The sequence below is a fragment of the Amnibacterium sp. genome, from assembly GCF_036559085.1.
Lineage (GTDB): Bacteria > Actinomycetota > Actinomycetes > Actinomycetales > Microbacteriaceae > Amnibacterium.
In genome coordinates this window covers 54,689-97,230 of the sequence record NZ_DATBTU010000019.1, presented here as the reverse complement: position 1 = coordinate 97,230, position 42,542 = coordinate 54,689, and the positions used below count along the sequence as shown (strand labels likewise).

Annotated in this window: 47 protein-coding genes and 1 tRNA gene (1 of these 48 cut by a window edge); 25 read left to right on the top strand and 23 right to left on the bottom strand. The window is 73.3% G+C overall.

Annotated features, from left to right (window positions below):
* The 6 genes from VIG76_RS03525 to VIG76_RS03500 form a co-directional block, all read right to left on the bottom strand.
* The coding region (locus VIG76_RS03525) for a response regulator transcription factor (RefSeq protein WP_331951101.1) at positions 1 to 591 on the bottom strand (591 nt) is incomplete at its 3' end.
* Positions 588 to 1,730: a sensor histidine kinase gene (locus VIG76_RS03520; protein ID WP_331951099.1), complete on the bottom strand. Its 1,143-nt coding sequence runs from the start codon at positions 1,728 to 1,730 to the stop codon at positions 588 to 590. The genes VIG76_RS03525 and VIG76_RS03520, both read right to left, overlap by 4 nt.
* 1 nt (position 1,731) lies before the next feature.
* Positions 1,732 to 2,595, bottom strand: coding sequence for an ABC transporter permease (locus VIG76_RS03515; protein WP_331951097.1), 864 nt, complete (start codon positions 2,593 to 2,595; stop codon positions 1,732 to 1,734).
* Positions 2,592 to 3,470: an ABC transporter ATP-binding protein gene (locus VIG76_RS03510; protein WP_331951095.1), complete on the bottom strand. Its 879-nt coding sequence runs from the start codon at positions 3,468 to 3,470 to the stop codon at positions 2,592 to 2,594. The genes VIG76_RS03515 and VIG76_RS03510 overlap by 4 nt, the downstream gene beginning before the upstream one ends.
* Before the next feature lie 84 nt (positions 3,471 to 3,554).
* Positions 3,555 to 4,187 (bottom strand): Pr6Pr family membrane protein, encoded by a 633-nt coding sequence (locus tag VIG76_RS03505; protein ID WP_331951093.1) that lies wholly within the window; start codon positions 4,185 to 4,187, stop codon positions 3,555 to 3,557.
* 12 nt (positions 4,188 to 4,199) lie between these two features.
* Entirely contained in the window at positions 4,200 to 5,405 is a 1,206-nt protein-coding gene (locus tag VIG76_RS03500) for a pyridoxal phosphate-dependent aminotransferase (protein ID WP_331951091.1), read from the bottom strand.
* 109 nt (positions 5,406 to 5,514) lie between these two features.
* On the opposite strand from VIG76_RS03500, the gene VIG76_RS03495 reads away from it, so the two are divergent.
* The 6 genes from VIG76_RS03495 to rplA all read left to right on the top strand — a co-directional run bounded on the left by VIG76_RS03495 (position 5,515) and on the right by rplA (position 9,335).
* Entirely contained in the window at positions 5,515 to 6,282 is a 768-nt protein-coding gene (locus tag VIG76_RS03495) for a glucose 1-dehydrogenase (protein ID WP_331951089.1), read from the top strand.
* 207 nt (positions 6,283 to 6,489) lie between these two features.
* Positions 6,490 to 6,562 (top strand) — tRNA-Trp (locus tag VIG76_RS03490).
* A gap of 33 nt (positions 6,563 to 6,595) precedes the next feature.
* Positions 6,596 to 6,868 (top strand): preprotein translocase subunit SecE, encoded by a 273-nt coding sequence (secE, locus tag VIG76_RS03485; protein WP_331951087.1) that lies wholly within the window; start codon positions 6,596 to 6,598, stop codon positions 6,866 to 6,868.
* Between the two features lie 89 nt (positions 6,869 to 6,957).
* On the top strand, positions 6,958 to 8,013 hold the full coding sequence (gene nusG, locus VIG76_RS03480) for a transcription termination/antitermination protein NusG (protein WP_331951085.1): 1,056 nt from the start codon (positions 6,958 to 6,960) through the stop codon (positions 8,011 to 8,013).
* Positions 8,014 to 8,199: 186 nt separating this feature from the next.
* On the top strand, positions 8,200 to 8,631 hold the full coding sequence (gene rplK, locus VIG76_RS03475; RefSeq protein WP_331951083.1) for a 50S ribosomal protein L11: 432 nt from the start codon (positions 8,200 to 8,202) through the stop codon (positions 8,629 to 8,631).
* 11 nt (positions 8,632 to 8,642) lie between these two features.
* On the top strand, positions 8,643 to 9,335 hold the full coding sequence (rplA, locus tag VIG76_RS03470; protein WP_331951081.1) for a 50S ribosomal protein L1: 693 nt from the start codon (positions 8,643 to 8,645) through the stop codon (positions 9,333 to 9,335).
* Positions 9,336 to 9,437: 102 nt separating this feature from the next.
* On the opposite strand, the gene VIG76_RS03465 is transcribed toward rplA, so the two are convergent.
* Positions 9,438 to 10,430 carry an NADP-dependent oxidoreductase gene (locus VIG76_RS03465; protein ID WP_331951079.1) on the bottom strand — a complete coding sequence of 331 codons (993 nt, stop codon included), beginning with the start codon at positions 10,428 to 10,430 and terminating at the stop codon, positions 9,438 to 9,440.
* 321 nt (positions 10,431 to 10,751) lie between these two features.
* Here VIG76_RS03465 and VIG76_RS03460 point away from each other — a divergent pair, with 321 nt between their 5' ends.
* Positions 10,752 to 11,513 (top strand): response regulator transcription factor, encoded by a 762-nt coding sequence (locus VIG76_RS03460; RefSeq protein WP_414640601.1) that lies wholly within the window; start codon positions 10,752 to 10,754, stop codon positions 11,511 to 11,513.
* 28 nt (positions 11,514 to 11,541) lie between these two features.
* Positions 11,542 to 13,053 carry a HAMP domain-containing sensor histidine kinase gene (locus tag VIG76_RS03455; RefSeq protein ID WP_331951077.1) on the top strand — a complete coding sequence of 504 codons (1,512 nt, stop codon included), beginning with the start codon at positions 11,542 to 11,544 and terminating at the stop codon, positions 13,051 to 13,053.
* Between the two features lie 116 nt (positions 13,054 to 13,169).
* Here the strand turns inward: VIG76_RS03455 and VIG76_RS03450 are convergent, their stop codons facing one another.
* Both VIG76_RS03450 and VIG76_RS03445 read right to left on the bottom strand, forming a co-directional pair.
* Positions 13,170 to 14,177, bottom strand: coding sequence for a 1-phosphofructokinase family hexose kinase (locus VIG76_RS03450; RefSeq protein WP_331951075.1), 1,008 nt, complete (start codon positions 14,175 to 14,177; stop codon positions 13,170 to 13,172).
* A gap of 44 nt (positions 14,178 to 14,221) precedes the next feature.
* Complete coding sequence (locus tag VIG76_RS03445; protein ID WP_331951073.1) at positions 14,222 to 14,911, bottom strand: YoaK family protein; 690 nt, start codon at positions 14,909 to 14,911, stop codon at positions 14,222 to 14,224.
* A 100-nt stretch (positions 14,912 to 15,011) separates the two neighbouring features.
* Between VIG76_RS03445 and VIG76_RS03440 the strand changes: the two genes are divergently transcribed.
* From VIG76_RS03440 to VIG76_RS03420, 5 genes are all read left to right on the top strand, one after another.
* Complete coding sequence (locus VIG76_RS03440) at positions 15,012 to 16,094, top strand: acetamidase/formamidase family protein (RefSeq protein ID WP_331951071.1); 1,083 nt, start codon at positions 15,012 to 15,014, stop codon at positions 16,092 to 16,094.
* Positions 16,087 to 17,268, top strand: coding sequence for an amidase family protein (locus VIG76_RS03435; RefSeq protein ID WP_331951069.1), 1,182 nt, complete (start codon positions 16,087 to 16,089; stop codon positions 17,266 to 17,268). The genes VIG76_RS03440 and VIG76_RS03435 overlap by 8 nt, the downstream gene beginning before the upstream one ends.
* 91 nt (positions 17,269 to 17,359) lie before the next feature.
* Positions 17,360 to 18,550, top strand: a complete 1,191-nt coding sequence (locus VIG76_RS03430) for a pyridoxal-phosphate-dependent aminotransferase family protein (protein WP_414640602.1) — start codon at positions 17,360 to 17,362, stop codon at positions 18,548 to 18,550.
* A complete protein-coding gene (locus tag VIG76_RS03425) occupies positions 18,547 to 19,773 on the top strand; it encodes an allantoate amidohydrolase (RefSeq protein ID WP_331951065.1) in 1,227 nt (408 codons plus the stop codon). Before VIG76_RS03430 ends, VIG76_RS03425 begins: the two co-directional genes overlap by 4 nt.
* Positions 19,770 to 20,609 carry a MurR/RpiR family transcriptional regulator gene (locus tag VIG76_RS03420; protein ID WP_331951063.1) on the top strand — a complete coding sequence of 280 codons (840 nt, stop codon included), beginning with the start codon at positions 19,770 to 19,772 and terminating at the stop codon, positions 20,607 to 20,609. The genes VIG76_RS03425 and VIG76_RS03420 overlap by 4 nt, the downstream gene beginning before the upstream one ends.
* On the opposite strand, the gene VIG76_RS03415 is transcribed toward VIG76_RS03420, so the two are convergent.
* A complete protein-coding gene (locus VIG76_RS03415) occupies positions 20,564 to 21,148 on the bottom strand; it encodes a nucleotidyltransferase family protein (protein WP_331951062.1) in 585 nt (194 codons plus the stop codon). The genes VIG76_RS03420 and VIG76_RS03415 overlap by 46 nt on opposite strands.
* Before the next feature lie 37 nt (positions 21,149 to 21,185).
* Between VIG76_RS03415 and VIG76_RS03410 the strand changes: the two genes are divergently transcribed.
* Both VIG76_RS03410 and uraH read left to right on the top strand, forming a co-directional pair.
* Positions 21,186 to 21,662, top strand: a complete 477-nt coding sequence (locus tag VIG76_RS03410) for a 2-oxo-4-hydroxy-4-carboxy-5-ureidoimidazoline decarboxylase (RefSeq protein WP_331951061.1) — start codon at positions 21,186 to 21,188, stop codon at positions 21,660 to 21,662.
* Positions 21,659 to 21,991: a hydroxyisourate hydrolase gene (gene uraH / locus VIG76_RS03405; protein ID WP_331951060.1), complete on the top strand. Its 333-nt coding sequence runs from the start codon at positions 21,659 to 21,661 to the stop codon at positions 21,989 to 21,991. Before VIG76_RS03410 ends, uraH begins: the two co-directional genes overlap by 4 nt.
* Here uraH and VIG76_RS03400 read toward each other — a convergent pair.
* The 5 genes from VIG76_RS03400 to allB are packed head-to-tail and all read right to left on the bottom strand — an operon-like array spanning position 21,954 to position 26,062.
* Positions 21,954 to 22,745, bottom strand: coding sequence for an HAD family hydrolase (locus VIG76_RS03400; protein ID WP_331951058.1), 792 nt, complete (start codon positions 22,743 to 22,745; stop codon positions 21,954 to 21,956). The genes uraH and VIG76_RS03400 overlap by 38 nt on opposite strands.
* Positions 22,746 to 22,779: 34 nt before the next feature.
* Entirely contained in the window at positions 22,780 to 23,253 is a 474-nt protein-coding gene (locus tag VIG76_RS03395) for a nucleoside deaminase (RefSeq protein ID WP_331951056.1), read from the bottom strand.
* The gene (gene pucL, locus VIG76_RS03390) at positions 23,250 to 24,149 is read right to left on the bottom strand and encodes a factor-independent urate hydroxylase (protein WP_331951054.1); all 900 of its coding nucleotides are present in this window, start codon (positions 24,147 to 24,149) and stop codon (positions 23,250 to 23,252) included. The genes VIG76_RS03395 and pucL overlap by 4 nt, the downstream gene beginning before the upstream one ends.
* A gap of 25 nt (positions 24,150 to 24,174) precedes the next feature.
* Positions 24,175 to 24,747: a GNAT family N-acetyltransferase gene (locus VIG76_RS03385; RefSeq protein WP_331951052.1), complete on the bottom strand. Its 573-nt coding sequence runs from the start codon at positions 24,745 to 24,747 to the stop codon at positions 24,175 to 24,177.
* A complete protein-coding gene (gene allB, locus VIG76_RS03380; protein ID WP_331951050.1) occupies positions 24,740 to 26,062 on the bottom strand; it encodes an allantoinase AllB in 1,323 nt (440 codons plus the stop codon). Before allB ends, VIG76_RS03385 begins: the two co-directional genes overlap by 8 nt.
* A 121-nt stretch (positions 26,063 to 26,183) precedes the next feature.
* Between allB and VIG76_RS03375 the strand changes: the two genes are divergently transcribed.
* The 3 genes from VIG76_RS03375 to VIG76_RS03365 all read left to right on the top strand — a co-directional run bounded on the left by VIG76_RS03375 (position 26,184) and on the right by VIG76_RS03365 (position 27,917).
* A complete protein-coding gene (locus VIG76_RS03375; RefSeq protein ID WP_331951048.1) occupies positions 26,184 to 26,957 on the top strand; it encodes a dienelactone hydrolase family protein in 774 nt (257 codons plus the stop codon).
* A gap of 159 nt (positions 26,958 to 27,116) precedes the next feature.
* The gene (locus VIG76_RS03370; RefSeq protein ID WP_331951046.1) at positions 27,117 to 27,590 is read left to right on the top strand and encodes a MarR family winged helix-turn-helix transcriptional regulator; all 474 of its coding nucleotides are present in this window, start codon (positions 27,117 to 27,119) and stop codon (positions 27,588 to 27,590) included.
* A gap of 108 nt (positions 27,591 to 27,698) precedes the next feature.
* Positions 27,699 to 27,917 carry a hypothetical protein gene (locus VIG76_RS03365; RefSeq protein ID WP_331951044.1) on the top strand — a complete coding sequence of 73 codons (219 nt, stop codon included), beginning with the start codon at positions 27,699 to 27,701 and terminating at the stop codon, positions 27,915 to 27,917.
* A 3-nt stretch (positions 27,918 to 27,920) separates the two neighbouring features.
* On the opposite strand, the gene VIG76_RS03360 is transcribed toward VIG76_RS03365, so the two are convergent.
* The 7 genes from VIG76_RS03360 to VIG76_RS03330 all read right to left on the bottom strand — a co-directional run bounded on the left by VIG76_RS03360 (position 27,921) and on the right by VIG76_RS03330 (position 34,831).
* The gene (locus tag VIG76_RS03360; protein WP_331951042.1) at positions 27,921 to 28,493 is read right to left on the bottom strand and encodes a pyridoxamine 5'-phosphate oxidase family protein; all 573 of its coding nucleotides are present in this window, start codon (positions 28,491 to 28,493) and stop codon (positions 27,921 to 27,923) included.
* Entirely contained in the window at positions 28,490 to 29,272 is a 783-nt protein-coding gene (locus tag VIG76_RS03355; RefSeq protein ID WP_331951040.1) for a creatininase family protein, read from the bottom strand. Before VIG76_RS03355 ends, VIG76_RS03360 begins: the two co-directional genes overlap by 4 nt.
* Positions 29,269 to 30,612 carry an FAD-binding oxidoreductase gene (locus tag VIG76_RS03350; protein WP_331951038.1) on the bottom strand — a complete coding sequence of 448 codons (1,344 nt, stop codon included), beginning with the start codon at positions 30,610 to 30,612 and terminating at the stop codon, positions 29,269 to 29,271. The genes VIG76_RS03355 and VIG76_RS03350 overlap by 4 nt, the downstream gene beginning before the upstream one ends.
* A gap of 83 nt (positions 30,613 to 30,695) precedes the next feature.
* Positions 30,696 to 31,880, bottom strand: coding sequence for an ABC transporter substrate-binding protein (locus tag VIG76_RS03345; protein ID WP_331951036.1), 1,185 nt, complete (start codon positions 31,878 to 31,880; stop codon positions 30,696 to 30,698).
* A 67-nt stretch (positions 31,881 to 31,947) separates the two neighbouring features.
* Positions 31,948 to 32,799, bottom strand: a complete 852-nt coding sequence (locus tag VIG76_RS03340; RefSeq protein ID WP_331951034.1) for an ABC transporter permease — start codon at positions 32,797 to 32,799, stop codon at positions 31,948 to 31,950.
* Positions 32,799 to 33,575 (bottom strand): ABC transporter ATP-binding protein, encoded by a 777-nt coding sequence (locus VIG76_RS03335; RefSeq protein ID WP_331951032.1) that lies wholly within the window; start codon positions 33,573 to 33,575, stop codon positions 32,799 to 32,801. The genes VIG76_RS03340 and VIG76_RS03335 overlap by 1 nt, the downstream gene beginning before the upstream one ends.
* On the bottom strand, positions 33,572 to 34,831 hold the full coding sequence (locus tag VIG76_RS03330; RefSeq protein WP_331951030.1) for an amidohydrolase family protein: 1,260 nt from the start codon (positions 34,829 to 34,831) through the stop codon (positions 33,572 to 33,574). Before VIG76_RS03330 ends, VIG76_RS03335 begins: the two co-directional genes overlap by 4 nt.
* A gap of 213 nt (positions 34,832 to 35,044) precedes the next feature.
* Here VIG76_RS03330 and VIG76_RS03325 point away from each other — a divergent pair, with 213 nt between their 5' ends.
* From VIG76_RS03325 to VIG76_RS03295, 7 genes are all read left to right on the top strand, one after another.
* The gene (locus tag VIG76_RS03325) at positions 35,045 to 35,995 is read left to right on the top strand and encodes a PDR/VanB family oxidoreductase (RefSeq protein WP_331951028.1); all 951 of its coding nucleotides are present in this window, start codon (positions 35,045 to 35,047) and stop codon (positions 35,993 to 35,995) included.
* Between the two features lie 109 nt (positions 35,996 to 36,104).
* Positions 36,105 to 37,196 (top strand): XdhC family protein, encoded by a 1,092-nt coding sequence (locus VIG76_RS03320; protein WP_331951026.1) that lies wholly within the window; start codon positions 36,105 to 36,107, stop codon positions 37,194 to 37,196.
* A 51-nt stretch (positions 37,197 to 37,247) separates the two neighbouring features.
* Positions 37,248 to 37,844 (top strand): GNAT family N-acetyltransferase, encoded by a 597-nt coding sequence (locus VIG76_RS03315; protein ID WP_331951024.1) that lies wholly within the window; start codon positions 37,248 to 37,250, stop codon positions 37,842 to 37,844.
* Between the two features lie 37 nt (positions 37,845 to 37,881).
* Positions 37,882 to 39,006, top strand: coding sequence for a galactose-1-phosphate uridylyltransferase (galT, locus tag VIG76_RS03310; protein ID WP_331951022.1), 1,125 nt, complete (start codon positions 37,882 to 37,884; stop codon positions 39,004 to 39,006).
* Positions 39,003 to 40,163, top strand: coding sequence for a galactokinase (galK, locus tag VIG76_RS03305; protein WP_331951020.1), 1,161 nt, complete (start codon positions 39,003 to 39,005; stop codon positions 40,161 to 40,163). The genes galT and galK overlap by 4 nt, the downstream gene beginning before the upstream one ends.
* 40 nt (positions 40,164 to 40,203) lie before the next feature.
* Entirely contained in the window at positions 40,204 to 41,235 is a 1,032-nt protein-coding gene (locus VIG76_RS03300; protein WP_331951018.1) for an aldo/keto reductase, read from the top strand.
* A gap of 4 nt (positions 41,236 to 41,239) precedes the next feature.
* Positions 41,240 to 42,067, top strand: coding sequence for a PhzF family phenazine biosynthesis protein (locus VIG76_RS03295; protein ID WP_331951016.1), 828 nt, complete (start codon positions 41,240 to 41,242; stop codon positions 42,065 to 42,067).
* Here VIG76_RS03295 and VIG76_RS03290 read toward each other — a convergent pair.
* Positions 42,057 to 42,542: the 3' end of an MFS transporter gene (locus VIG76_RS03290; RefSeq protein ID WP_331951014.1), read on the bottom strand. It continues 789 nt past the right edge of the window; 486 of the gene's 1,275 nt are visible here — the last part of the coding sequence; the start codon falls outside the window, past its right edge — the gene reads right to left on this strand; the stop codon is at positions 42,057 to 42,059. The genes VIG76_RS03295 and VIG76_RS03290 overlap by 11 nt on opposite strands.

The window sequence follows — 42,542 nt, the reverse complement described above, 5'->3', positions numbered from 1 at the left end:
GACCGCACGCGTGCGGTCACCCACGCCGAGCTTCTCGAAGACGTGCAGCAGGTGCGTCTTCACCGTCGCCTCCGACAGATGCAGCCGCCGGCCGATCTCCGGGTTGCTGAGCCCCTCGGCCACGCGGCCGAGCACCTCCCGCTCCCGCTCGCTGAGCCGCGGCGCCACCTGCTGCTGGCGGATGCCGCGCGCGAGCGACGCGGCGATGGCCGGCGCCATGACGGTGCCGCCCGCCGCCACCGACCGCACCCCGGCGAGGATCTCCGCCTCCGGCGCGGCCTTCAGCAGGTAGCCGCTGGCGCCGGCGGTGATCGCCTCGAGGATCGCGTCGTCGCTCTCGTAGGTGGTGAGCACCACCACCCGGGTCCCCGGCAGCTCGGCCGCGATCCGGCCGGTCGCCGCCGTGCCGTCGAGGCGCGGCATCCGCAGGTCGATGAGCACGACGTCGGGCCGGGTCGTGAGCGCGGCGGTGACCGCGGCCTCCCCGTCGGCGACCGCGCCGACCACCTCGACGTCGCCGGCATCCGACAGCAGCGCGACGATCCCGGCCCGGACGATCGGATGGTCGTCGGCGACGAGCACGCGGATCACGGCACGACCGCCTCGGCCGGGATGGGGATGCGCACGGTCAGGCGCGCGCCTCCCGCGGTGCTGTCCGCGAGGCGGAGCGAGCCGCCGACGAGCGCGACCCGGTCGCGCATCCCGGCCACGCCGAATCCGCTCGCGGATGCGTGCTGCAGCCCCACCCCGTCGTCGGTGACGGCGAGCTCGACCTGCCCGTCGGCCTCCGTGACCCGGAGCGCGACCCGGTGTGCGTGGGCGTGCTTCCGCACGTTCGCGAGCGCTTCCTGCGCGCAGCGCAGCAGCACGACCTCGAGCGCCCGGGGGACCTCCGCCTGCACGGAGGTCTCGACGACCACGCCCGTCTCGCGGGTGAACCGCTCGGCGAGCGTCGCGACCGCCGCGGCGAGGCCGCCCTCGAGCGGCACGGGCGCGCCGGCGGCGACGAGCGCGCGCGTCTCGGCGAGCGCCTCGCGTGCCGTCTCCTCGAGCACGACGAGGTTCTGCTCATCCGGATGGCGCTTCCTGGCGCGCTCGGCGAGCAGGACGATGCCGGTCAGGCTCTGCGCGATGGTGTCGTGCAGCTCTCGGGCGAGGCGTTCGCGCTCGGCGGCGACGCCGGCGTCGCGGCTGAGTGCCGCGACCTCGTGCTGCGCCGCCTGCAGCTGCTCGGCGAGCGCTCGTCGCTGCTCGCTGAGCCGGGCGATGCGGGTGATCCAGAGGCCCATCACGATGCTGAAGGCGAGCGACAGGCTCTCCACGACGAGCGCCTCGAGCGGACTGCGGGTGGAGATCGCGTATCCGACGCCGACGGCCGCCGCGACGGCGGTGTTCACGACGATCGCGCTGCGGAGCGTCCGGGTGATGGACCAGAGGAGGGGGAACGCGACGGTCTGCCAGGTCGCGAAGGCCGGGCTCGCCAGCGCGCCGGCGAAGCCGACCGCGACGATCAGGACCGCGAACACCTGCCAGCCGGGAGCGCCGTCGAAGGTGCGGCGGCCGAACGCGAACCAGGCGACGATGAACGCGGCGAGCGCCGCCCAGGTCACGAGCGCCGCGGGCGCCGGGAAGGTGAGCGTGACGACGACGCCGGTGACCGCGCTCACGCCGACCACCGCAAGGTGCCACCAGCGGGTCTCCTGCGGTGCGTCGTCCGCGAGCGCGGTCATCTCAGCGGTCCTTCCGCACCCAGCGGAAGGTGAGCAGCGCGATGACCAGCCCGATCACGGCCCAGCCCCCGATCATCAGCGCCGTGGTGCCCAGGTCCCATCCGCCGGTCTGCTCCGCGGCGGCGAAGCTGTCAGGCAGGAACACGGAGCGCATGCCCTGGGCCACCCACTTCAGCGGGAAGATCCCGGCGACGGTCTTCAGCCAGTCCGGCAGGTCGGCGAAGCTGAAGTAGACGCCTGAGATGAACTGCAGCACGAGCAGGATCGGCACGATGACGGCGCTCGCGGATCGGCCGGAGCGCGGTAGGCCGGAGATCCCGACGCCGAGCACCACGGACATCAGCACCGACAGGATGAAGATCCACGCGAACCGCACCCAGAGGTCGGCGGTATCGGGAAGGGTGACGCCGAAGACGAAGTGGGCGACTCCGAGCAGCAGCACGAGCTGCGCGAGCGCGGTGACGAGCACCACCCCGACCTTGCCGAGGAAGTAGCTGATCATCGGCAGCGGGGAGCCGCCGAGGCGCTTCAGGGTGCCGTCGCTGCGCTCGCCGGCGATGTCGATGCCGAGGTTCTGCACGCCCGACAGCAGGATGCCGGAAGCGACGAGCCCGGGCAGGTAGTAGGCCGCCAGCGTGATGCCGCCGTGGCCGTGCCCGTCGCCGCCCACCTTGCCGGTCGAGCTGAACACCGCCGCGAAGAGCACGAAGATCATCGTCGGGAAGAGGAACGTGAAGAACACGGCGTCGCTCGCCCGGAAGTAGGAGCGGATCTCGTACCGGGCCCGCAGGGCGCCGAGGCGCAGCACGCGCCCGATCCCGGGGCGCACGGTGACGGGGGCGGCCGTCTCGATGGTGGTGGTCATGCTGCCTGCTCCTCGAGCTGGTGGTGGTGGCCGATCAGGCCGAGGTAGACGTCCTCGAGGCTCGGCCGCACGACCTCGAGCGCGGTCGGCTCGCCTCCCGCGGCGACGAGGTCGGCGACGAGGCGTCCCGGTTCGTCGGTGCGCTGCTCGTGCACGCCGTCGGCGTCGCGCCAGCGGACGACGGGGACGCGGGCGTCCGCGGATCCGATCCGGTCGACCGGCCCGATGTCGACGAGGCGGCCGTCGACGATGATCGCGGCGCGATCGGAGAGCGCCGCCGCCTCGTCGAGGTAGTGGGTGGTGAGCAGGATCGTCGTCCCCTCGGCCTTCAGCGAGCGGATGAGGTCCCAGAACCGGCGACGCGCCTCGGGGTCGAAGCCGGTCGTCGGCTCGTCGAGGAACAGCAGCTCGGGGCGCCCGATGATGCCGAGCGCCACGTCGAGGCGCCGCCGCTGGCCGCCGGAGAGCGCGCGGACGCGCTTGCGTGCGGCGTCCGTCAGGCCGACCGCGTCGAGCGTCTCGTCGACGTCGCGGGGCCGCGGGTAGAAGGACGCGAAGTGCGCCAGCTGCTCGCGGACCGGCACGGTGCCGGCCTCGGCGCTGGTCTGCAGCACGATGCCGAGCCGCGCCTTCCAGTCGACGCCGCCGGCGCCTGGGTCGACCCCGAGCACTCGAGCATGGCCGCCGGAGCGCTTCCGATAGCCCTCGAGGATCTCGATGGTCGTCGACTTGCCCGCGCCGTTCGGGCCGAGGAGCGCGAACGTCTCGCCCGGCTCGATCTCGAACGAGACGCCGGCGAGGGCGGTGTGGTCGCCGTAGCGCTTGGTGAGGTCCAGCACGGCCACCGCGGGGCCGCCGGATCCGATCGTCGTCATGCGCCAATCGTGGCGCTCCCGCGGCCGCGGCACAGCCCTCGTGCGGTTGAACCCTGGATCAACCGATCGGTGGATGCGCGGGGGCTACGGCAGCGCGGTCCGGACCGGGGGTCGCACCGGCACCCGGTCGGCGAGCCGGAGCGCCAGCCCGACGAGCACGAATGCGAGCGCCACGATCGCGGTCATCCCGGCGACGAACGAGTAGCCGTTCTTCGGGTCGAGGAAGGGGTACGGCACCCAGCCGTCCGTCGCGCCGCGCACGAGCACGACGGCGATCCAGAGGGCCGGGTAGAGCAGCAGCACCCAGGTGAGCCGCAGCGGCGTCGCGAGCCGGTCGGGTGCGAGGAACCAGTCGACGAGCGCGAAGATCGGCGTCACCACGTGGACGACCGTGTTGGCCCACGGCAGCGGCACGCCCCCGGCGGCTCCCAGCGGGGCGAGCAGCACCGCGTAGACGATGCCGACGATCACCATGTAGTCCGCGACCGCCCAGCGCACGACCGTCCATCCGCGCGTGGGCGCGGAGCCGCGCAGCAGCCGCAGGCCGCCGATGAGCAGCACGACGATGTCGAGCAGGTTCGACTGGATCGTGAAGAAGCCGAAGAAGTTGAACGGGTTGATCGGCGACGTCGCCGCCACCGAGGTGAACGTGGCCACGATGGCGGCGATGACGGCCACGGCGACGACCAGCCGGGCGACGGCGATCCCGATGCGCACGACCCGGCCCGCTCAGGCGAAGAAGGCGGCGAGCCGGGAGACGCCCTCGGCGAGCGCGTCGTCGCCGAGCGCGTAGCTGAAGCGCAGGTAGCCGCTCGGCCCGAACGCCTCGCCCGGCACCACGGCCACCTCGCACTCCTCGAGGATCAGGTCCGCGAGCTCGAGCGTCGTGGTCGGGGTGCGGCCGCGCCACTCGCGGTCGAGCAGCTCCCGCACGTCGGGATAGACGTAGAAGGCGCCCTCCGGTGTGGGGGTGCGGAAGCCCGGGATGCGGTTCAGGCCCTCGACGATCGCCTTGCGGCGGCGGTCGAACGCCTGCCGCATCGCCTCGATCGGCTCGGTCGGACCGGTCAGCGCCGCGATCGCGGCGCGCTGCGCGACGTTGTTCACGTTGGACGAGAGGTGCGACTGGAGGTCGCCCGCGCCCTTGATCACGGCGGGGGGGCCGACCATCCAGCCGACGCGCCAGCCGGTCATCGCGTAGGTCTTCGCGACGCCGTTGACGAGCACCGTCTGCTCGGCGAGCTCGGGCACCGCCTCGACGATCGAGACCGCACGCACCCCGTCGTAGACGAGGTTCTGGTAGATCTCGTCCGTCACGACCCAGACGCCGTGCTCGAGCGCCCACTCGCCGATGGCGCGGGTCTCCTCCGGGGAGTAGACGGATCCGGTCGGGTTCGACGGCGAGACGAACAGCAGCACCTTCGTGCGCGGCGTCCGTGCCGCCTCGAGCTGCTCGACCGTCACCCGGTAGTCCTGGTCGGCGCCGGCGAACACGGCGACCGGGATGCCGCCCGCGAGCTTCACGACCTCGGGGTAGGTGACCCAGTACGGCGACGGGATGATCACCTCGTCGCCCTCGCCCACCAGCGTCTGGATCGACTGGTAGACCGCCTGCTTGCCGCCGTTCGACACGATGACCGCCGACGGCGCGACCTCGAGGCCGCTGTCGCGCAGCGTCTTCGCGGCGATCGCCTCCCGCAGCTCGGGCAGGCCGACGGCCGCCGTGTAGTGGTGGTTGCGCGGGTCGCGGGCGGCCCGCTCGGCCGCCTCGACGACGTGCGCGGGGCTGTCGAAGTCGGGCTCCCCGGCGGCATAGCTGACGATGGGGCGGCCGGCCGCCTTCAGGGCCTTCGCCTTCGCGTCGACCTTCAGCGTGGCGGACTCGGCGATGGCGGCGATGCGCGGCGAGATCGGGGCGAGCGTGGCGCGGGACACGGCTCCTGAGCCTACCCGTGAGACGCGGGTCCGGTTCAGGTCACGTCCGGTGAGCGTTCAGTCGACGGGGGTCACGATACGGATCATCACCCCAGTGCAAGGAGGAGCCGTGCTGCTCACGGACAAGGTCATGGTCGTCACCGGCGGCAACAGCGGGATCGGCGCCGCCATCGTGCGTGCCGCGGCGGCGGAGGGGGCGAAGGTGGTCATCGACTACGTCGCCCACGAGGACGCCACCGAGAAGCTCGTGAACGAGATCGCCGCGGGCGGCGGCGAGGCGACCGGCGTGGAGGCCGACGTCTCGAAGCCCGCCGACCTGCACCGGATGGTGCAGACCGCCGTCGACACCTACGGACGGCTCGACGTGCTCGTGAACAACGCCGGCATCGAGACCCGGCAGTCGCTCCTCGACAGCACCGAGGAGGACTACGACAAGGTGATGAGCGTCAACATGAAGAGCGCCTTCTTCGCCTCCCAGTCCGCGGCGAAGCAGTTCATCGCGCAGGGCGACGGCGGCCTCATCCTGAACATCTCGTCCGTGCACGAGGACTGGCCGATGCCCGGCAACATCGCCTACTGCGTCTCCAAGGGCGGGATGCGGATGCTCACCCGTACCGCCGGCGTCGAGCTCGGCCCGCACGGCATCCGCATGGTGAACATCGCGCCCGGCGCCGTCGACACCCCGATCAACGCGCAGACGACCAGCAACACGGAGCTGCTCGGCAAGCTCACCGCCGCGATCCCGCTCCGCCGCGTGGCCGAGCCGTCCGACATCGCCGACGTCGTCGTGTTCCTCTCCTCCGGCAAGGCGTCCTACATGACCTCCACGACGGTCGTCGTCGACGGCGGCATCATGCAGGGCAGCGTCGGCCTCTAGCGCCCTCCGGCTCGTGCCACCTCTCGCGATCTTGGGCCCCTCGAGGTCGCGAGAAGTGGCGACCGCCTCGGTGGGGCGGGCGCGGAGCCGGGCTTCCCGAGGTGGCTGCGCTACACTCGCTCGTCAGTCGGAGCCGAACGCTCGCTTCGGCGTGCCCGGCGCATCCGCGTGATTCCGGCTCGCCGGGAGACGCTCGACCGGCGCCCTAGGGCGGTGGCTCAATTGGTAGAGCAGCGGTCTCCAAAACCGCAGGTTGCAGGTTCGAGTCCTGTCCGCCCTGCGAAGGACGAGAACGAGAAGGGGTGAACCGCACGTGGCACGCAGACTGCTCGACACGCCCGGCGAAGACGTCGTCGCCGTCGCGAAGCTCGAGCGGCAGGCCCGCCGCGGGCCGTTCGCCCGTATCGCGCTCTTCCTCCGGCAGGTCATGGCCGAGCTGCGCAAGGTGGTCACCCCCACCCGACGTGAGCTCGTGACCTACACCGGGGTCGTGCTCGGATTCGTCATCGTGATGATGGCGATCGTGTACGTGCTCGACATCGCATTCAGCGCGCTCGTCGTGTTCCTCTTCGGCGGAGCCGGCTGACGTCACGACCGACCGGACCGCGCGACCCGCGCGCGACCGGTGTGCGGCTGCGCCGCATCCGAACGTAACGAAGAAGGATCGACATCCCAGTGGTGAAGTCACATCGCGACGACCTCGACCTCGAGCCCGAGCTCGAGCAGGACGCCGGGCCCGAGGAGGCCGACCAGAACCTCCGCTACACCGACGACAGCCACCTGCCCTCCGAGCAGGAGGAGCTCGAGGAGGCCGTGGCCGGCGAGGGCCTGACGGTCGTCGACGACGACACGGAGGACGAGCAGGAGGAGCTCGACGCGATCGAGCTCGCCGCCGACCCCGAGGCCGACGCCGCCATCGACGAGGCCCTCGAGGTGCACGACCCGTCCGACTACGAGGCCGCCGAGGCCGCGACGGACGACGAGACCGACGAGGCGTTCACCGACGCGACCGGATCCGGCCCCGAGGGTGCCGCCGAGGGCATCGCCGCCGACATCGCCGACGAGGAGCAGCCCGCCGACGCCGCCGCGGAGGACGAGACCCCGGTCGACCCGTACGACGAGTTCCGCCAGGAGCTCCGCGCCAAGCCGGGCAAGTGGTACGTCATCCACTCCTACGCCGGCTTCGAGAAGCGCGTGAAGCAGAACATCGAGCAGCGCAAGGGCTCGCTCGGCCAGGAGGACAGCGTCTTCGAGGTCCAGGTCCCGATGGAGGACGTGGTCGAGATCAAGAACGGGCAGCGCAAGCTCGTCAACCGCGTGCGCATCCCCGGCTACGTGCTCGTCCGCATGGACCTCAACGAGGACTCGTGGTCCGTCGTGCGCCACACGCCGGGCGTCACCGGCTTCGTCGGCAACTCGCACAACCCGACGCCGCTCCGCTTCCAGGAGGCGTTCGACATGCTGAAGGGCATGGTGCAGGTCGCCGAGGCGCCCGCCAAGGCCGGTGTCGGCCCGAAGGGCGCCCGCGGCGCCGCCGCCCGCACGCCGATCCCCGCCGAGGTCGACTTCGAGGTGGGCGAGACGATCACCATCAAGGAGGGCTCGTTCGCGGGCCTCCCCGGCACGATCAGCGAGATCAAGCCGGAGAGCGGCAAGCTCACCGTGCTCGTCTCCCTCTTCGAGCGCGAGACACCGGTCGAGTTGTCGTTCGACCAGGTCACCAAGCTCTAGGTCCGTACCGCCCTACCCGGGCTGCGCTCGGGTAGGATGGTCCGTCGGCCTTCGGGTCGCCCCACTCCCGGTGGTCGAGTTGCCGCGCCCGGCGCATGCGAGACCTCACGGGTCACCACGGCACGCATCCGGCGTGCGCGTGGGAGCGGATGCGGATTCCCGCGTCCTCGACAGAGAGAAGGAATCATGGCTCGCCAGAAGAAGGTGACCGGCCTGATCAAGCTCCAGATCAAGGCGGGCGCCGCCAACCCGGCGCCCCCGATCGGGCCCGCGCTCGGTCAGCACGGCGTCAACATCATGGAGTTCTGCAAGGCGTACAACGCAGCGACCGAGTCGCAGCGCGGCAACATCATCCCCGTGGAGATCACCGTCTACGAGGACCGCACCTTCACGTTCATCCTGAAGACCCCGCCCGCCGCCGAGCTGATCAAGAAGGCCGCCGGCGTCGCCAAGGGTTCGGCCACGCCGCACACGACCAAGGTCGCTCGCCTCACCCGGGACCAGGTCCGCGAGATCGCGCAGACCAAGCAGCCCGACCTGAACGCGAACGACCTCGACGCCGCAGCCAAGATCATCGCCGGCACCGCCCGGTCGATGGGCATCACGGTCGAGCAGTAGGAGGCGCAACGATGACGAAGCACAGCAAGGCGTACCGCGCCGCGGCCGCGAAGCTCGAGCCCGGCCGCTTCTACAGCCCCGAGGAGGCCGTCAGCCTCGCTCGCGAGACCGGCTCGGCCAAGTTCGACTCCACGGTCGAGGTCGCCCTCAAGCTCGGTGTCGACGTGCGCAAGGCGGACCAGATCGTCCGCGGCACCGTCTCCCTGCCGCACGGCACGGGCAAGACGGCCCGCGTGATCGTGTTCGCGATCGGCCCCGCAGCCGAGGCGGCGATCGCCGCCGGCGCCGACGAGGTCGGCGGCGACGAGCTCATCGCCAAGGTGGCGGGCGGCTACACGTCGTTCGACGCCGCGGTCGCGACCCCCGACATGATGGGCAAGGTCGGCCGCCTCGGCCGCGTGCTCGGCCCGCGCGGCCTCATGCCGAACCCGCGCACCGGCACCGTGACCCCGGATGCGGCGAAGGCCGTCTCCGAGATCAAGGGCGGCCGGATCGAGTTCCGCACCGACAAGCACTCCAACGTGCACCTCGTGGTCGGCAAGTCCGGCTTCACGCAGGACGCGCTGAACGAGAACCTCAAGGCCGCCATCGACGAGATCGTCCGGCTCAAGCCGGCGGCCGCCAAGGGGCGCTACATCCAGAAGGCCTCGGTCTCCACGACCTTCGGCCCGGGCATCCCCGTGGACGTCGCGTCGCTCGTCTGAGCCTCCCGAGATCGGCTTCCGAGGCCGGCATCCCTTCCGGGATGTCGGCCTCGAGTCGTCTCCGCCCCCGCGTGTGAGCCCCCTCGCGAGGTGCTCGCGTGGTCAGTAGTCGCTGACCTGCACCACGACCTTGCCGCGCACGTGGCCCGACTCGAGCAGGCGCTGGGCGTCGGCGATCCGCTCGAACGGGAAGACCTCCTGCACCGACACCTGCAGGTCGCCGGAGGTGACCAGCCGGGCCAGCACGGTGAGCGTGGTCGAGTCCGGCACCATCCGGTACTTCGTGGCGCGCACGCCCGCGGCAGCCGCGTCCGCGGCGAGGGTCGGCCAGCCCGTGCTCGGCAGCGTCACGAGCAGTCCGCCGGGCCGCAGCACCGCCAGCGACCGCGGCCCCACGTGGTCGTGCCGGTCGCCGACGAGGTCGATCACGACGTCCACGGGCCGCAGCGCCTCCTCGAAGGGGCGCTCGTGGTAGTCGACGACCTCGGACGCGCCGAGCGAGCGGACCCAGTCCGCGTTGCCGGCCGACGCCGTGGCGACGACCGTCGCCCCGAAGTAGGCCGCGATCTGCACGGCGAAGTGGCCCACGCCCCCGGCGCCGGCGTGCACGAGGATCCGCTGGCCCGCGTGCGCCCGCGCGAGCTCGACGACGGCGCCCCACGCCGTCAGCGCGGCGAGCGGCACCGCCGCGGCCTCGGCGTGCGTCAGCACCTTCGGCTTCGCGGCGAGATGGTGGGGCGGCACCGCCACGAGCTCCGCGAAGCTGCCGGAGCCGCGCGGGGCGGAGCTCACCCCGTAGACCTCGTCGCCCGGCTGCAGGTCGAAGCGCTCGTACGGCGCCGCGACGACCACGCCGCTGAAGTCGCTGCCCAGCACCACCGGGAACCCACCGACGGCCGCCGCCGCGCCGTCACCGGCCCGCGTCGAGGTGTCGAGCGGGTTCACGCCGGCCGCCATCACGCGCACCAGCACCTCGGAGAGCACCGGAGTCGGCACCGGCGCCGTGCCGATCCGAAGGCCGGATGCGTCCCCGAACCGGTCGAGGAGGGCGGCGCGCATGGTGCCGCCGGCCTGGGCCTCGTCGCCAAGCGTCATGGTGCGCCCTCCCGCGGTGTCGGCGGGGATCGCCCGCACCGTCCCATTCCACCGGTGGCATGATTCAGCCCTGTTTCGGGCAGGTCACCGGTTCGGGAAGGTCCGGCGATGCCCCGGGCTCGGTGCCGGGATGAGTGCCCGTCGGCGGGAGGCAGGTGCGACGACAAGAGATCCCTATGAGGTACGGGTGGGGCCGGTCGCCCGGATCCACGCGGACTTCCTCCTGTCCTCAGCGTCCCGCCGCCCCGTCCATCACCCGTTCCCCGGGTGCTCCTCGACGGCACATATCGCGCTCATAGGAAAACCTCGATACTGGGATCCGTGACCACCATCCGACCCGGTACCAGCACCGAATCGCCCGCGGCCCGCACCCGGTTGAAGCATCCGGACGGCAGCCCCATCCGCGTCCTCGTCGTCGACGACGAGCCGACGCTCACCGACCTCCTGCAGATGGCCCTCCGCTACGAGGGCTGGGAGGTGCGCACCGCCTCCGACGGCCGGCACGCCCTGGCCCTCGCCCGCGAGTTCCGGCCCGACGCCATCGTGCTCGACATGATGCTGCCCGACATCGACGGCATGCAGGTGCTCGCCCGCGTGCGGCAGGACGGCCAGCAGACCGCGGTGCTGTTCCTCACCGCGAAGGATTCGCTCGAGGACCGCATCAACGGCCTCACCGCCGGCGGCGACGACTACGTCACCAAGCCGTTCAGCCTCGAGGAGCTCGTGGCCCGGCTCCGCGGCCTCATCCGCCGCTCGATGCTCGTGGCGAACGACGAGGAGGACCCCCGGCTCATGGTGGGCGACCTCGTGCTCGACGAGGACAGCCACGAGGTGAGCCGCGCGGGCGACGCGATCGAGCTCACCGCGACGGAGTTCGAGCTGCTGCGCTACCTCATGCGCAACCCGCGGCGTGTGCTGTCGAAGACGCAGATCCTCGATCGCGTCTGGAACTACGACTTCGGCGGCAAGTCGAGCGTCGTCGAGATCTACATCTCCTACCTGCGCCGAAAGATCGACGCCGGGCGGAAGCCGATGATCCACACCGTGCGTGGTGCGGGGTACATGCTCAAGGCGGCCGACTGACGGCTCGGCCGTCCCCGGAAGCTCGCCGATGAACCCCCACAACTGGACGCTTCGTACGCGGCTGATCGCCGTCACGGTGGCGCTGGTCGCAGCGACGAGCGTCGTCATCGGCGGGGTCATGTTCCTCATGGTGCGCAACCAGCTGCTCACCAACTTCGACACCAACCTGGACAACTCGCTGCTGCGCCTGACTCACGCGGGCGGCGGCCCGGGGCGCGAGGGCCCCTTCATCGACGCCGGCACGATCGTCGCCGAGTTCCCGTCGAACGGGAGCGCCAGGACCGGTTCGATCTACTCGTCAGGGGGAGCGCCCTCGGCTCTCAGCGCCGCCCAGCTCAGCGCGATCGTTCCGATCGCGAGCAGCGATGGCGATGAGCACACGTCGGTCAACATCCCGGGTCGAGGGGACTACCGATTCATCGTCACGTCGGCGTACGACGCGAGCAACGGTGTGCCCGTCGCGGTGAAGCTCGCAGTCGGCGCGCCCCTGTACGGGCTGTACAAGCAGATCACCGGGTTCTTCGTCCTGGTGGCGCTCGTCGTGATCGCGGCGATCCTGCTCGCCGCCATCATCGGCGCGTTCCTCCTGCGGCGGGCGATGCGTCCGCTCAGCCGCGTGGCTGCGGTCGCCTCGACCGTGGCCGGCATGTCCCTCGACCGCGGTGACGTGCACCTCGCACAGCGCGTCCCCGACGCGGACACGAACCCGCACACCGAGGTCGGCCAGGTCGGCAGCGCGCTGAACAACCTGCTCGACTCGGTCGAGACGGCGCTCGTCGTCCGGCAGGCGAGCGAGGACAAGGTGCGCACCTTCGTCGCGGATGCGAGTCACGAGCTGCGCACGCCCCTCGCCTCCATCCGCGGCTATGCGGAGCTCACGCGTCGCTTCGGCGGCGACCTGAGCGAGGAAGTGCAGCACAACATCGCGCGGATCGAGTCCGAGGCGCAGCGGATGACCTCGCTGGTCGAGGACCTGCTGCTGCTCGCGCGGCTCGACGCGCAGCGCGAGCTCGACACGTCCGAGGTCGACCTCTCCCGGCTGCTCGTCGACGTCCTCAGCGACGCGCACGCCGCCGGGCCCGACCACGAATGGGACCTCGAGCTTCCCGACGAGCCCGTCACCGTGCGCGGCGACGACCTGCGGCTGCACCAGGTGTTCGCGAACCTGCTCACCAACGCCCGCGTGCACACGCCCGCCGGCACCCGCGTCACCCTCGAGCTCGCCGGGCCTGTGAACGACTTCGTCGAGGTCCGGGTTCGCGACACCGGTCCCGGTATCCCGGAGGCGCTGCAGCCGACGCTCTTCGAGCGGTTCGTGCGCGGCGACAGCTCGCGGAACCGCAGGTCGGGCAGCAGCACGGGCCTCGGCCTCTCCATCGTGCACGCGGTGATCACCGCGCATCACGGCACCGTGCGGGTCGAGTCGCAGCCAGGCTCGACGGTCTTCATCGTGCGGCTGCCCGTGCACCAGCCCGAGGTCGACACGACGCATTCCGTCCCGGCCCATGCGGCTCCGGAGCCCGAGCCCGCCCACGTCTGACAGTGCGTTCATCGCGCCGTTCCGGAGTTCCTACGCGACACGCCGCATCCGGCGCTCCGACGACGGCGCGTCGCCCGGTTTCTCCGGAACGGCGCGATGGGTGGGAGGCGGCGGGGCTACCCGACGACGAGGTGCGTGGTCTCCAGCAGCTCGCGCTTGGCGTCCGGGATCTCGACGATCGGTGTCGGCGCATCCGCGATGCTCGTGATCAGCGTCGTCGGCAGCGACACCGCCAGCGCGCCCCAGGAGACCGCGGTGGCGAGGGCGTGCTGGAGGTCGAGCCTCGGCAGCGCCCCGCTCGGCCGTGGTTCGTCGGCGATCGAGTCCGCGAGGAAGCCGGCGAGCGTCGCGTCGCCGGCGCCCGTCGTGTTCACGAGCTGCGGTGCGACCGCTGCGCCCCAGTAGGCCTCCTCGGCGGTGATCGCGAGCGCCCCGTCCGCGCCCAGCGAGACCAGCGCGACCTCGACGCCGAGGGCGTTCAGCTCCCGGCCCGCCTCGAGGGCGTCGCCGACGGTGTGCAGGTTGCGGCCGACGAGGTTCGCGAGCTCGTCCGCGTTCGGCTTGATCAGGTTCACGAGCCCGCTGCGGGTCAGCCGCTCCAGGGGCACGCCGCTGGTGTCGAGCGCCACGCGGACACCTGCCTCGCGGGTCCGCTCGAACAGCTGCGTCATGTCGAGGTACTCGCCCGTGTCGCTGTCGAACGGATGCGTGCCGGAGACGACCATCCAGTCGGCATCCGTCTCGACGAGCTGCTCGATCGTGAGGTCCACGACCCGCTGCCAGTCGGCGGTCGAGATCGGGATCGCGCTCTGGTTCACGTTCGTGGTCCGGCCTCCGTCCTCGACGATGGCCGTGTTCACGCGGATGCGGCCCAGCACCGGCACGATCCGGAGGATGTGCGGGTACGGCGTCCGGAACAGCAGGTGCTCGTCGTCCCGCCCGATCGGCAGCACCCCGGCGACGGGGACCCGGGCCACGTGCAGCGTGCGGGCCACGTTCAGGCCCTTGCCGCTCATGTACTCGTGGACCTCGTAGGACCGGTTCACCTTGCCGTGCGCGAGCGAACGGACGAGGTAGGTGCGGTCCAGCACGGGTGCCGGGGTGAGGGTGACGACGCCGCTCACGCATTCCTTTCCGGCCGCCGGGCGGCCGGCGGGCTCCTGGAATGCTACTGATCGGGCGCGATGCGCGTCCGACGGTGGCCGAGGTGCCCGAGCACCGCGACCACGACGAGGATGAGCGCCGCGAGGCCGAGCCCCAGCCAGAAGAAGCGCAGCAGCAGCACCGCGCCCACCAGCGCGCCCAGCGCGAGCAGGGTCACCGCGGACAGCCGGCGCCCCCACTGCTGCCCGGTGCGGCGGCCGAGCCAGGAGTCGAAGGCGAGGGCGGCGAGCGTCGAGGTGATGACCACCGTCGTCACGTCCGTCACCGCGATGTGCCGCGCGGTTCCCGCCTGCATCCCCATCGCGGTGCCGAGCAGTGCCGTGACCGGCAGCGCGATCTCGGCGGGGTAGGGGCTCGAGCCGGCGATCACCGTCGGGACGACCGCGACGACGAGCAGCACGGCGACGGCGGTGAGCAGCGAGGTGTCCCGGCCGCCCCATCCGGTCGGCACGCCGCGGAGCGCGCGGCCGGCGATCATCGCGCCGAGCACGAAGCCGGCGAGCGCGATCAGCGGTCCGACGACCGGCAGGTTCCCGGAGCCGGTCAGCCCCATCGCGAGGATGACGACGTTGCCGGTCATGTTGCCCGTGAAGACCCGGTCGAGCCCGAGGTAGCCGACGGCGTCGACGATCCCGGTCGAGAAGCTGAGGGCCAGCATCAGCCCGACATGGAGGCGGTCGGTGGTGCGCGGCATCGGCGCGTCCCTTCTGTCAGGCCTCCCATCCAAGCGCCTCGTCTCTCCGCCGGGCGACAGGGGCGGCGGGCGATACCGTGGCGGCAGCGAGGGGAGTGCGGTGCGATTCGACTTCGGGGACTGGACGGCGCTGCAACCCGGATCGGACGCGAGCGTCTACCTGCCCGCGACACCGGAGACCGTGCTCTGGGGCCGGCTGCCGTGCGCCGCCGACGCCGCGGTGCTCGAGGTCGACCCCGGCACGGTCGTCACGATCGACACCGTGTCGCACGAGGGCGTGCTGCCGGAGCAGGGCCAGGACCCGATCGCGTTCTTCGCGAGGCACGGCGTGCCGCCGGAGCTCGTGCTCGACGACGCGATCGCGGTCGCCGGCCGGATGCGCCACGACGCGGCCGACGGGCCGCATGTCGTGACCGGCCCGATCGCTGTGCGCGGCGCCCGGCCGGGCGACCTGCTGCGGATCGACGTCGTCGCCCTCGAGCCGCGGGTGCCCTACGGCGTGATCTCGAACCGGCACGGCCGCGGCGCCCTCCCGGGGGAGTACCCCGCGGGCGCCGAGCCGGTGAGCGTGTTCGCCGCCGTCGAGGAGACCGCGGACGGCCTCGTCGGCCTGCTGCCGCGATCCGCCGACTCGGATGCGGTGGCCCGCTTCCCGCTCGCGCCGTTCCTCGGGCTCATGGGCGTGGCTGTCGCCGGGGACGAGCGCGCCCACTCGGTGCCGCCCGGCCTGCACGGCGGCAACCTCGACATCCGGCTGCTCGTGCCCGGCACCACGCTCTTCCTGCCCGTGCAGGTGGACGACGCGCTCGCGTACGTCGGCGACCCGCATTTCGCGCAGGGCGACGGCGAGGTGGCGCTCACGGCGATGGAGGCGCCGCTGCGCGCCGTGCTGCGCTTCGACGTGCTGGCCGCGGAGGAGGCGCTCGACGAGTTCGGGCCCGTGCGGGGGCCGCTCGTCGTCACGCCCGACTTCCTCGTGCCCACCGGGCTCAGCGAGGACCTCGACGAGGCGGTGCAGCACTGCGTCCGCGCCGCCATCGAGCTGCTGCATGCCCGGTTCGGCATGGACCGGCCGAACGCGCTCGCCTACCTCAGCGCCGCGACGGACTTCGACATCTCGCAGGTCGTGGACCTCGTGAAGGGCGTGCACGCCCGCATCCGCCTTGCCGACTTCGATGCCTGAGCCCGTGGATCCGTCGATCTGGCGGGAGACGGGCGAGCCGTTGATCGCGGGGCGCCCCGGCGGACCGCTCACCGGGCTCCGCGTCGCGGTCAAGGACCTGTTCGCCCTCGCCGGCCACCCGATCGGTGCCGGCGTGCCGGCGTACCTGGAGGCGGCCCGGCCGGAGCCACGGACCGCGACCGCCGTGACCGCGCTGCTCGACGCCGGCGCCGATGTGGCCGGCATCGCGCGCACCGACGAGTTCGCGTACAGCATCGCGGGCGCCAACCCGCACTACGGCACCCCGCCGAACGCCGCGGCGCCGGGCACCCTGCCCGGCGGCTCCTCGAACGGCCCCGCCTCCGCGGTGGGGCTCCGTCAGGCGGACATCGGCCTCGGCACCGACACCGGCGGATCGATCCGGGTGCCCGCCTCGTACCAGGGGCTCTGGGGCCTGCGCACGACCCATGGGCGCGTGCCGCGCGACGGGCTGCTGCCGCTCGCGCCGAGCTTCGACACGGTCGGCTGGCTCACCCGCGACGCGGCCACCCTGCAGGCGGCGTGGACGGCGACCCGGCCGGTGGTCGACGGCGAGGACCGGCCGGCGGCCCTGGCCCTCGCCGTCGATCCCGCGGCGCTCGCCGCGCTCGATGCGTCCGTGCAGGCAGCGACGGCCGACCTCGTCGACCGGCTCGCCGCCGTCGGCCGCCCCGTCGAGCAGGTCGACGTCGGCGACCTCGAGGCGCTCGCCGCGGCCTTCCGCGTCGTGCAGGCCTTCGAGGCGTGGCAGGCGCACGGACCCTGGCTGGCCGCGCATCCGGGCGCGGTGTCCGGCGCCGTCGCGGAACGCTTCCGCGCCGCCGCGGCCGTCGAGAAGGCCGAGGCGGCCGCGGCACGGGAGGTGCTCGCGGCGGCCCGCGAGCGGCTGCGCGCCCTGCTCGGTGCCTGCACGCTGCTGCTGCCCTCCTCGGCGACGCCCGCGCCGTCCATCGCCGCGCCGGCCGGCGAGATCGACCGGGTGCGGATGGCGACGCTGCGCCTCACCGTGGTCGCGGGCGCCGCCGGCGCGCCGGCCGCCGCCGGACCGCTGCTGACGGTCGATGGCGCCCCGCTCGGGCTGTCGTTCGTTGCGGCGCCGGGCGCGGATGCGGCGGTGCTCGCACTCGCCACCGAGCTCGCGCAGCTCCTCGCTTGAAACCGATGAACCGGTAGGCTCTCGGCTGAAACGAACGTTCCAGGAGGTCGTCGTGTCCGCGCACCAGATCGATCCGCCACCGCGCCTCCTCATGGGGCCGGGCCCGGTCAACGGGGATCCGCGGGTGCTGCGCGCGATGTCCGCCGCGCTGCTCGGCCAGTACGACCCCGCGATGACGGCCCTGATGACCGAGACGCAGGGCCTCTACCGCGACGTGTTCGCGACGGGGAACGACGCGACGCTGCTCGTCGACGGCACCTCGCGCGCCGGCATCGAGGCCGCGCTGATCTCGCTGATCGTGCCCGGCGACCGCGTTCTCGTGGCGCGCTTCGGGCGCTTCGGGCACCTGCTCGTCGAGATCGCCGAGCGCTGCGGCGCGGAGGTCTCCGTCGTCGATGCGCCGTGGGGCGAGATCGTCCCCGTCGAGCGGATCGCCGAGGCCGTCCAGCAGGTGCGGCCGAAGCTCGTCGCCGTCGTGCACGGCGACACCTCCACGACGATCGCGCAGCCGCTCGAGGAGCTCGGGGCGATCTGCCGCGACGCCGGCGCCCTGCTCTACGTCGACGCGACCGCCACGCTCGGCGGCAACCCCGTCGAGACGGACGACTGGGGCATCGACGTCGTCACCGCCGGGCTGCAGAAGTGCCTGGGCGGTCCCTCGGGCAGCGCGCCGATCACGCTCTCGCCGCGCGCGGTCGCGGTGATCGACTCGCGGCGCAGCGTCGAGGCGGGCATCCGCGGACCGGAGGACCCGGAGGCCGCGCCGGCGGACCGCATCCGCTCGAACTACTTCGACCTCGGCATGATCCTCGACTACTGGGGCCCGAAGCGGTTGAACCATCACACCGAGGCGACCTCGATGCTCTACGGCGCCCGGGAGTGCGCCCGGGTGCTGCTGCAGGAGGGGCTCGACGCCGCGGTGGCGCGGCACCGGCTGCACGGGCGCGCGATGCTCGCCGGCGTGCAGGGTCTCGGCCTCACCCCGTTCGGCGACCTCGAGCACCGGATGACGAACATCGTGGCCGTCGAGATCCCCGAGGGCGTCGTCGGCGACGCGGTGCGCTCGGCGATGCTCGAGGACTACGGCATCGAGATCGGCACCTCGTTCGGGCCGCTGCACGGGCGGGTGTGGCGGATCGGGACGATGGGCGTGAACGCGCGCCGCGACGCGGTGCTCGTGACGCTCGCCGCGCTCGAGCAGGCCCTGCGCCGTGCGGGCGTCGCCGTGCCCACGGGCGGCGGCACGGAGGCGGCCCTCGACGTCTACGCGGGCGAGCCGTGACGGGTGCCGATCGCGCCCTCGCCCGGGCGGACGAGCTCGGCCGGATCTCGGCGCGACCCGACGCGCTCGAACGGGTGCATCTCTCGCCGCAGCACGCCGCGGCGGACGCCCTCGTCGCGCTGTGGATGGAGGAGGCCGGGCTGAGCACGCGCCTCGACGCGGCGGGCAACCGCATCGGCCGCCGCGAGGGGTCGGTGCCCGGGCCGCCCGCGCTCGTGCTCGGCAGCCATCTCGACACCGTGCCCGACGCCGGGCGGTACGACGGGATGCTCGGGGTGCTGCTCGCGATCGAGGTCGCCGACCGGCTCCGGGACCATCCGCTGCCGTTCGCGTTCGAGGTCGTCGGCTTCACCGACGAGGAGGGCACGCGGTTCGGCAACGCGCTGTTCGGATCGCGGGCCTTCGCCGGCGCGGTCACGCCCGAGTGGCTCGCCGTGCGGGACCGGGCGGGGATCTCGATGGGGGAGGCGCTCACCGCCTTCGGGCTCGACCCGGCCCGGATCGGGGAGGCCGCCCGGCGCCCCGAGGACCTCGTCGGCTACCTCGAGGTGCACATCGAGCAGGGCCCCGAGCTGCTCGACGCCGGGCTGCCGCTCGGCGTCGTCTCGTCGATCGCGTCCGCCCGCCGCTTCGCGCTCGAGGTGACGGGCCGCGCCGCGCACGCCGGCGGCACCCCGTACGCCCGCCGCCGCGACGCCCTCGTCGGTGCCGCGGAGCTCGTGGTGGCGATCGAGGCGATCGCCGAGGAGACGGGCACGATCGCGACGGTGGGCCGCATCCGCGCGTTCCCGGGGGGCGTGAACGTCGTGCCGGGGCTCGCGCGCCTGTCGCTCGACCTCCGGGCGGAGCACGACGCCGAGCGGGACGCGGCCTTCGCGCGCATCGAGGCCGAGGCGGAGCGGATCTGCGCGGCACGAGGCCTCGGCTGGCGTGCGGAGGAGCTCTACCGGGCCGACGCCGTCGTCTGCGACCCGGTGCTGTCCCGGGCGATCGCCGCGGGCATCCGCGCGACCACCGGCGCGGAGCCGCCGCGCCTGTTCAGCCGCGCCGGCCACGACGCGATGGCGGTCGCGGCCGTCGCCCCCATCGGCATGCTGTTCGTGCGCTGCGGGAACGACGGCGTCAGCCACTCGCCTGATGAGACCGTCGACGCCGGCGACGTCGCCGTGGCTCTCGACGCGTTCGAGTCGGCGGTGCTGGCGGTCGCGGCGGGCCGGCCGTGACACCGACGCTGCCCGAGCTGATCGACGCGGCCTATCCCGGGCTCGCGCCCCAGGAGCGCCGGGTCGCCGACCTGCTCCGCACGCGGCCGGAGCTCGGGCTGCTCGCGACATCGAGCGAGCTGGCGCGCACCTCCGGGGTGTCGAAGGCCACGGTGTCGCGGCTGCTGCGCCGGCTCGGGTTCGAGGACGCGCGGGCCGCGCGTGCCGCCCTGCGGGAGCAGCGGGCAGCGGGCGTGCCGGTCCGCGACCCCGCGCTGGGCGATCCCGTGAGTGCGCACCTCGAGCAGGATGTGGCGAACCTGCGGACGGCGCTCGCCGGCATCGAGGCGGCCGGGCTGCGCGTTGCGGCGCGGGCCGTCGCCGACGCGCGCCAGGTGCTCGTGCTCGGCCACCGGTCCGGGCGCCCGTTCGCGGCCCTGCTCGCGTCGGCGCTGCAGCAGGTCCGCCCGGGCGTGCACCTGGTGCCCGAGGCGGGGCAGACGCTCGCCGAGCACCTCGTGGACCTCGGCGAGCGTGACGTGGTCGTCGTGGTCGACCTGCGGCGCCGTTCGACGGCGGCCGCGCAGGCCCTCGCCGCCGTCGCCGCATCGCCCGCCGCGGTGCTGCTGCTCGCGGATCCCTCCGTCCCGCACGACGGCGCCGTCCGGTGGCGGTTCGACCTGCCCGTCGGCAGCCCGTCCGCCTTCGACTCGTATGCGGCCGTCGCCTCCGTGGTCAGCCTGCTCGCGGGCGCGGTGCTCGAGCGGCTCGGCGATGCGGGTGCCGACCGGGTCGCGGCGATCGACCGGCGCTACCGCGAGCTCGGCGAGCTGGTGCCGTCCCGCCGCTCGTCCTGATCGGCGCCGGAGAAGAGGTCGCCGCACTCGACCTGCTCGACGCCCGCCGCCGCGAGGTGGTCGCGCCCACCCCGGTCGCCGGCGAGGCTCGCGACGAGCCCGGGCAGGTGCCGGGCGCCGATCAGCACGGGATGGCCGGGACGCCCGCCGTACGCCGCCCTGCGGAGCGAGTCCGGGCCCGGGCCGGCGCCGATCACCCGCAGCGCGGCCTCGACCGGCAGCTCCGGCAGGTCGACGAGCGTGACGAGCACCGCGGATGCGGTCGACGCGGCTACCAGTCCGGCGGCGAGCGAGGCACCCATGCCCTCGGCCCAGCGCTCGGCCACGACGACGTCCGCGCTCGACGGCACGAGCGCCCGCGCCGCGTCGGCCTCCGCGCCCAGCGCGACCAGCACCCGGGCGCAGCCGGCCGCCTCGAGCATCCGGACCGCGAGCGCGACCCACGGGACGCCCTCCGGCGTGCGGGCGAGGGCCTTCGGGCCGCCGAACCGGCGCCCCGCCCCGGCCGCCAGCACGAGCCCGCACATCCCGTCGGTCATGGCCGGCAGCCTAGGTGGCGCCCCTAGGGTTGGCGGGGTGATCGATACCGGAACCGCGGACGCCCGCGAGCGGCTCGAGGCCGTGCTCGGTGTGCGGCGGCTCGTCGACGAGGCGGTCGCCGGCGGCCCCTACGACTCGGTCGAGGCGCTCGCCGCGACGGTCGACGCCGCGGCCGCGCGGCTCAGCGACGCCGAGCTCGACGAGGCGGCGGGCGCGCATCCACGGATCGGTGAGACGCCGGCGCCCGGATCCCTGTCGGCCGGCGAGCAGGCGGGTCTCGGCCGGGCCGAGGAGGGCCTCGACGCCGCGATCGCTCGCGGGAACGCCGTGTACGAGGGCCGCTTCGGGCGGATCTTCCTTCTCCGTGCCGCGGGCCGCTCGCAGCAGGACGTGCTCGACGAGCTGCAGCGGCGGCTGAAGAACGACCCGGTCGAGGAGGCAGAGGAGGCGAAGCAGCAGCTGCGCGAGATCATCGCCATGCGGCTGCGCCAGGTCTTCGGAGGCCGGGAATGAGCCAGGTCACCACCCACGTGCTCGACGCGGCCTTCGGCACGCCCGCGGTCGGGGTGGCCGTGGAGCTCGACCGCAAGGGCCGCGACGGCTGGTCCGAGGTCGCGAGCGGCGCGACCGACGGAGACGGCCGGATCGGCGCCCTGGGACCCGACCGCCTCGAGGGCGGGGTGTACCGGCTCGTGTTCGCGACCGGCGACTACTTCCAGGCCACGCACCGGCCCGCGTTCTACCCGGAGGTGCAGGTGTCGTTCCTCGTGACCGGCGCCGACCACTACCACGTGCCGCTGCTGCTCAGCCCGTTCGCGTACTCGACCTACCGGGGGTCCTGACCGCCGCGATCCGCTCCGCGAGGCCGGCGAGATCGGCGACCTCGAGGTCCGGCGCGGGCGCCGTGTCGGGACGGATCCGCTGCCGCCGGTTCACCCAGACGGTGCCGAGTCCGACGCGGGATCCGACCTCGATGTCGACCCAGAGGTTGTCGCCGACGAACCACGACCGGGCCGGGTCGGCGCCGAGCTCGAGCAGCGCGTGCTCGGCGATGCCCGGTGTCGGCTTCGCCACACCGACCTCGCTCGAGACGACCACCAGGTCGGTCGTGCCGTCGAGCCCGGCGTCCGCGATCTTCGCGCGCTGCAGGCTGCCGGCGCCGTTCGTGACGATCGCGGTCGCCCAGCCGGCGGCGCGGAGGTCGGCCAGCGCGGCCGGCACCTCCGGGTAGGCCCGGTGCGCCGCCTGCACCGACTCCGGGTGGATGGACTCCGCGGCGTCCACGAGGGCCGGATCGTCGAAGCCGCATCGCGTGAGGGCGCCGGCCCAGGCCCGGCGCTCGATGCCGGCGGCCGCCCCGTGGCCGAGCATCCACTCGTCCTCGACCTCCGGCCAGAGCTCCTGCCACACGGCGGTGTGGGCGGCGACGAAGCGGTCCGGATCGAGCCCGGGTGCCAGGCGGGCGAGCCGCTCCCCGGTCGTGCGGAGCGCCGCGGGCAGTCCGCTGCCATCGAGCAGGGTGCCGTCGAGGTCGAGCAGCACGGCGACTCGGGACGCCGCGGTGGTGCCTCGGGGCTCGGTGGCGTCGCGCTGCACGCCGCGATTCTGGCGCATCCGCCGGACGGCCCGCTCAGTAGTCCGTGCGGCCGCCGTTCGCCAGCCAGGCGTCGAAGGGCTCGGACGCGTTGCCCGGCCGCATCCCCTCGACGACGACGTGCCACTGCTCGCGCGGCGTCTCGAACAGCTCGTAGAAGACGCGGTCGTCGAACCCGCCGCGCGCGGCGTCGTGCCGGTCGGCCGCGTAGACGACCCGGGCGACGCGCGCCCAGAGCGCCGCCGAGAGGCACAGCGGGCACGGCTCGCACGACGTGTAGAGCACGGCGCCGGGCAGCGAGAAGTCGCCGAGCCCGCGGCAGGCGGCGCGGATGGCCTGCACCTCGGCGTGCGCCGTCGGGTCGCTGTCGCGCGTGACCCGGTTCTGGCCCTCCGCGAGCAGCTCGCCGTCGCGCACGATCACCGCGCCGAAGGGGCCGCCGCCGTCCGCCACGTTCGCGAGCGCCAGCTCGACCGTCCGGGCGATCCAGCGGTCGTCGTCGGCGCTCATGCGAGGCCCGTGAACGGCAGCCACGCGTCGCCCGCCGGGGGAGCGTCATCGCGGATCGCGCTCGCGTGGATGAGGCCGTACGGCCGGTCGTCGGCATGGAAGACCTCGTTCGGGTTCGCCTCGCCGAAGGGGGCGAGATCGACGACGAAGTGGTGCTTGTTGGGGGCCGCGAGCCGGATCTCCGCGATCTCCGGGTGCGCCTCGAGCGCCGCCTTCCCCATGTGCCAGAGCGTCTGCTGCAGCGCGAGTGATTCGAGGTTCGCGAAGCGCTCGACGAGCACCGCCTGCACGGAGGCGTGCAGCGCGTTCCAGTCGGTGTCCGCCGCCGGGTCGGAGAGTCGCCAGCGGACCGTCAGCGACGTGGCCATGATGCGGTCGTCGGTCGGCTGCAGGGTGGTGAGGTCGTCGACGAGGAAGTCGCGGAAGGCGGATCCGGTCGACTTCAGGATCACGAGGTCCTTGAAGCCCTGCACGACGTGCACCCCGTCGGCGGCGACCGTGACCGCCGCCGTGCGCACCTCGGGACCGGTCCGGAGGAAGGTGTGGCGGTGCGGTGCGCCGCCGACGTCGGCCCGCGTCCAGCCGAGCCGCTCGACCTCCACGCGGGCGCCGGTCACCGGCTCGACGTCGTCGACGAAGTGCCGGGCGAGGGACAGGGCCCACGACTCGATCGGGTCGGGCACGAACCGCTTCGCCCAGACGTAGGCGGTGTTCTTCTGCGTGTCCGTCGGCAGCACGTTGTGCTGATCACCCTCGAGGTGCGCGGCGTCGAAGTGGCCGCGCAGGGCGGTCGACACGTTGAGGTCCACCAGCTCGTGGCGCTCGCCCGTCCGCACGACCCGCACGAGCCGCGTCTCCGCCTTGCCGTACTGGTGGGGCCCGAGCACGATCGCCATGCCGCAACCATCGCAGACGCGCGTTTCAGCGGTGTGAAGCCCGCCACTCCCGCTCGAGGACGGCGTAGTTGAGGGTGTCCGACCAGACCCCCTTCACCCGCTCGTTCTCGAGCAGCAGCGCCTCGCGCCGCATCCCGATGCGGTCGGCGACACGGGCCGACGCCGTGTTCGCGGGATCCATCCGAGCGACCACCCGATGGGCGCCGACCTCGCCGAAGGCGAACGCGAGCAGCGCCGCGGCCGCCTCGGTCGCGTAGCCGTGGCCCCGGTGCTCGGGCGCGAACACCCAGCCGAGCTCGAGGCACTCCTGCTCGAGGTCGCGGACGAAGACGATCAGGTCGCCGAGGAGCGGACCGCCGTCGGGGAGCGCGACGCCGAAGGAGAGCGATCCGTCGGTGCCCTCGAGCGCGGTGCGGGCCGCTCGCGTGGTGAGGTAGCGCGCCACCTCGTCGGCGGTCTGCGGCCGGAACGGCAGGTACCGGCAGGTCTCCGGATCCGACCGATACCACAGCATGGCGTCCCGGTCGCCCGGTGTCAGGCGGCGGAGCTCGAGTCGCGCGGTGCGGATCGGCAGCCGCGGGGTGGTCGACTCACGCACGACGCAGCAGCCGTCCTGCCGGTGAGCCGTCGGGATCGACGCGGCGGCCGGCGAGCCACGCCCCGCGGACGGTGCCGGACAGCTCGTGCCCGACGTACGCGCTCACCGGGTTCTTGAACCGCAGCTCCGGCTCCGCGACGCGGTACCGCTGATCGGGGGCGAGCACGGCGAGGTCGGCATCCGCTCCGGGCGCGATCCGTCCCTTGGTGGTGAGGCCGACGAGGTCGGCGGGCGCGCTGGTGAACCACGGCAGCACCGTCTCGAGGGGGATGCCCCGCGCGCGGGCCGCCGTCCAGACCGCGGCGAGGCCGAACTGCAGCCCGGCGACGCCGCCCCAGGCGACGTCGAAGTCGCCGTCGCCCGCGAACTTGCGGTCGACCGTGGAGGGGGAGTGATCGGACACGACGAGGTCGATCGTGCCGTCCTGCAGCGCCGCCCAGAGCGCGTCCTGGTTCGCGACGTCCCGGATCGGCGGGCAGCACTTGTACTCCGTCGCCCCGTCGGGGATGGAGGCCTCGTCGAACACGAGGTAGTGGGGGCAGGTCTCCACCGTGATCGGCAGGCCCTCCGCCTTCGCCGCGGCGAGCATCGGCAGCGCTGCGGCGGACGAGAGGTGCAGGATGTGCGCCCGCGCGCCGGTGCGGCGCACCCCGTCGATCACGGCGCCGATCGCCGCGGTCTCGGCCTCCGGCGGCCGGCTGCGGACGAAGCGGCGGTAGTCGCGGCCACCGCCGTGCGGTGCCGCGTCGAGCACCTGCGGGTCCTCCGCGTGCACGATCAGCAGGCCGCCGAACCCGGCGATCTCGATCAGCGCCGCGAGCAGCTGCGCCCGGTCGAGGTGCGCGAACTCGTCGACGCCCGACGGCGCGAGGAACGCCTTGAAGCCGAAGACGCCCTCGTCCCAGAGCGCTTCGAGCCGGCCGAGCGACGCCGGCACCGCGCCTCCCCAGAAGCCCGTGTCGACCGCGACGGCCCCCTCGGCCGCGTGGCGCTTCACCTCGAGCGCCGCCGGATCCACCGTCGGCGGGATCGAGTTCAGCGGCATGTCGACGATCGTCGTGACGCCGCCGGCGAGCGCCGCTCGCGTGGCGCTCGCGAAGCCCTCCCACTCGGTGCGGCCCGGCTCGTTCACATGGACGTGCGTGTCCACGAGGCCCGGCAGCAGCACCTCGTCGTCGCCGAGCTCCACGTCGGCGACGGCCGGATCATCCGCGCCGCGGACCTCACGGATCCGGCCGCCGTCCACGACCACCGTCGCCGGTCCGAGCGCGCCGCCGACGAACGCCCGCTGCGCGCGGATCACGAGGTCGGTCATGCCCCTCCTCGGCTTGCGGAACGGCGCCACATTACCGAGCGGCGTCGACGTGCCAGGAGTGCTCCGAGCCGCCGCGCCCGCATGCAGCGGGCTCATAAGGACGCCACCGCAGGATGGCGCCATGCCGACCTATGCGCCCGTCCTCGACGCCGTCCTCTCCCGCGAGCCCGAGCCCGACGGGGGTGTGCGGTCCGGCGACGTGGACTACACGGTCGACGGCACCGCCTGCCGCGGCTACCTCGCCGTCCCCGCCGACGTGCAGGGTGCGGTGCCCGGTGTGCTGGTGGTGCACGACTGGCTCGGCGTGACGGACACCGTGCGGATGCGCTGCGACATGCTGGCCCGCCTCGGCTACGCGGCGTTCGCGGCCGACATCTACGGCGCCGACGTGCGCCCGTCCGAGGCGGAGGCGCCCACGGTCGCCGGGGCCTACTACGGCAACCCGGAGCTCTGGCGGCAGCGGGTCGTCGGCGCCTTCGACCGGATGCGCGAGGAGGCGGTCGTCGACGGCTCCCGCACGGCGGCCATCGGCTACTGCTTCGGCGGCTCGACCGCGCTGCTGCTCGCGAGGACCGGGGCGGACCTCCGGGCGGTCGTCAGCTTCCACGGCGGCCTGCAGGCCGGTCCGGAGGGCGAGGCGGAGCGCATCCGCGCCAGCCTGCTCATCCTGACCGGCGCGGCCGACCCGGTCGTGCCCGACGAGGCGGTGCTCGCGGTGCAGAACGAGTTCCGCCGGGTGCCGGGCCTCGACTGGCAGGTCGTCACCTACGCCGGGGCGATGCACGCGTTCGCGGTGCCCGGCGTCGACGCCCCGGACCACGGCGCGCAGTTCCAGGCGACCGCCGAGCGCCGCAGCTGGACCGCGATGAAGGACTTCTTCGCCGAGGTCCTCTGACCCCCCGGCTCCGGGGTGCATGCATCCGGACCCGAAGGGGCGGTCGGAGCCGGAATCCGCATGCGAAGCGACCGGATGCCTGCAATCGGGACGCGAGGACGAGGCCTCATACCACCTCTTGGGTGACAGGTCAACTACTCGGATGGTAACCTGGTGGACATGTCAGATCCGTCCGGCCTCCACCCTGCCGACTGGGCCGTCTGGCGTGCCTTCAGCACCACCGGACGGTCGATCGACCGTGCCCTCGAGCAGCGACTGCAGCATGACGCTGGCATCTCGACGGCGGACTTCGACGTCCTCCGCAGCCTCGCCGAGGCGGACGGGCACCGCCTCCGTGCGGGAGCCCTCGCCGAGTCGATCGACTGGGAGAAGAGCCGCATCTCGCACCAGGTACGTCGGATGGCCGAGCGCGGGCTCGTGGAGCGGGCCGACTGCCCGACCGACGCCCGTGGCACCTGGGTGGTCCTCGCCGAGCGCGGCGCCGACGCGTTCGCTGCCGCGTCCTGCGGCTACGTCGAGGTGCTCCAGCGCGCCTTCTTCGACCGCCTCGACGCCGACCAGAAGCAGGCGCTCGCGTCGATGGCCGACCGCGTCGCCGACGCCCTCGACCGCGTCGCCGTCGCGCCGCGCTGACGTCCGGTCCCGCGCCGGCACCGCGCCCCCGCCGTCCCGGCGTTCTCGCAGACTCCACCGCCAGGGTGACGGATGTGGCAGGGTGACCCCTGTAGGGAAGGACTACTGATGAACCCCATCAAGGCACTGGTCGACGCGGGCTTCAAGAGCGAATACGCCTACTGGGGTGGATTCATCTCCATCGGCCTCAGCTTCGCCGCATGGGCCGCCTCCCAGGCCCGCGACTCGAACGACAAGGCGCAGTCCGACCGCTGGGGCATCTTCGTCGGCCACTGGGCGCCGACGTTCTTCGCCCTCGGCGTCGCGCTGAAGCTCGAGGAGTCCTAGCCGTCAGCCGGGCAGGTGGTGGGTGCTCCATCCGCCGCCCGGCTCCTCGCGGTACTCCACGCGGTGGCTCGGACCCTCGGCGTCCGACCGCCAGAAGGTGAGCCGCTCGGGTCGCACCAGGTAGCCCGTCCACGACTCCGGCGGAGCCGAGAAGTCGTGGCCCGCCGCCGCCGCCCACCGTGCCCTGCGCTGCTCCTGGCCGGCCTGGGCGAGCTCGTCGTCGTTCAGCCACGCCAGCTGCCGGAGGTACGGCGAGCGCTTCGCGTAGCCGCCGGCGATCCGGTCCGCGTCGAGCGGCTCGGCCCGTCCGCGGACGACGAGCTGGCGCGTGAAGCCCGGCCACAGCACCAGGACCGCCACGCCGGGCCGCGCCGCGAGCTGATCCGCCTTCCGTGACCGCGCGTCGGTGTGGAAGACGAATCCGCGCTCGTCCCACTCGCTGAGCAGCACCGTGCGGAGATCGGGACGCCCGTCCTCATCCACGGTCGCCACCTGGATCTGCGGCCGGTCCGGCTCGTCGTTCGGGGGCAGCCAGGCTGCGACCTCGGCCAGCACCTCGCCGCTCAGGTCGCTCACGCCGGGAGCAGGGGGTAGCGGTCCACCTCGCCGAGCGCTTCGACGACGAATCCGACCCCCTCCTCGAACAGGTGCGCGCCGGCCTCGGCGCTCGCGCCCGTGGGGTCGCCGATCACGCCGCTCGGCCCGAAGTCGCTCGACAGCCAGCCGAACGTGACCGGGCGGCCGTTGAAGCCGAGATGCCGGAAGTCCTCGAGCGTCTCTGGCACGTTCCGGGCGTACTCCGCCGGATGCACGAGGTCGGGCGCGAGGTGCAGCACCAGCGACGTCTCGGCCCAGCCGGCGTGGATGCCGAAGCCGTGCTCGTCCGGCTGGCCGTCCGCGCCGCCGCCCGCCCGCTGGATGCCGGCCGGCATCGTGAACGGTTGCAGCCCGTAGCGGCGGCGCAGCTCACGGTTGACGACCTGCAGCAGCGCGATGTTCCCGCCGTGCCCGTTGACGAACACGATCTTCTTCGCCGGCGTCGCGGCGATGGAGCGGCCGAGGTCGCGCAGCACGTCGAGCAGCGTGTCCGCCGACAGCCACAGCGTGCCGGGCGCCCAGGCGTGCTCGTCCGACTTCGTCATGGACAGCGTCGGCAGCTGCCACACGTCGAGGCCCTGCTCGGCGGCGCGGGTGACCGCGGCGGTCGTGACGGCCTCGGCCACGAGTGCGTCGGTGCGCAGCGGCAGGTGCGGCCCGTGGTGCTCGATCGCCCCGACGGGCTGGACGATGATGCTGCGCTCGGTGAGCGTCGTCGCGACGCGGCTGCCGGGCAGGTCGGCGAGCAGGCGGCTCATCGGATCGCGCCCTTGCGCGGGCCGTCGTAGTCGGGGTTCAGCTTGCCGGGGTTCAGCAGGCCGTTCGGGTCGGTGCGTCGGGCGAGCTCGACGGTGCGCTCCACCTCGAAGTCGACGTTCCACTGGTGCGGGTTGTGCACGCCCACGCCGAGCGCGTTCAGCGCGGCGATCCCGGCGTAGACCTGCTCCGCGGACTCGTACCGCCCGGCGAGCATGCCGATCGGGACCCCGTGGCCGGCCTCGATGTGCAGCATCCCGTCGGGGTAGACGGCCTCGACGTCCGCCAGCCGCTCGAAGAGCGCCTCGCCCGACACCTCGACGTGGAAGGTGGGCCGGTCGGTGGCCTTCTGGAACCACTCGATCGGGTGGTTGTAGCTGAGCATGCTGATCCGCATGCTCGCCTGCGGCCCCTCGCGGACGACCTCGACGCGGCCGCCGGTCTCCTCGATGATCCGGGTCGCCTCCGCGAGCATGTCGGCGGACAGGATGGAGCGGAGGCTCGTCCGCCCGACCGGGACCGCCTCGTCGGGCGGCAGCGCGGCCGAGATCTCGGGGTGGTCGGCGCTCACGAGCCGCGGCGGCGGCTGCATCCGCCCGATCTCCCGGACGGCGGGCAGCGCGGACTCGAGGTCGGGGAAGCTCGCGTAGAGGCCCCGCCAGTCGCGCAGCGGCTCGAGGCGGACGGTGGCGCGGGCGATGATGCCGGCGGTGCCGTAGTTGTGCACGTAGGCCTGCGCCGCCTCGCCCTCGACGTGCACGAGGTCGGGGGTGCCGTCGGCGTGCACGACGTCGAGGGCGACCACGAAGCCGCGGTCGTTCGAGCCGTGCTCGATGGTGCCGGTGCCACCCGAGCCGCCGGAGAGGAACCCGCCGATGGTCGACTGCGCCGTCGACGGATACATCCAGAGCGCCTGCCCGGCGTTCCAGGCCGCCTGCTCGAGCACGACCATCTGCGCGCCCGCCTCCGCGGTGATCACGCCGTCGCCGACCTCGACGACCGCGCGGGCGCGGGTGACGTCGAGGACGAGGCCGCCGGACATCGGGATGGCCTGGCCGTAGTTGCCGGTGCCCTTGCCGCGGGGCGTGATCGGCACGCCGCGCCGCACGGCCGCCGCGACGACCTGGCCGATCTGCTCGGCGGAGGTGGGGAACGCGACCACGTCGGCGAGGCCGAGGGGCAGCTGCTCGACGATGATCGGCGACATGCGGGAGCCGTCGGCGGAGGCGCGCATCCGCACCCGCTCCTCGAGGCTGACGTTTTTCTCGCCGAGGAGCTCGCGCAGCTCGGCGGCGAGGTCGGTGACGGCGTCGGGCGAGGTGGTCGTGACGGACAGCGACATGGTGCTCCTTCAGTGCGAACGCGGACTTGCCGCTTCCCGCCCTCGGACCGTTCGGATGAGGGCGGGAAGTGGCAAGCGGGCGGTCAGAACGTGACCGACTTGCTCAGGTACGCGTTGGTGTACAGGTCGGCCGGCGTGATGCCCGACTTCGGGGCGATGCCGCCCTTGGTGAAGATCGGGGTGTCGATGTCGATGACCTTCTGCACGCGGGTCGGGTCCATCTCGCCGATGTAGCCGTCGGTCCCGTTGCTCACGAGCTTCAGGTCCTTGATCTGCTTCGCGGCGAAGTCCGCGACGCCCTGGTCGTAGACCCAGCCGTTGTTGTACTGCGTGACGAGGCTGACGATCAGCGCGTTGGCCGTCGCCGGGTTCTTCACGTAGTCGACGTCGGCCTGCTGCATCACGGGGATGAGCTTCTTCAGGCACGGCGCGAGGGACTGCTCATCCGCGGTGCGGACGCTCATCGCCTCGGGGTAGATCGGGTAGCCGGTGTCGTAGACGAGCTGGAACTTGACCGGCTTCTTCCAGGCGCCGACCTCGTTCTGGTAGACGTACGGCTCTGCCGTCGCGAAGCCCTGCTGCCCGTCCTTGCCCTGCGCGGTGACGAACTTCGCGGGGCTGCCGTCGTAGCTGCCGTCGAGGACGCTCGCCGGCAGGATGCCCGCGCCCTCGAGGTAGCTCATGTACGCGGCGCCCTTGAAGTAGCGGATGACCCCGCCGTCCTTCGACAGCGCGGCACCGAGGCTCTTGATGTCGGTGACCGACGGGTACTTCGCCGGGTCCCACATGATCATCTGGGGGGAGATGTTCGTCTCGGCGAACACCGCCTTGGTCGGCAGCTTGGCCGAGTTCTGCAAGGCCTCGTCGGTCGACACGTAGCCGAGCGTGATGCTCTTGTCGGTGTACATCTGCTGCGTCACCGACTGGTAGCCGATCGCGGGGCCGCCGGAGCGGATCTGGATCTTCACGCCGGTGGGCTTGCCCCCGACGACGAGGTCGCCGGTCACGGTCTTCTTCGCGGCGTCGACGGTGGGGTTCGGCCCGACCATCTCGTAGAGGTGGCCGTGGTCGGCCTCCGGGTTCCAGTCGGTCTGCACGACGACGGTCGCCGGGCAGACGCCCGACAGGTTCACCGCGCCGGCGGACGACCCGGTGGCCCCCGTCGAGCTGCCGGCGGTCGAACCGCCGCTGCTCGCGCAGCCGGCCAGGGCGACCGCGGCGGCGACGGCGATGCCGGCCGCTGCGCTTCGCGTGGAGAGGGATCGCATGTTGCTCCTTGATCGAGGTGCGGGGAGGAGAGCCGGGTCGTCGCGAGGGTGCTGTGGATGCGGCGACTCAGCCGAGGTCGAACCACTTGCCGACGGCGAGCCGGCTGAGCAGTCCGAAGAGCAGGAAGACGGCGACGCCGAAGGCCGAGGCGACGAGCAGCGACGCCCACGTCTCCGGCGCCTGGATGCGCGAGCTGAACACGGAGATCGCCGACCCGAGCCCGGGGGAGCCCTGGCCCATCAGCTGGTCCCCGATGACCGCGCCGATCACCGAGAGACCGGCGGCGGTGCGCAGCCCGAGCATGAACGAGGGCATCGCCGCCGGGAACTGCAGCTTCGTCAGCAGCGTCCACCGCGACGCCCGCTGCAGCTGGAACAGCTCCCGCTGCGCCCGGTCGGCGGACAGCAGGCCGAACAGCGTGTTCGCGATGATCGGGAACAGCGAGATGATCACCGTCACCACGACCTTGCCGGCGAAGTTGTATCCGACGATCGCGCCGATCAGCGGCGTGATCGCGAGGATCGGCACGCACTGCAGGACGACCGCGTAGGGGAAGAAGGAGCGCTCGATCCAGCGCGCCTGCGCCATCAGCACGGCGATGGTGACGCCGATGACCACCGCGATGGCGAGGCCCGTGATCGCGACGAGCACGGAGTTCAGCAGCGCGGGCCAGATCGTCGCGGCCGCCGTCGGTTCGGCCACGAGCGCGATCAGCACCTCGTGCGGCGCCGGCCAGAGGAACGACCGGCCCTGGAGGGCGAAGATCCCGGCGATCAGGTACCAGACCGCGATGATCGCGACGAACGCGAGGGCGGGCTGCCACCAGATGACCTTCGCGGAGCTGCGGCGGACCGTGACCTGCCCAGGGACCGGGGACCGCCCCTGCGTGGTCGTCCGCGGTGCGGTGTCGATGGCCATCAGCGGTGCCCCTCTCGAAGCGCGTGGGAGACCTCGCCGACCAGCTCGCCGAACTCCGCGCTGTAGCGGATGTCGGGGTCCCGCGGCATCGGGAACGGCACGTCGAAGGTCTTGACGATGTGGCCCGGGCGGCCCGACATGACCACGACCCGCGTCGACAGGTAGACCGCCTCGGAGACCGAGTGGGTGATGAAGAGGCCGGCGAACTGCTGCTCGACGAACAGCCGCAGCAGCTCGTCGTTGAGGCGCTCGCGGGTGATCTCGTCGAGCGCGCCGAACGGCTCGTCGAAGAGGAACAGCTCCGGATCGAGCGTGAGGGAGCGCGCGAGGGAGGTGCGCATCCGCATGCCGCCGGAGAGCTGCTTCGGCAGGCTCGACTCGAACCCGGTCAGCCCGACCAGCTCGATGGCCGCGGCCGCCTTCCCCTGCCGCTCCTGACTGGACTGCCCGTTCAGCTCGGCGAGCAGCTCGACGTTGCGCTGCACGGTGCGCCAGGGCAGCAGCGTCGCGTCCTGGAAGACGTACCCGATCCGATCGGTGCTCACCGACGCGGTGCCGGCGGTCGCGGTCTCGAGCCCCGACGCGATCCGCAGCAGGGTGCTCTTGCCGCAGCCGGACGGGCCGACGACGGTGACGAACTCGCCACGCCGGACGGTGAGGTCGACGTCCTCGAGCGCGACGGTGCCGGTGTCGAAGCGCATCGTCACGCCGCTGAAGTCGAGGAGGTCGGGGGAGGGCGTGCCGGTGCTGGCCGGCGCGTGCGCGGTGAGGGTCATGCGGCTCCCGTTTCGGTGGCGGTGAGGACGGCTTCGCGGGCCGGGACGGCCACGCGCTGCTCGAGCACGGATGCGGCGACGAGACGGCCCGCGTGGAGCACGTAGCGGTCGGCGGAGGCGAAGGCGATCGCCTCGGTGGCCGAGTCCGCCCGTACGGCCAGCAGGTCGGCGACCGCGCCGACACGGGGACCGGCCGGCGGCAGGCCCAGCACGTCGCGGGCGCCGTCGCCGACGAGGTGCAGCGCCTCCGCGGGCGTGAGGTGCGCGGCGGTGACGAGCAGCATCGCGGTCTCCAGCGGATCGCAGCGGCCGAGCGGGTTGAACGGGTCGCGCACGTTGTCGGCCCCCGCCGCGACCCGCACGCCGGCGTCGATGAGCGCGCGCAGCGCCGTGATGCCGCGGGGGGTGGCGACCGGGGAGTCCCAGCCCTGCAGGTACAGGTTCGTGATCGGCAGGCCGATGATGCCGATGTCCGCGTCGCGGATCGCCTCGACGAGCACGGCGAGCTCGTCCTCGCGCAGCATCCCGAGCCGCACGCAGTGCCCGGCGCTGCGTGGCAGCGACCAGGAGCGGGCCCGCTCGGCGAAGCGGCCGAGGGTGATCGGGCCGTCGAGGGACTCGTCGGCATGCAGGTCGGCGCCCACGCCGACGCGCTCGGCGAGGTCGAGCAGGCGGTCGGTCGCGGCGATGGGGTCGGGCCAGAGGTGCGGCGCTCCGCCGACGAGGTCGGCGCCGAGGGCGAAGGCCTCCTCATGCACCTCGTCGACGGTGTCGTCGGCGGGCAGGGTGACGAGCTGCAGGTCGAGCAGCCCGGCGAACTCGGCCCGCACCCGCTGGAGGGCCCGGAACCCGGCGAGCGGATCGGGGCCGGGGGAGAAGTTCACGTGGCTGCGCACGGCGGTGATGCCGTTCGCGAGCATCCGGCCGAGGGTGCGCCGCGCGCGGTCGGCGATGTCGTGCTCGTCCGAGGTGATCGCGTAGGTGTGGAACGCGGCGATCGCGCTCGGCAGGTCGCCGAGCGGCGGCGCGATGACGTCGAAGGTGAGCGCCTTGTCGAGGTGCGCGTGGGGCTCGGCGCCGGCGGTGAGCAGCACGAACCCGTCCAGGTCGAGCGCCTCGCCGGGCTCGCCGTCGAGCGCGCCCGCCGGCTCGATCGCCGCGACGACCGGCCCGTCGAGCCGCACGTCGACCGGGGTCCCGTCCGCCAGCCGAGCGCCGCGCAGCGCATCGATGCGGAGCGGGAGCGCGGGGATCATGCCTTGGAGCACCTCCGATAGGGCGTCGACAGGGCCATGCAGGTCTGCAGTGCCCGTGACGACGTCGTCGGGGCCGCGGATGGATCGCCGATCCGAGCGGTGAGCCTCACTGTACGGAGCCTGCATTTCGGTCGTGTAACGCCCCCGTTTCGGGGGGCAAGCCTGCCACGGCCCAGCGCGGAGGCTGCGCGCTGCGCGGCTATGGTCGGGCGCATGACCGGGGAGCTGCGGCTGACCGTGCGCGGGGTGACCGAGGCGGCCGCCGACGTCGTGCTGATCGACCTCGCGCGGCCGGACGGCGGGGCGCTGCCGCGGTGGGCGCCGGGCGCCCACCTGGACGTCGTGCTGCCCGGCGGGCTCGGCGAGCGGCAGTACTCGCTCTGCGGCGACCCGGCCGAGACGGACATGTGGCGGATCGGGGTGCTCCGCGAGGAGGCCGGCCGCGGCGGATCCGTGTGGCTGCACGAGCGCGCCCCCGGCGACACGGTGACGGTGCGCGGGCCGGCGAACCACTTCACCTTCGAGCCCTTCCCCGGCCGGGAGTACGTCTTCGTCGCGGGCGGCATCGGGATCACGCCGATCGCCGCGATGGTGCGCGCCGCGGAGGCCGCCGGCGTGACCTGGCGGCTGCTCTACGCGGGGCGCTCGCGCGGCACGATGGCGTTCCTCGAGGAGCTCGTCGGCCGGCACCGCGACCGCGTGCAGGTGTTCGCGGGGGACGAGGGCGTGCGTGCGGACATCCCAGCCCTCCTCGCCGAGTCGCCCGATGCCGTGGTCTACGCCTGCGGCCCGGCGCGGCTGCTCGCGGCGGTCGAGGAGGCATGCGCGGGCCGGCCCTCTGGGCACCTGCACCTCGAGCGGTTCGAGGCGAAGGTGCTGGGCGCGCCGGTGTTCGACGAGCCGTTCGAGGTCGAGCTGCTGCTGTCCGGCATCACCGTCACCGTGCCGCCCGAGCGCTCGATCCTCGAGGTGGTCGAGGAGGCGGGCGTGCTCGCGCTCTCGTCGTGCCGGGTCGGGACCTGCGGCACCTGCGAGACGCCGATCATCGACGGCGAGGTCGACCACCGCGACTCGGTGCTGAGCCCCGAGGAGCAGGACGACAACTTCGCGATGATGATCTGCGTCTCGCGCGCGGCCTGCCCGCGGATCACGATCGAGCTCTGACCGCGGTCGGAGCACCGCGTCTGCTGTCCGCACGGACAACTGTCGGCGTTTCAGCGGCAGCAGTTGTCCGTGCGGAAAGCACGCGCGGGTGAGGGGCGATCATGGACGCGTGCTCGAGCTCGCCGACCGCCTCCTGCCGCTGCTGCGGCGCGAGGCGCGGGTCGCGCTGGCGACCTCCATCGACGTGATCGGCAGCTCGCCGCAGGCCGTCGGCACCTCGATGGCCGTGGTCGCCGACGGCACGGTGCTCGGCAGCGTCTCCGGCGGATGCGTCGAGGCCGCGGCCCTCGAGGGCTGCCGCCGGCTGCTCGACGGCGCCCCGGCCGCCGTCGAGCGCTACGGCTTCGGGGACGCCGCCGCGGCCGCCGCGGGGCTCGCCTGCGGCGGCGAGCTCGACGTGCTGCTCCACATGCTCGGTGGGGAAGGCGTTCTCCGCGAGCTCGAGGCCGCGGCCGCCGGCGAGGCCGCCGCCATCGCCGTCGTGACGGCCGGACCTCCGGAGCTGCTCGGCGCGGTCGTGGCCGGAGCCGCCGGCGCCGGGCTGCCCGGCGAGGCGGACGAGGCCGCCCTGCAGCGCCTCGGCCTGGACCTCCCCGCCGTGCGCCGAGCGGTCGCCACCGCGACGACCACCGGGGCGATCGAGGTCGAGTGCGCCGGCGTGCTGCGACTCTTCGTCGAGGTGGGACGCCCGAAACCGCTCTTCGCGATCATCGGCGCGACGGACCTCGGCCGCGAGCTCGCCTCGGGCGCCGTCGCGCTCGGCTACCGGGTGCTCGCCTGCGATCCCCGGCCGGCGTTCGGCACGGCGGACCGGATGCCGGCGGCCGAGTCCGTCGCGGTCGATGCGCCGCACCGGTGGCTCGAGCGGCTGCCGCTCGACGAGCGGTCCGTGGTGGTGCTGATCACCCACGACGAGGACCTCGACCCGCTCGCGATCGCCGTCGCGCTCGAGGGGCCCGCCGTCTACGTCGGCGCGCTCGGGTCCCGGAGCACCGCCGCACGGCGGCGGCTCCGGCTGCGCTCGCTCGGGGTCGGTGAGGCGGCGGTCGGCCGGCTCCGCAGCCCCATGGGCCTCGACCTCGGCGGCAGCACGGCCGCCGAGACGGCCCTCTCCGTGCTCGCCGAGGTGCTGCTCGTGCGCACCGCGACGAGCGGGGCGCCGCTCGTCGGCCGCGGCGGCCCCATCCATGCCGTCCGCTGAGCATCGCCTCCCGGTTCGCCGAGCCGCGCCGCGTGCGGTTGAGTGGATCCCGTGACGGGATCGCTGCATGACGCCGTGCTGCTCGAGGGACGGCTGGTCCGGCTCGAGCCGCTCGAACGACGCCATGCCGAGGACCTCGCTCGCGCCTCGGCCGACGGCGAGGTCTGGCGCAAGTGGACCACCCGCATCCCGTCGCCGGAGGACGTGCCGGCCGAGATCGAGGCCCGGCTGGCCGCGCAGGCCGCCGGCCGCATCGTGCCCTGGGCGGTCGTCGCCGACGGGCGCGCGATCGGGATGACGACCTACTGGGCCATCGACGACGCCAACCGGCGGCTCGAGATCGGCGCCACCTGGCTCGGCGCCTCCGCGCAGGGCACCGGCATCAACGCCGAGGCGAAGCTGCTGCTGCTCACCCGCGCGTTCGAGGTGCTCGACTGCATCGCCGTCGAGTTCCGCACGCACTTCCACAACCGGCAGTCGAGGGCGGCGATCGAGCGGCTCGGCGCGAAGCAGGACGGCGTGCTCCGCAGCCATCAGATCGGCCGCGGGGGCACTCTCCGCGACACGGTCGTCTACTCGATCATCGCCCCCGAGTGGCCCACCGTGCGGCTCGGCCTTCTCGAGCGCCTCCAGGCCGGCCCCCAGTAGGCTCGGCGCGGCTTTCAGCGTCAGAAGAAGGGGTGGCATGACGGGCATCGCGGTGCGGCCGACCGAGCTCGCGGACGGTCGTGAGCTCATCTACTTCGACGACCGGGGCTCGACCCTGCCCGAGGAGCGTCGAGCGGATGAGCGCGAGCTGGACCCCCGGCCGCCGACCGCCACCATGCGGCTGGACCTGCTCACCGGCGAGTGGGTGTCGATCGCCTCCGCGCGGCAGAACCGGGCGTTCCTGCCTCCCCCCGAGGCGGATCCGCTCGCCCCGCAGTCCCCGACGAACCCGTCGGAGATCCCGGACCGCTACGACGTCGCCGTGTTCGAGAACCGGTCGCCCTCCTTCGGTCCCGCGCTCGCCGATGCGCCGAACGCCCCCGAGGGCCTCGACGACCTCGCGCGCCCCGGAGTCGGCCGTACCCGCACCTCCGTCGGCCGCTGCGAGGTGGTCTGCTTCAGCCCCGAGACGAGCGGATCCTTCGCCACCCTGAGCGAGAACCGCGCCCGCACGGTCGTGGAGGCGTGGGCGCACCGAACGGCCGCCCTCTCGAAGCTGCCCGGCGTGCAGCAGGTCTTCCCGTTCGAGAACCGCGGCGAGGCGATCGGCGTCACGCTGCACCACCCGCACGGCCAGATCTACGCCTATCCCTACGTGACGCCGCGCACCTCCCGGCTGCTCGACTCGATCGACCGCTACGACGGCGACCTCTTCGCCGACCTGCTCGCCTTCGAGCAGGCGGGGGAGCGGGTCGTGCTCGCGACCGACTCCTTCACCGCGTTCGTGCCGTTCGCCGCGCGCTGGCCCGTCGAGCTGCACCTGCTGCCGAACCGCCACGTGCCCGACTTCGCCGCCCTCACCGAGGCCGAGAAGGACGAGCTCGCCGTCGTCGTGCTTCGGCTCATCCGCGCCGTCGACGCCCTGTACGAGACTCCGACGCCGTACATCGCGGCCTGGCACCAGGCGCCCGTGAACACGCACCGGGACTCCGTGCGGATGATGCTGCAGATCACGTCGCCGCGCCGCGCCGCCGAGCGCCTGAAGTACCTCGCCGGCAGCGAGTCGGCGATGGGCGCGTGGATCGGCGATCTCGTGCCTGAGCAGACCGCCGACCGACTCCGGGAGGCGCTGGCCCGCGCCGACGCGGAGCACGCCCGATGAGCGGGCACGAGCCCGCCGCTGCGCTCTTCGCCGACCGGTTCGGCGGCGAGCCCGACGGGCTCTGGCGGGCGCCGGGCCGGGTGAACCTGATCGGCGAGCACACCGACTACAACGACGGCTTCGTGCTGCCCTTCGCGATCGACCGGGCGGCCCACGTGGCCGTCGCGCTCCGCGAGGACCGCACGGTGCGCATCGCCTCCACCTTCGAGGGCGGCGACACGATCGAGACCACGCTCGACGACATCGCCGACCGTCGGTTCTCCGGCTGGTCCGCGTATCCGTTCGGCGTCGTCTGGGCGTTCGGCGAGGCCGGCACCGATCTCGCCGCGGTGCGCGGGTTCGACCTCGCGGTCGACTCGGACGTGCCGGTCGGCGCCGGGCTGTCCTCGTCCGCCGCGATCGAGATGGCGACCGCGGTCGCGCTGAACGACCTGTGGGAGGTCGGCGCCGACCGCGCCGCGCTCGCCCGCATCGGGCGACGCGCCGAGAACGTCGCGGTCGGCGCCCCGACCGGGATCATGGACCAGGCCGCGAGCGTCTTCGGGGAGGCCGACGCCGCGGTGTTCCTCGACTGCCGCACGATCGAGGTCGAGCAGGTGCCCCTCGGCTTCGCGGCCGCGGGGCTCGCACTCCTCGTCGTCGACACGAAGGTCGAGCACGCGCACGCCACCGGCGGCTATCGCGACCGCCGCGAGGCGTGCGAGCGAGCCGCGAAGGAGCTCGGCGTGCCCGCGCTCCGCGACGTCGCCCTCACCGACCTGCCCGACGCCGAGCAGCGCCTCGACCCGGTGACCTTCCGCCGCGTCCGGCACATCGTGACCGAGGACGCCCGGGTGCTGCGCAGCGTCGAGGCGCTGAAGGAGCACCACACCGCCGCGTTCGGCGCGCTCATGTACGAGAGCCACGCGTCGATGCGCGACGACTTCGAGATCAGCGTGCCGGAGCTCGACACGGTGGTCGAGGTCGCGCGGAGCCGCGGTGCGGTCGGGGCGCGGATGACGGGCGGCGGCTTCGGTGGATCCGCCATCGCCCTCCTGCCCGCCGACGAGGCGGATGCGCTCGCCGAGGCGGTCGTCGCGGCGTTCGCCGAGCGCGGGTACCGCGAGCCGGCGTCGTTCCGTGTCGTGCCCGCGGCGGGCGCCGGACGCCTGGCCTGATCCATCCGCCGTCCAGCCGGACACGGGCAGACTGAGCCGCATGCGGTACAGGACTCTCGGCAACACGGGCACGGTCGTCTCGGTGCAGTGCCTCGGCACGATGACCTTCGGCGACGAGGCGGATGAGGAGACCTCGGGTCGGATCATCGAGGCCTTCATCGAGGCGGGCGGCAACTTCCTCGACACGGCGGACGTCTACTCCAAGGGCATCTCGGAGCAGGTGATCGGCCGCTGGCTGGCCTCCCACGCCACCGACGCCGAGCAGCTCGTGATCGCGACGAAGGGCCGCTTCCCGATGGGTCCCGGCGCGAACGACTACGGCGCCTCCCGCCGGCACCTGCGCGACGCGCTCGACTCGAGCCTCGCTCGTCTCGGCGTCGACTTCGTCGACCTCTACCAGATCCACGCCTTCGACGCCCTCACGCCGCTGGAGGAGACCCTCCGGTTCCTGAACGACGCGATCACCGCTGGCAAGATCGGCGCCTACGGCTTCTCGAACTTCACCGGCTGGCAGCTCACGAAGGCCGCCTGGATCGCCAAGGTGCACGGCTGGGCGCCGCCCGTCACGCTGCAGCCGCAGTACAGCCTGCTCGTGCGCGGCATCGAGCACGAGATCGTGCCCGCCGCCCTCGACCAGGCGATCGGCCTGCTCCCGTGGTCGCCGCTCGCCGGCGGATGGCTGACCGGCAAGTACCAGCGCGACGCCGTGCCCACCGGCGCGACCCGGCTCGGCACGAACCCGGACCGCGGCATGGAGGCCTACGGGCCCCGCAACGAGGACGAGCACACCTGGCGGGTGCTCGACGCCGTCGAGCAGGTCGCGGATGCGACCGGCGCGACCCAGGCCGCCGTCGCCCTCGCGTGGCTCGACGCCCAGCCCGGCGTGACGAGCACGATCCTCGGTGCCCGCACCGTGGAGCAGCTGCAGCAGAACCTCGCCGCGGTCGAGCTCGCGCTCGACGACGCGCAGCTCGCGACCCTCACCGAGGCGAGCACGCCGCGCGCCGAGGTGTACCCGTACGGCCCGCAGGCCGTGCAGCAGCGCCACCGGGCGATCGTCCCCGGAGCCTGACCGCATGCCCGCGTACCCGTTCCGGCAGGTCGACGTCTTCCCCGACGCCGCCCTCGGCGGCAACCCGGTCGCGGTCGTGCTCGACGCCGACGGGATCGACGACGCCACCATGGCCGACTTCGCCCGCTGGACGAACCTGTCCGAGACGACGTTCGTGCTGCGGCCGACGAACGAGCGCGCCGACTACCGGCTGCGCATCTTCACGCCAGGAGGCGAGCTGCCGTTCGCGGGGCATCCGACCCTCGGGTCCGCCTCCGCCTGGGCCGACCACGTCGGCTCGGAGGCGGACCGGCTCGTGCAGGAGTGCGGCATCGGGCTCGTCGACGTGAAGCGGCGGGACGACGGCTTCGCGCTCGCCGCGCCGCCGCTCATCCGCTCGGGGGCGGCGAGCGCCGAGGACACCGTCGCCGCGGCGCGATCCCTTCGCATCGAGGTGGACCACGTGCTGGCTGCGGAGTGGGTGGACAACGGCCCCGGGTGGCTCGCGCTGCGGCTCGTCGATGCCGACACCGTGCTCGCGCTCGTGCCGGACTTCGAGCGGATGCCGTTCCCGCTCGGCGTCATCGGCCCGCATCCGGCGGGTGGACCTGCCGACTTCGAGGTCCGCGCGTTCGTGCCCGGCCTCGGCGTGCCCGAGGACCCGGTGACGGGCAGCCTGAACGCGGGGATCGGCACCTGGTTCTTCGGCGCCGGGATCGTCGCGGACACCTACACCGTGCGGCAGGGCACGGTGCTCGGGCGCAACGGGTTCGTGCGCGTCGAGCGCGACGACGAGGGCGTCTGGGTGAGCGGGGCGACGCGCACGCACGTCGCCGGCGAGGTCACGCTCTAGCGGTCCGACCTTCGGGGCCGGCGGCGGATCGGTATCCGATCGCCGCGACCGCGCCGGTGATCACCGTCCCGACGCAGAGGGCCGCCGCGCTCCAGGTGAGCGCTGCGCCGACGCCGACGACCGCGCCGAAGAGGCCGACCGTGACGCCGCTGCCGAGGCGCAGGCCGTTCGCGGCGACGCCGTAGAACCCGAGCACCCGCCCGCGTTCCGCCGGCGGGGCGATCAGCTGCACGACCGTCTGCGAGATCGACATCGACGCGAGGTTCGCGGCGCCGGCGAGGAACAGCAGCACGAGGGCGAGCGCGAACGAGGCCGTCATCGCGAAACCCAGGATCCCGGCGCCGTAGACGAGTGTGCTCACCACCGCGGCGCGGATGGTGGGCCGCGGCCATCCGGTCGCCTCGAGCAGCAGCCCGCCGAGCACGCCCCCGGCGCCGGTGGCGAAGAGCAGCATGCTGTACGCCGCATCCCCTTC

Excerpts from the sequence above, each read along its gene's own strand:
- VIG76_RS03520 (WP_331951099.1), bottom strand. The coding sequence starts at position 1,730 with ATGACCGCGCTCGCGGACGACGCACCGCAGGAGACCCGCTGGTGGCAC.
- VIG76_RS03515 (WP_331951097.1), bottom strand. The coding sequence starts at position 2,595 with ATGACCACCACCATCGAGACGGCCGCCCCCGTCACCGTGCGCCCCGGG.
- VIG76_RS03510 (WP_331951095.1), bottom strand. The coding sequence starts at position 3,470 with ATGACGACGATCGGATCCGGCGGCCCCGCGGTGGCCGTGCTGGACCTC.
- rplK (WP_331951083.1), top strand. The coding sequence starts at position 8,200 with ATGGCTCGCCAGAAGAAGGTGACCGGCCTGATCAAGCTCCAGATCAAG.
- rplA (WP_331951081.1), top strand. The coding sequence starts at position 8,643 with ATGACGAAGCACAGCAAGGCGTACCGCGCCGCGGCCGCGAAGCTCGAG.
- VIG76_RS03465 (WP_331951079.1), bottom strand. The coding sequence starts at position 10,430 with ATGACGCTTGGCGACGAGGCCCAGGCCGGCGGCACCATGCGCGCCGCC.
- VIG76_RS03455 (WP_331951077.1), top strand. The coding sequence starts at position 11,542 with ATGAACCCCCACAACTGGACGCTTCGTACGCGGCTGATCGCCGTCACG.
- VIG76_RS03445 (WP_331951073.1), bottom strand. The coding sequence starts at position 14,911 with ATGCCGCGCACCACCGACCGCCTCCATGTCGGGCTGATGCTGGCCCTC.
- VIG76_RS03435 (WP_331951069.1), top strand. The coding sequence starts at position 16,087 with ATGCCTGAGCCCGTGGATCCGTCGATCTGGCGGGAGACGGGCGAGCCG.
- VIG76_RS03430 (WP_414640602.1), top strand. The coding sequence starts at position 17,360 with ATGGGGCCGGGCCCGGTCAACGGGGATCCGCGGGTGCTGCGCGCGATG.
- VIG76_RS03415 (WP_331951062.1), bottom strand. The coding sequence starts at position 21,148 with ATGACCGACGGGATGTGCGGGCTCGTGCTGGCGGCCGGGGCGGGGCGC.
- uraH (WP_331951060.1), top strand. The coding sequence starts at position 21,659 with ATGAGCCAGGTCACCACCCACGTGCTCGACGCGGCCTTCGGCACGCCC.
- VIG76_RS03395 (WP_331951056.1), bottom strand. The coding sequence starts at position 23,253 with ATGAGCGCCGACGACGACCGCTGGATCGCCCGGACGGTCGAGCTGGCG.
- pucL (WP_331951054.1), bottom strand. The coding sequence starts at position 24,149 with ATGGCGATCGTGCTCGGGCCCCACCAGTACGGCAAGGCGGAGACGCGG.
- allB (WP_331951050.1), bottom strand. The coding sequence starts at position 26,062 with ATGACCGACCTCGTGATCCGCGCGCAGCGGGCGTTCGTCGGCGGCGCG.
- VIG76_RS03375 (WP_331951048.1), top strand. The coding sequence starts at position 26,184 with ATGCCGACCTATGCGCCCGTCCTCGACGCCGTCCTCTCCCGCGAGCCC.
- VIG76_RS03370 (WP_331951046.1), top strand. The coding sequence starts at position 27,117 with ATGTCAGATCCGTCCGGCCTCCACCCTGCCGACTGGGCCGTCTGGCGT.
- VIG76_RS03365 (WP_331951044.1), top strand. The coding sequence starts at position 27,699 with ATGAACCCCATCAAGGCACTGGTCGACGCGGGCTTCAAGAGCGAATAC.
- VIG76_RS03355 (WP_331951040.1), bottom strand. The coding sequence starts at position 29,272 with ATGAGCCGCCTGCTCGCCGACCTGCCCGGCAGCCGCGTCGCGACGACG.
- VIG76_RS03350 (WP_331951038.1), bottom strand. The coding sequence starts at position 30,612 with ATGTCGCTGTCCGTCACGACCACCTCGCCCGACGCCGTCACCGACCTC.
- VIG76_RS03345 (WP_331951036.1), bottom strand. The coding sequence starts at position 31,880 with ATGCGATCCCTCTCCACGCGAAGCGCAGCGGCCGGCATCGCCGTCGCC.
- VIG76_RS03340 (WP_331951034.1), bottom strand. The coding sequence starts at position 32,799 with ATGGCCATCGACACCGCACCGCGGACGACCACGCAGGGGCGGTCCCCG.
- VIG76_RS03335 (WP_331951032.1), bottom strand. The coding sequence starts at position 33,575 with ATGACCCTCACCGCGCACGCGCCGGCCAGCACCGGCACGCCCTCCCCC.
- VIG76_RS03330 (WP_331951030.1), bottom strand. The coding sequence starts at position 34,831 with ATGATCCCCGCGCTCCCGCTCCGCATCGATGCGCTGCGCGGCGCTCGG.
- VIG76_RS03325 (WP_331951028.1), top strand. The coding sequence starts at position 35,045 with ATGACCGGGGAGCTGCGGCTGACCGTGCGCGGGGTGACCGAGGCGGCC.
- galT (WP_331951022.1), top strand. The coding sequence starts at position 37,882 with ATGACGGGCATCGCGGTGCGGCCGACCGAGCTCGCGGACGGTCGTGAG.
- galK (WP_331951020.1), top strand. The coding sequence starts at position 39,003 with ATGAGCGGGCACGAGCCCGCCGCTGCGCTCTTCGCCGACCGGTTCGGC.
- VIG76_RS03300 (WP_331951018.1), top strand. The coding sequence starts at position 40,204 with ATGCGGTACAGGACTCTCGGCAACACGGGCACGGTCGTCTCGGTGCAG.
- VIG76_RS03295 (WP_331951016.1), top strand. The coding sequence starts at position 41,240 with ATGCCCGCGTACCCGTTCCGGCAGGTCGACGTCTTCCCCGACGCCGCC.